Origin of the sequence: Flavobacterium flevense (genome assembly GCF_900142775.1) — a bacterium.
In the GTDB taxonomy this organism is placed as follows: domain Bacteria; phylum Bacteroidota; class Bacteroidia; order Flavobacteriales; family Flavobacteriaceae; genus Flavobacterium; species Flavobacterium flevense.
On the sequence record NZ_FRCC01000002.1, the window covers coordinates 519,042 to 576,712 of the forward strand.

Annotated in this window: 30 protein-coding genes (1 of these 30 only partly in view); 27 read left to right on the plus strand and 3 right to left on the minus strand. The window is 36.8% G+C overall.

The annotated features are described in order from the left end of the window. The 26 genes from BUB89_RS05445 to BUB89_RS05575 all read left to right on the plus strand — a co-directional run. A protein-coding gene (locus BUB89_RS05445; protein WP_073242728.1) for a glycosyl hydrolase crosses the window boundary here: on the plus strand, nt 1-2,188 show its 3' portion. 1,241 nt of this gene lie to the left of the window's left edge; only the last 2,188 of its 3,429 coding nucleotides appear in the window; the start codon falls outside the window, past its left edge; the stop codon is at nt 2,186-2,188. Between the two features lie 322 nt (nt 2,189-2,510). Then, nucleotides 2,511-3,935, plus strand: a complete 1,425-nt coding sequence (locus tag BUB89_RS05450; protein WP_073242730.1) for a sialate O-acetylesterase — start codon at nt 2,511-2,513, stop codon at nt 3,933-3,935. 167 nt (nt 3,936-4,102) lie between these two features. Further along, the gene (locus BUB89_RS05455; protein WP_073242732.1) at nt 4,103-6,430 is read left to right on the plus strand and encodes a DUF5703 domain-containing protein; all 2,328 of its coding nucleotides are present in this window, start codon (nt 4,103-4,105) and stop codon (nt 6,428-6,430) included. Nucleotides 6,431-6,562: 132 nt separating this feature from the next. After that, nucleotides 6,563-9,031 (plus strand): pectate lyase family protein, encoded by a 2,469-nt coding sequence (locus BUB89_RS05460; RefSeq protein WP_073243032.1) that lies wholly within the window; start codon nt 6,563-6,565, stop codon nt 9,029-9,031. Between the two features lie 77 nt (nt 9,032-9,108). After that, nucleotides 9,109-11,127, plus strand: a complete 2,019-nt coding sequence (locus BUB89_RS05465; protein WP_073242734.1) for an aceric acid hydrolase — start codon at nt 9,109-9,111, stop codon at nt 11,125-11,127. Between the two features lie 351 nt (nt 11,128-11,478). Next, nucleotides 11,479-14,832, plus strand: coding sequence for a SusC/RagA family TonB-linked outer membrane protein (locus BUB89_RS05475; protein ID WP_073242738.1), 3,354 nt, complete (start codon nt 11,479-11,481; stop codon nt 14,830-14,832). Between the two features lie 19 nt (nt 14,833-14,851). Further along, a complete protein-coding gene (locus tag BUB89_RS05480; protein WP_083552562.1) occupies nt 14,852-16,849 on the plus strand; it encodes a RagB/SusD family nutrient uptake outer membrane protein in 1,998 nt (665 codons plus the stop codon). A gap of 122 nt (nt 16,850-16,971) precedes the next feature. After that, nucleotides 16,972-18,693, plus strand: a complete 1,722-nt coding sequence (locus tag BUB89_RS05485) for a polysaccharide lyase (RefSeq protein ID WP_073242740.1) — start codon at nt 16,972-16,974, stop codon at nt 18,691-18,693. A gap of 92 nt (nt 18,694-18,785) precedes the next feature. Next, entirely contained in the window at nt 18,786-19,457 is a 672-nt protein-coding gene (locus BUB89_RS05490; protein WP_234982529.1) for a DUF3826 domain-containing protein, read from the plus strand. A 318-nt stretch (nt 19,458-19,775) separates the two neighbouring features. Continuing rightward, on the plus strand, nt 19,776-21,461 hold the full coding sequence (locus tag BUB89_RS05495) for a polysaccharide lyase (RefSeq protein WP_073242742.1): 1,686 nt from the start codon (nt 19,776-19,778) through the stop codon (nt 21,459-21,461). A gap of 13 nt (nt 21,462-21,474) precedes the next feature. Next, on the plus strand, nt 21,475-22,125 hold the full coding sequence (locus BUB89_RS05500) for a DUF3826 domain-containing protein (protein WP_083552506.1): 651 nt from the start codon (nt 21,475-21,477) through the stop codon (nt 22,123-22,125). A gap of 33 nt (nt 22,126-22,158) precedes the next feature. Next, entirely contained in the window at nt 22,159-25,320 is a 3,162-nt protein-coding gene (locus BUB89_RS05505) for a DUF6298 domain-containing protein (RefSeq protein ID WP_083552509.1), read from the plus strand. A 1-nt stretch (nt 25,321) separates the two neighbouring features. Then, nucleotides 25,322-26,734, plus strand: coding sequence for a glycoside hydrolase family 140 protein (locus BUB89_RS05510; RefSeq protein WP_234982536.1), 1,413 nt, complete (start codon nt 25,322-25,324; stop codon nt 26,732-26,734). A gap of 45 nt (nt 26,735-26,779) precedes the next feature. Next, nucleotides 26,780-28,354 (plus strand): glycoside hydrolase family 28 protein, encoded by a 1,575-nt coding sequence (locus tag BUB89_RS05515; protein WP_073242747.1) that lies wholly within the window; start codon nt 26,780-26,782, stop codon nt 28,352-28,354. Between the two features lie 160 nt (nt 28,355-28,514). Further along, complete coding sequence (locus BUB89_RS05520) at nt 28,515-29,432, plus strand: glycoside hydrolase family 43 protein (RefSeq protein WP_073242749.1); 918 nt, start codon at nt 28,515-28,517, stop codon at nt 29,430-29,432. Beyond that, complete coding sequence (locus BUB89_RS05525) at nt 29,432-31,297, plus strand: sialidase/neuraminidase family protein (RefSeq protein WP_073242751.1); 1,866 nt, start codon at nt 29,432-29,434, stop codon at nt 31,295-31,297. The genes BUB89_RS05520 and BUB89_RS05525 overlap by 1 nt, the downstream gene beginning before the upstream one ends. 63 nt (nt 31,298-31,360) lie before the next feature. Continuing rightward, nucleotides 31,361-34,141, plus strand: coding sequence for a glycoside hydrolase family 78 protein (locus BUB89_RS05530; RefSeq protein ID WP_073242753.1), 2,781 nt, complete (start codon nt 31,361-31,363; stop codon nt 34,139-34,141). 41 nt (nt 34,142-34,182) lie between these two features. Next, nucleotides 34,183-35,574 carry a prolyl oligopeptidase family serine peptidase gene (locus tag BUB89_RS05535; RefSeq protein WP_073243042.1) on the plus strand — a complete coding sequence of 464 codons (1,392 nt, stop codon included), beginning with the start codon at nt 34,183-34,185 and terminating at the stop codon, nt 35,572-35,574. Next, nucleotides 35,574-38,048: a glycoside hydrolase family 95 protein gene (locus tag BUB89_RS05540; RefSeq protein ID WP_083552513.1), complete on the plus strand. Its 2,475-nt coding sequence runs from the start codon at nt 35,574-35,576 to the stop codon at nt 38,046-38,048. Before BUB89_RS05535 ends, BUB89_RS05540 begins: the two co-directional genes overlap by 1 nt. Before the next feature lie 102 nt (nt 38,049-38,150). Then, complete coding sequence (locus tag BUB89_RS05545; protein WP_073242755.1) at nt 38,151-39,719, plus strand: MGH1-like glycoside hydrolase domain-containing protein; 1,569 nt, start codon at nt 38,151-38,153, stop codon at nt 39,717-39,719. Between the two features lie 144 nt (nt 39,720-39,863). Beyond that, entirely contained in the window at nt 39,864-42,617 is a 2,754-nt protein-coding gene (locus BUB89_RS05550) for a glycoside hydrolase family 78 protein (protein ID WP_073242757.1), read from the plus strand. Nucleotides 42,618-42,644: 27 nt separating this feature from the next. Then, on the plus strand, nt 42,645-43,790 hold the full coding sequence (locus BUB89_RS05555) for a sialidase family protein (RefSeq protein WP_073242759.1): 1,146 nt from the start codon (nt 42,645-42,647) through the stop codon (nt 43,788-43,790). Nucleotides 43,791-43,881: 91 nt separating this feature from the next. Continuing rightward, complete coding sequence (locus tag BUB89_RS05560) at nt 43,882-44,775, plus strand: sugar phosphate isomerase/epimerase family protein (RefSeq protein ID WP_073243046.1); 894 nt, start codon at nt 43,882-43,884, stop codon at nt 44,773-44,775. Nucleotides 44,776-44,868: 93 nt separating this feature from the next. Beyond that, nucleotides 44,869-47,601: an alpha-d-galacturonidase gene (locus BUB89_RS05565; protein ID WP_073242761.1), complete on the plus strand. Its 2,733-nt coding sequence runs from the start codon at nt 44,869-44,871 to the stop codon at nt 47,599-47,601. A gap of 113 nt (nt 47,602-47,714) precedes the next feature. Then, nucleotides 47,715-51,215: a malectin domain-containing carbohydrate-binding protein gene (locus tag BUB89_RS05570; RefSeq protein ID WP_073242763.1), complete on the plus strand. Its 3,501-nt coding sequence runs from the start codon at nt 47,715-47,717 to the stop codon at nt 51,213-51,215. 98 nt (nt 51,216-51,313) lie between these two features. Then, nucleotides 51,314-53,752 carry a glycoside hydrolase family 2 TIM barrel-domain containing protein gene (locus BUB89_RS05575; RefSeq protein WP_073242765.1) on the plus strand — a complete coding sequence of 813 codons (2,439 nt, stop codon included), beginning with the start codon at nt 51,314-51,316 and terminating at the stop codon, nt 53,750-53,752. Between the two features lie 55 nt (nt 53,753-53,807). Here BUB89_RS05575 and BUB89_RS05580 read toward each other — a convergent pair whose 3' ends face one another. Continuing rightward, nucleotides 53,808-54,236, minus strand: a complete 429-nt coding sequence (locus tag BUB89_RS05580; protein ID WP_073242767.1) for an energy transducer TonB — start codon at nt 54,234-54,236, stop codon at nt 53,808-53,810. A gap of 294 nt (nt 54,237-54,530) precedes the next feature. On the opposite strand from BUB89_RS05580, the gene BUB89_RS05585 reads away from it, so the two are divergent. After that, complete coding sequence (locus BUB89_RS05585) at nt 54,531-56,420, plus strand: peptidase U32 family protein (RefSeq protein WP_073242769.1); 1,890 nt, start codon at nt 54,531-54,533, stop codon at nt 56,418-56,420. Nucleotides 56,421-56,688: 268 nt separating this feature from the next. Here BUB89_RS05585 and BUB89_RS05590 read toward each other — a convergent pair whose 3' ends face one another. Then, nucleotides 56,689-57,012: a 2Fe-2S iron-sulfur cluster-binding protein gene (locus BUB89_RS05590; protein ID WP_073242772.1), complete on the minus strand. Its 324-nt coding sequence runs from the start codon at nt 57,010-57,012 to the stop codon at nt 56,689-56,691. 190 nt (nt 57,013-57,202) lie between these two features. Beyond that, nucleotides 57,203-57,613: a BrxA/BrxB family bacilliredoxin gene (locus BUB89_RS05595; RefSeq protein WP_073242774.1), complete on the minus strand. Its 411-nt coding sequence runs from the start codon at nt 57,611-57,613 to the stop codon at nt 57,203-57,205. Nucleotides 57,614-57,671 lie beyond the last annotated feature (58 nt).

Here is a 57,671-nt window from a genome sequence, read left to right on the forward strand (position 1 = left end):
TCGTTTTCAGTTGGATCATTGGTTTGGCGAAGCCATTCGTACTGCCGGACCGGAATTGGCATCAAGAGTCCTGGAAATTTTACATTTGGACAGTTGGGAATGCGGAAGCCAGAATTGGTCTTCGGTTTTTCAGGCGGAATTCAAGAAAAGAAGAGGATATGATATTGTAGATTATTTGCCGGTAATGGCTGGAATTCCTGTCGAAAATGTTGCGACTTCTGAGAAAGTTTTATACGATGTTCGAAAAACAATAGCCGAATTAGTTGGAGATAATTTTTATGGAACGATGGCTGAAATTGCCAAAGAAAATAATGTCAAATTCAGTTCCGAAAATGTGGCTCCAACAATGATGAGTGATGGTTTATTGCATTTTAAATATGTGGATTATCCAAGTGGAGAATTTTGGTTAAAAAGTCCCACACACGATAAACCTTTTGATATGTTAGACGCTATTTCAGGCGGACATATTTATGGAAAAGACATCATTCAGGCGGAAGCTTTTACGGCTTTACGAATGGATTGGGATGAACATCCGGGGAATTTAAAAACGCTGGCGGATAGAAATTATGCACTCGGAATCAACCGTTTCTTCTATCACGTTTTTGTGCACAATCCGTGGACAGATAGAAAACCGGGAATGACTCTGGATGATATTGGTTCTTTTTTCCAAAGGAATCAAACCTGGTGGAAACCCGGAAAAGCCTGGTTTGATTATTGTCAAAGAGTGCAGTTGCAATTGCAAAAAGGAAAACCGGTGGTGGATTTAGCCGTTTTTATTGGTGAAGATTTGCCGTCGCGTTCACTAGTTCCGGATCGTTTGTTTCCTTTTATTCCAAATGTTTTTGGGCAAGAAAGAGTGGCAAGTGAAAAAGTACGATTGGAAAATGAAGGACAGCCAACTACCAAAATGCCAAAAGAAGTGACCTATTCTAAAAACGTTACCGATTTATCACAATGGGTAAATCCAATGAACGGCTATCAATATGATTCTTTTAATGCCGATGTTTTATTGAACAGAGCGAAGGTTGAAAACGGGAAAGTGACTTTTGATGGCGGAATTGAATACGGAGCTTTATTGTTTCCGGGAAGTCGAAGAATGGCACCGAATAAGATTATTTCTTTGGCTGTAGCCAAAAAAATAATTCAATTAGTTAAAGAAGGAGCGACGGTATTTATTGACGAAAAACCCACAGCTACACCAAGTTTTCAAACCGATTCAGAGGCTAAACAATGGCGGGCGGTTGTTGATGAATTATGGGCAAAGCCAAATAATGTAACTAAAAATAATTCGGGTTCTGTGTCTTGGAAACATGGAAAAGGAACAGTTATTGTGCTTCCGTTTTTGGATAATGATTTTTCTAAAATCGGAATTCAGGCGGATGTTTTGTTCTCGGATGCTAAAAACAATGACAGAGGTTCCATTGCCTGGACACACCGAAAAAATGGGGATGAAGAGATTTATTTTCTTTCGAATCAAATAGAAGAAAAAAGACAAATAGAAGTTTCGTTTCGAATTACTGAAAAGATTCCCGTTTTTTACAATCCGGTAACTGATAAAAGTTCGGCATTAGCCAATTGGAAAATTGAAAATGGAAGAACAATTATTCCATTGGAATTAGATAAAAATGAATCAGGTTTTGTGATTTTTAAAGAAGAAACTTCAAATACTTCGGGGAAAGGAACTCAAAATAATGCTGATTTTGAAACCATACAAACCATAGAGGAAAATTGGGAATTGCAATTTGATGCTGAATTTAAAGGTCCAAAAGAAGTAGTGAAGATCAACCAACTTTTTGACTGGAGTACTTCTGAAAATGAAAATATTAAGTATTATTCGGGAACAGCCGTTTATAAAAAAGATTTTGTTTGGAATGGAAAAAATGCTGATAAAATCTGGATTGATTTAGGTGTCATCGCTAACATCGCCGAAGTGACGGTTAATGGAATAGGTTGTGGAACGATTTGGACTTTTCCATACCGCACGGATATTTCTAAAGCATTGAAAAAAGGGAAAAATACGATTACTATCAAGGTTACAAATACCTGGGCGAATCGATTGATTGGGGACCAAAAGTTACCTGAAAAAGACCGATTGACCTGGACAACCGCCCGTTACAGGTTAGTTGAAAGTGAGAATTTATTAAAAGCCGGACTGTTAGGACCTGTTACGATTGTAAAAGAGAAATAAATATAAATTTTACCGAGCCTATGGTTCTTTTTATCGTGTTTTGCATTACAAACTGGGCTAAAGCCCAGCTCTACAAAATGTTTCGAGCCGATGGCTCTAGGTTATAATGTAAGTTCCGTAGGAACGATGCATATTGTAGCGTCGGGTTTTAACCCGATGAACGCGTAGGAACGATGTATATTGTAGCGTCGGGTTTTAACCCGATGAACGCGTAGGAACGATGTATATTGTAGCGTCGGGTTTTAACCCGATGAACGTAGGAACGATTATGTTGTAGCAACGGATTTCAATCCGTTGAAAAAAAGATTAAAATAAAATAAAAATGAAAAAAACAATTATTACATTTTTAATGATTTTAGGAATTTCCCAAATCAATGCGGCTATCAAATTACCGGCTTTGTTTTCGGATAATATGATGTTGCAGCAGCAAAGCAACGCACCTGTCTGGGGTTGGGCAGAAAAGAATCAAACCATAAAAATCCAGACTTCCTGGGATGCTAAAACTTATGAAGTAAAAGCCGATAAATCAGGAAAATGGAAAATAGCGTTGCAAACGCCAGCAGCTGGAGGGCCTTATGAAATTACGGTTTCGGATGGTGCAGAAACAAAATCGGTGAAAAACATCTTAATTGGTGAAGTTTGGCTGTGTTCCGGTCAGTCGAATATGGAAATGCCGTTGAAAGGATTTCCGGGTCAGCCGGTGTTAAAAGGTAACGAGGCAATTGTACATTCGACAAATAATAAAATCCGTTTTATTACGATTCCAAGAGCTACTGTTTTGACACCAAATGAAGATTTTGTTGGAAAATGGAATGTGGCAGGACTACAAACTACAGGAGATTTTAGCGCTACGGCCTGGTATTTTGGTTCACTTTTACAGGAAGTTTTAGATGTTCCTGTGGGATTGATTCATGTTTCGTATGGCGGTTCGAGCATGGAAGCCTGGATGAATCAGGAAATGTTGAAAGATTTTGCAGCAGCAAAGATTCCAACAAAGAAAGAGGATATTGCAAAAGACCCTAATCGTGTGGCAACAACTTTGTTTAACGGAATGCTTTCACCGGTAATTGGTTACGGAATCAAAGGTTGCATCTGGTATCAGGGAGAATCCAATTATGAACGTGCCGGGCAATATCAAGAATTAACTAAAAAGATGGTGAGCAGCTGGAGAGCACTTTGGCAACAAGGGGATTTTCCATTTTATTATTGCCAGATAGCACCGTTTAATTATGCGCAATTTCATCCAAATGACAATAAAGAAGAATACAATTCGGCTTATTTGCGTGAGGCACAATTAAAAGCTTCTACTGAAATTCCGAATGCTGGAATGGCTGTTTTAATGGACATTGGCGAAGAAAATAATATTCATCCGGCGGATAAAGAAGCGGGTGGAAACCGATTAGCGTATTTGGCTTTGAGCAAAACCTATGGATTGACTGGTTTTGAGTTTGAAAGCCCGGTTTTTAAAGCATTGGAAATCAAAGGAAGTGTTGTGACTGTTGCTTTTGATAATGCTCCAAACGGAATTACTTCTTATGGAAAAGAGGTAACAGGATTTGAAATTGCCGGAGAAAATAAAGTGTTTTATCCTGCTAAAGCGGAGTTAAGAAGAAAGTCGGTTTTACTTTCTTCACCTCAGGTAGAAAAGCCGGTTGCTGTTCGTTATTTGTTTAAGGATGTTGCTAAAGCAGAATTGTTTAGTACAGGAGGTTTGCCGGTTTCGTCTTTTAGAACTGATGATTGGTAAATGTTTAAACATATAAGTCATATAAGTTTTTTTACTGATAGAATTAAATAAATCTAAGTTGATATAAGTCTTTCAAACAACGCTTATATTAACTTCTAAAATTTCTTCAAATATTGACAACAATTAGTAAAAAAACTTAAATGACTTATATGGTAAAATAAAATTTTATGAAATACACAATTTACATATTTTTCTTTTTTACACTTTTCGCAAAAGCGCAAATTGCTACGCTTGAAAATTACAATCAGGTATGGAGTACCCAAAGCAATAATTCATCGGAATCCATGCCTTTGGGCGGAGGTGATATTGGTGCGAATGTGTGGGTTGAAAAAGGCGATTTGTATTTCTATTTTTCCCGTTCGGGAACATTTGATGAACACAATACCTTGTTGAAATTAGGAAGAGTAAAAGTTAGCTTGAGTCCGAATCCTTTTAAAGACAATGTAGGTTTTAAACAGGAATTGCATTTGAAAGAGGGCTACATAACCCTTTCTCAAAAGGGAACTACAGTAAAATTATGGGTGGATGTTTTTAACCCGGTGATTCATGTGGATGTGGAGAGCAAAGTTCCAACTGAAATGAAAGTGGCTTATGAAAGTTGGCGTTATAAAAACAGAGATTCGAAAGGAAAAGCCAATAATGCTAATTCGTACAAATGGGCTCCGCAAGGCGATATTATAACCTATAAAGATTCCATTTCTTTTGAAGGAAATGCGGTGCAGTTTTATCACAGAAACAGAGAAAATACGGTTTTTGATGTGACGGTTAAGCAACAAAAAATGGAATCGGTTAAGGATCAGATGCTGAATCCGATTGCAAATTTGACATTTGGAGGACAACTTTCGGGAGATAATCTAAAAGCTGACGGAACGTATACCGGAATCTATCAGGATACCGATTTTAAAGGATTCCAACTTTCGACTATAAAAGCATCCAAAAAACATGAATTCCAAATCCAGTTGCACACCAATCAATTTGCTGATGCGGGTGTATGGAAAAAAGAACTGCAAAAACAAGTTCTGAATTATAATAAGACGGTAAATAAAGCAGAAAAAAATACAATTGCGTGGTGGAATAACTTCTGGAATCGTTCATTTATTTATACCCAAAAATCAAAAACGGAGAAGGATTCTGTTTGTCAAATCGGACAAAATTACCAGCTGTTCCGTTATATGTTGGGTTGCAATGCGTATGGAAAATATCCTACCAAATTCAACGGTGGATTGTTTACTGTAGATCCGGTGCATACCAATAAAGAGCTGAATTTCACACCTGATTTCAGAAATTGGGGTGGTGGAACGATGACGGCTCAAAACCAGCGACTGGTTTATTTTCCAATGGTGAAAAGTGGTGATTTTGATATGATGAAATCCCAATTGGATTATTATCTGAGTTTGCAAAAAAATGCCGAATTGCGTTCTCAGGTGTATTGGAAACACGGCGGAGCTTCTTTTACCGAACAATTGGAAAATTTTGGATTACCTAATCCTGCCGAATACGAGTGGAAACGACCAGCGGATTATGATCCCGGAATGGAATACAATGCTTGGTTAGAATATGAGTGGGATACGGTGTTAGAGTTTTGCCAGATGATGTTGCAACAAAAGCAATATGCTGGTGAAGATATTCGAAAATACAATCCGTTTATCATGAGTTGTCTTCGTTTTTTCGATGAGCATTATCAATATTTAGCTAAAAACAGAGGCCGAAAAGCATTGGATGGCAACGGTCATTTGGTTTTGTTTCCGGGTTCAGCTGCCGAAACTTATAAAATGACGAATAATGCGAATAGCACAATTTCAGCTTTAAAGGTAATTTCGGAACAGTTTTTGTTACTATCGGAAAACGAATTATTAAAAGAGGATTTAGAATATTTAAAAGCATTTCAAAAACGGATTCCACCTTTAAATTTCAGCCAGTTTAATGGGCATAAAACATTGGCTCCGGCCAAAATATGGGAACGAATCAATAATACTGAAGTGCCACAATTGTATCCTGTTTATCCGTGGAAAATTTACGGGCTTGGAAAACCAGATTTGGAAACAGCCATAAATACCTGGAAATACGATACGGATGCTTTAAAATTCAGAAGTCATATTGGGTGGAAACAAGATAATATTTTTGCGGCTCGTTTAGGATTAACAGAAGAAGCAGCAAAATATAATTTGCTAAAAATGGCTAATTCCGAGAGGCGATTCCCTGCTTTTTGGGGACCGGGATTTGATTGGGTTCCGGATCACAACTGGGGAGGAAGCGGAATGATAGGTATGCAGGAAATGTTGTTGCAGGCTAATGGAGATACCATTTATATTTTTCCCGCCTGGCCAGCAAGCTGGGATGTACATTTTAAATTGCATGCACCAAAAAATACTACTGTTGAAGTGCAACTGGAAAAAGGAAAAGTAACTTTGCTAAAAGTTTTTCCAAAAGAAAGAGAAAAAGACATTTTTAATCTGCTTGGAAAATCTGAGATAGAAAAATTAAAGATGAATTAATAAGTATAGCTAATCCGGCTTCGGCTCCCTCTCCTTTGGGGAGGGCTGGGGTGGGGAAATTTAAAATAGAATATGTTATCATCAATTAGTTTAAATAGGATGATAATTACAAACCCTAAAATAAATAATTATATGAATTTAGTAAAACAATTGGCATTTTGCGCAGGAACAATGATAACGTTTACATTGAGTGGTAGCGCGCAAAATCAAAATGTAAATGCTGCTTCCAAATCCTTAAAAGTTGATTTTGATTTGGCTCAACGAAGAACTTTAGAAGTAAATGATCCCAATTATATTTCTTGGCCTGTAAGTGAAGGTACTCAGTTTAATAAAGACTTTGATGGTATAAAAATGACCTTAAAAGGAAATATTAATTCAGGCTGGTATAAAACCGGAGTGCAGGCACCATTTTATGCCCGTTTAATAAATGACGGAATTGTTGCTGATAAAAGTGTAGCAATTATCATTAGCGGATTGTCTAAAGGGAAACATACGTTGCTGACTTTCAATAACACTTTTGACAGTCCGGAAGTGGCTAATTACGCTCCGATTAATGTTTTTGTAAACGGTGTTTTTTCACAAACTATCCAGCCAACTAACAGAGCGACAGCAACAATTGATGCCGCTACTTCCTACATTCATTTTGATGCCGAAACAGGAAAAGACGCTGTAATTAAGTTTGAAGCTGATGCAAAAGCGACTGGGAAAATTCAGAAAGTAGTCATTAATGGTTTCGAATTGGATTTACCTAATCTTAAAAAACAGGCTCATACGCCAAATCCAGACAATAATGATGCGCATGTAGTTTTAGGAGACAATTTTAAACTGGAATGGAGTTCGCCGGAAGGGACAGTTTCTCATGATTTTTATTTTGGCGAAAGCCAGGAAAAAGTAGCGAATGCTGATCATAATTCATTAGAATTTAAAGGCAATTTGAATAAAAACTCGACTACCGTTGATAATAAACAGTGGAGTAATTTAAAAAGCTATTACTGGAGAGTGGATGAAATTAATGCTGATAAAGAAGTAACTAAAGGAAAAGTTTGGTTTTTTAAACCGGCACAAATTGCTTTCCCCGGTGCCGAAGGTTACGGACGTTTTGCTATAGGTGGAAGAGGAGGTAAAGTTATTGCGGTAACCAATTTGAATGACAGCGGACCGGGAAGTTTGCGTGATGCTGTGGACCAGGAAATTGGACCAAAAACGATTGTTTTTAACGTTTCGGGAAATATTCAGTTAAAATCCCGTTTAGTGGTAAGTCAGCCTAATGTAACCATTGCAGGACAAACAGCTCCGGGAAAAGGAATTATGATTAGCAGAGCACCTATTGGCTTGACCGGAAATGACGGTATTGTACGTTTTTTAAGAGTGCGTATCGGTGGCGGAACAACGTTTGACGGAATGGGATTAACAGGAGCAAATCATAGTATTATAGATCATTGTTCGATTAGCTGGACTATCGATGAATCTTTTAGTTCAAGAGGAGCACATAACATCAGTTTGCAGCGTACTTTGATTGCTGAAGCACTAAATGTGGCGGGTCATGATAAATATCCGACGGGAAAAATGCATGGTTATGCAGCAACTATTGGTGGTGATGTAGGTAGTTTTCACCATAATTTGTTAGCACATAATTATGGTCGTAACTGGAGTATTGGCGGTGGATTGAACGGAAACGGTTTTTATGGAGGAAAAGTAGATATCCGTAATAATGTGGTTTACAATTGGGGACATCGCGCAACAGATGGTGGAGCAAGTCAGGTAAATTTTGTAAACAATTATTACAAACCCGGAGCTGCAACTAATTTCTTTTTTGCATTAAATGCACAGCATGAAGGTGTTGGAAAAGGAAAACAACAGTATTATTTTGATGGGAATGTGATGCCGGGTCATTTTAATGAAAAAAATCAGGAAAAAGGAAGAAAAGCTACTTATTCCAATGGAGATAAGTCATCTTATGAAACATTTGTAGACAAGCCATTCTTTGAATCGCATGTAAAAACACAATCGGCAGAAGCAGCTTATAAAAATGTATTGTCAGATGTAGGGGCTAATCAGCCGGTATTTGACACACATGATCAAAGAATAATTGAGGAAACTTTAAAAGGAACTTATAGTTTTAAAGGCAGTAAAAGCGGTTTAGGCGGAATGATTGATGATGAAAAAGATGCAGGAGGATGGGAAAATTATCCAAATGAAACCCGTGATGCTAACTGGGATGCAGATCAGGATGGATTGCCAAACTGGTGGGAAGAATCAAAAGGTTTAAATGTAAATTCGGCTCAGGGAGATTTTGCTGATGCAAATGCACCTACAGGCAATGGCTATACGCAATTAGAAGATTATTTGAACTGGATGGCACAGCCACACTATTATATAAATGCGGGTGAAACTTTAAATGTGGATGCCGAAAATTTATTCAGAGGTTATACTAATGCACCTAAATATGCAGTGTCAACGGTTATTAATGGTTCAGCTTCTATGTTTAAAAAAGAAGTTCAGTTTACCTCCGGCAAAAAAGGATTTGCTTCCGTTGAAGTAAAAGTAGAAGATGCCGATGGAGATTCAATGAGTCGAATTATAAACGTGTTTGTTAAGTAAAAATAAAGATTGCCACAAATTCACGAATTAATAGTATTCTAATTCGTGAATTCGTGGCTAAAAAAAAAATCATAAAAATGAAAAAAAACATCATTCTCTTATCAGGACTTTTCCTTTTTAGCGGATTTGTTACTGCTCAAAACAAAGGTTTAGTGGCTAATTCTGATAGTCCGTATTCTAAATTGCAAAGCATCGGTTTACAGGATGTAAAATGGACAAGCGGTTTCTGGAAAGAACAGTTTGATGTAGAAACGGCAAGCACATTGCCACACATGTGGGATTTGTACCATAATGATGAAGTTTCTCATGCTTACGCCAATTTTGAAATAGCAGCCGGAGAAAGAAAAGGAACTTTTAAAGGACCTTCCTTTCATGATGGTGATTTTTATAAAATTTTTGAAGGAATGGCAGCTACTTATGCCGTGACTAAGGATCCAAAATTGGATAAAAAAATGGATCAAGCCATTGCGATGTTTGCCAAAGTACAGCGTAAAGACGGTTATTTGCATACACCTGTTTTAATTGATGAGCGATGGGGAACTTTAGGTCCGGAAGAAGTAAAAAAGCAACTGGGTTTTGAAAAGTACAATATGGGGCATTTAATGACGGCAGCCTGTGTACATTATCGTGCCACAGGGAAAACGAGTTTTTTAAATGTAGCCAAAGGTGTGGCCGACTTTTTATATGATTTTTACAAAAAAGCTTCGCCTGAATTAGCCCGAAATGCTATTTGTCCTTCTCATTACATGGGGATTGTAGAGATGTATCGGACTACGAAAAATCCAAAATACCTGGAATTAGCTAATAATTTAATTGATATCAGAGGAACGACTAATGACGGAACCGATGATAATCAGGATCGAATTCCGTTTAGACAGCAAACTACCGCAATGGGGCATGCAGTAAGAGCCAATTACTTATATGCAGGAATTGCCGATTTGTATGCCGAAACTGGTGAAAAAAAATTATTAGACAATCTAAAATCTATTTGGGAAGATGTAGCTTATCGCAAAATGTACATAACAGGAGCTTGTGGTGCTTTGTATGATGGCGTTTCTCCGGATGGAACTTCTTATGATCCATCTGTAGTTCAAAAGATTCATCAGGCTTACGGAAGACCTTTTCAATTGCCTAATGCCACAGCGCATACAGAAACCTGTGCTAATATTGGGAATGTGTTATGGAACTGGAGAATGCTGCAAATTACCGCTGATGCCAAATATGCTGACATAGTAGAATTAGCCTTATACAATAGTGTTTTGTCCGGAATTAATCTGGAAGGAAATAAATTTTGCTATAACAATCCGTTGAATGTTTCAGTCGATTTGCCTTTCGAGCAACGATGGGGAAATAAACGGGAAGGCTACATTGCGTTATCGAATTGTTGTGCACCTAATGTTACCAGAACCATAGCCGAAGTTGGGAATTATGCCTACAGTCTGACCAATGAAGGCTTGTATGTAAATTTATATGGCAGTAATAATTTGAATACCATTACTGAAGAAGGAGCTAAAATCCAGTTGCATCAGGAAACTAATTATCCTTGGGATGGCGCTATTTCGATAAAAATAGATACTGCTCCAAAAGAAGCCTATGCATTGTTTTTAAGAATTCCGGGATGGAGTAAAGGCGCAACGATACTGGTTAACAATAAAAGTGTAGATGCAAGTCCGGTTTCAGGAACGTATTTAAAGGTAGAAAGAAAGTGGAAAAAGGGTGATGTGATCAGTTTAAACATTCCTATGCCGGTAGAAGTAATGCAGGCCAATCCGCTTGTGGAAGAAACCAGAAATCAAGTTGCTGTAAAACGAGGACCGCTTGTATATTGTTTAGAATCAGACGGAATTTCGAAAGACAGCTCCATTAATGAAGTGGTTTTAGATGTGAACTCCGATTTCAATACTCAAAGTATGCAACAACATACTCGAAATTTAGTTGCTATTACTGCTCAGGGTTTTTTAAATACCAATTCTTGGGATAAAAAATTGTATCAGCCATTGCATACCTCTAAAGAAAAAGTTACTCTGAAATTGATACCCTATTTTGCATGGGGAAATGGTAATAGTAAAGAAATGAGCGTTTGGTTTTTACATTAAAAAACTTGTTAAAAGTTAAAAAACAAATGAATTTAAAAAATTTAACATAAAAAAAACATTAAAACTTAAAAAAAATGTGCTAAAAAATCGTGTTGTAATAAAATTTTAGTACATTTGAAAAATGTAAACGTTTACATTTGATTTATTTAGCCTTATTTAAAAAGAAACACAATAAATAAATCCTACAAAAATGTAAACGTTTACACGACGAAAACCAGCTGTAAGGAATGCGATTGCAGTGTTAATTAAATCTAAAATAGTATGTTTTAAAACATCCGGAACTGATTTCTCACTTATACAGAAATAATAAACCAAACAAATTAATAATTTTTTAACCAAAGAAACACACTTATGAAACAAACATTTAAAATGGTATTTAGTGTATTACTGTTCAGCATGATGAGTCTGACTGGTTTTGCTCAAAATGCAGGTGAAAGGACAGCTATCACTGGAAAAGTAGTGGACAAAGACGGGCTGGGAATAATAGGCCTGAATGTTCTTGAAAAAGGAACAAAACATGCTGTTGTTACTGATATCGATGGTAACTACAAAATTCAGGTTCTAAAAGGAGCTGTTTTACAGTTTTCTTATATTGGAATGAAAACTCAGGAAAGAGCAGTAGGTGCAGCAACAACTATTAATATAACGATGCAGGAAGATGCTTCTACTTTAGATGAGGTTGTAGTTGTAGGTTATGGTACTCAGAAGAGAGCAAATTTAACAGGTGCTATTGCCACTATTGATCCGCAAAATGTACAGGATTTGCCTGTTTCGAATTTATCAGAATCATTGAGAGGTTTGATTCCGGGATTATCAGTTAATAATGCTAATGGTTCAAGCCGTCCGGGTGGAGCTGCAGATATACAAATACGTCAAAGTTATGGTTTTTCTAAAGATGGACACTCAACAGTTCCATTGATAGTAATTGATGATATGGTTCAGATTGATCCGGAAACAGGTAAGCCTACGCAGGAAACTTTCAATAGATTAGATCCTTCAGAAATTGAAAGTATTACTGTTTTGAAAGATGGTTCTGCAGCGATTTATGGTTCTCGTGCTTCTCAAGGAGCAATTATTGTGAAGACAAAAAGAGGTAAAGAAGGTAAGGCTAAGTTCACTTATTATTCACAGTTTGCTGTAAATGATGCGATAAGTCATGTGAAAACAATGAATGCCTATGAGCATGGAATTTGGAAAAATAGATTTTTAAACTCTAATCTAAATGCAAATCAGGCCAATTATTTTTCTGCAGATGAGTTAGAACAAATGAAAGGCTTAAATTATGATTGGTTAAAAGAAGCCTGGAAGCCAGCAACGCAACAAAGACACGTTCTTAATGTAAGTGGTGGTACTGAAAAAGCTACTTATTTTGCAGGATTGACTTATTTTACTCAGGGAGCTAATTTAGGATCACAGGATTACAATAAATGGAATTTCCGTACAGGAACAAATGTTAAAGTAAGTAATAGTTTAGATTTTTCTGCATCTATCGCTGTAAGTACGTTAGATGTGCAAAAATCATTTTCAAAAGCTTCTGCAAATTTAAATGACAGTAGTTTTGGGGCACTAGGAGGTGGAGAACAAGCTGATTATATGTATTTGTTACACATGCCAAAATATGTTCCTTGGCAAATAACAAGAGATGGGGTAGATTATTTTATGTCACCATTTCCTCGTACAGATCGTAACTTGGGTAGTGCTAATGCTAATACTACTATTGCGGGATGGAATTATTTTGCAGCTCAAGAAGCAGGAAAACAAATAGATCAGGAATTCTCGTACAACGTAAATTTGAATATGACATATAAAGTACCTTTTGTTAAAGGTATGTCGATTAAAGGAAGTTACGCAAGAAGTCAGTCTAATGCTAATACAGAGCAAGTTCAGTTGCCTTATGACTTACTTAGAATTACTAATCATAATTTAGAAGATAATCACCTTTTGAATCCTAATTCTACATTCGCTAACAGTGGTAGACCGGAAACTAATATACGTGGATCAAGAGTTTATTATAATACTGATTTGACTAATTTAGAGCAAGCTAATATTTTTGCTAATTATGCAAGAACTTTTGGAGACCATTCCGTAGATGCTATGGTAGGTATGGAACGCTCAGAGTCAGACTATAAGTCAGTACGCTTGGCTTATGAAGGAACAGGTAAAGATTATTTAGGTTCCAGTACTTCTGCAGGACCCTTGAGTTCAAATTCTCTTGCTGACAAAGGAGAGGCTGGGACATTATCTTACTTAGGACGTTTGAATTATAGTTTTAAAGATAAATATTTATTATCATTAATTTTTAGAAGTGATGCTTCTACTAAATTCGCTCCGGAAAATTACTGGGGATTTTTTCCTGGTGCACAAGTGGGTTGGGTAGTGTCTAAAGAAAATTGGTTTGCAGATAATGTATCATGGATAGATAACCTTAAATTGCGTTATTCTATTGGTAAAACAGGAAATGATAATCTTGGTACTTGGCGTTGGTTGCAATTATGGGAACCAATTGTTGATAAAGGAGCTCAATTTGGAAGTGCAGGAGGTACACTAGGAGCAGGTATAACACCTAGAGTAACTCCTAATAGAGATGTTAAATGGGATTCTACTTTGAAAAGCAACTATGGTATTGATTTAGCTTTGTTTGATAATAGATTGCAAATTACAGCAGATTATTATTTTGATAGAAAGACAGATATGTTGGTTACTTTAGCAAGTCAAGCTGGGACGCCAATTTCAGTAGGAGGAGCCACTGCTGAGTCAAATTATGCAGCAATTGATACTTGGGGAACTGAGTTTTCTGTAAATTGGAGAGACAATATAAAAGATAATTTCAGTTATAATGTTGGAGTCAACTTTGGTTTTTCTAATAATGAAATCAAAAAATATCCAGAAGCAGCTTTGACTGATCCTTCAACAAATCCTAGAGTTGCAGGTACTTCATTAATAACTCCAGTTTGGGGATTCAAAACCTGGAAAGAAACTTCTACAGGAGACGGTATCTTGCGTACAGATGAAGATGTTACTAATTATTGGAACTATTTAACAGAGCGTGCTACAGCAGCAGGCGGAGCTCCAAATTATATGAACATAACTAATGTAGCTAATATGAGAAAAGGGATGCTGGCATATGAAGATGTTGGAGGAGCTTTTGATGCAGCTACCGGAGAGAGACGTCCTGCTGATGGAAAAATCACAAGAAATGATGATTACCAAAAATTAGTTAACCAAAACAGAACGTATGGTTTTACTACTAATTTAGGCATGAAATACAAAAATTTTTCTGTTAGAACACAAATTGCTACTTCTTGGGGAGGTTATAATAGTTTAGACATGATCAAACAAGGAACTTCTTCTGCACATAATGATTGGGCTCATGAAAGTTTCTGGACAGATATGTATGATGCAACTGATAATCCAAATGGTAAATATCCAAACATGGGACAACAAGATTATATTTTTGCACCATCCGATTTTTGGCAATTGAATACTTTTAGATGTGTGGTAAGAAACTTGACAGTAGCTTATGCACTTCCTAAAGAGGCATTAAAATCTATAAAAATTGACGGTCTTAGTTTTGGTATTACTGGTCAGAATCTATGGGATTTATACAATCCATACCCAGACAAATATCGTAATATGTATGATGATTCATCTACAAAATACCCAACACTTAGAACTTGGTCTCTTAGTATGAATGTATCATTCTAATTTTAATTTAATTGCAATTATGAAAACAATAATTAATAAATATATAGTAATATCACTTTTACTGGTTTTAGGAGCTTCTTCCTGCAGTGATGATTTTTTAGAAGATAAAAAACAATACAAATACTACGACGAAGAGTTTTATCAAGATCAAGATCGTGTAACTCAGTACGTGAATAATGTGTATTATGATTTTTTCGATGGTTTTAAAACACCTGCTGCAATTAGAGTAGGTTCTTTTACTACAACTGAAGCTTCATATACTGAAGAAATAGGAGGAATTTCTAATCTTATCAATCCGAATGTTACTTTGGTAAATGCGCAAGATGGTTCGGGTTATTATGGACCCGCTTTAAGGGATGCTTTTGATAATGCTCCCTACAATCGAATTAGAGATTGTAATGCTATGTTAGAGAATATTGATGTGCTAGGCGCTAACTTACCACAAGAATTTCGTGACAGAGTTAAAGGACAAATGTATTATTTAAGAGCACTTCAGTATTTTGATTTAATGCGTACTTATGGTGGTGTTCCTATTGTAACAACGGTTCAGGTTGCTACTAATAGTGACGAATCTATAAAATTGCCAAGAGCTACAGTTACAGAAGTAGTGAATCAAATTGTAGCTGACTTAGATCAGGCGGCTACTCTATTGCCTCCAAATTGGGATGCTGCTAATTATGGACGTTTTACAAAAGGGGCGGCAATGGCTCAAAAATCTCGTGTATTATTGACTTATGCCAGTCCATTATTTAATAAAAACTGGGATACGGATAATAGCCGTTGGGATGCTGCTCTAGCAGCAGGTTTGGCAGCTGAAACTCAGCTAAGTCAAGACGGTTATGGTTTATATGGAACAAATGCTAAACAATGGGCTGAAATGTTCTATGTTAATAATAATGCTTTTAATAAAGAAGCAATTACTATTAAACTTTTATCAGATGGTAATACAGGGTCTTTATTTTCAAACAATTCTTGGGAGAGATCCATTCGTTTGGCTAGTCAAGGAGGTCAAGGTAGTGGAGGAGTAGATGTTCCAAAAAGAATGATTGACTTGTTTCCAACAAGTACTGGAGCCAGACCTGTTGCCGGAACTAATTATGATCCATTCCTTTTCTTTAAGGATCGTGATCCTCGTTTTTACAGAACTTTTGGTTTTTCAGGATGTTACTGGCCTTACAATAATACGATTACTACTTCAACTACTCAACCAACAGTATGGGCTTACCGATGGTCAACTAATGCAACTACTGGTGTAGCATATAGTATGGGTAATGATGTTTCAAGCCCGGCTTTTGTTAGAAAAATGTCTAGTCCTACAGTTAGTAATGCATCCAATTTCCAATTCTCAGGTACAGATATTATGGAATACCGTTATGCAGAATTATTGTTAAATATTGCGGAATGTTATGCCGCAAAAAATGATATTACAAATACTATTACTTATTTAGGTAAAATTAGAAATCGTGTTGGAATACCTTCTGCTAGTAATTATGGTATTGGAACTTTAGGGTCTAAATATGCCGCTTTAGAAGCATGTTTGTATGAGCGTAGAGTGGAATTAGCTTATGAAGGAAAACGTTTTTATGACATTCAACGTTGGATGTTGTATAGTGATGACGCAACTATAAATGATGATACAAATGCTAAATTAGGAATACCTGCAATTAATGGAACACAAAGAGTAGGTAATTATCTACATTATAAAAATGGAACTAGCCCTACTAATACTGATCCATTAGCTACTGCCAGAGCAGCTATATCAGTTGATCCAGATGCTAGTAATTTTGCAGCACAAGTTACAGCCTTAGCTGCTTTTTATACTGCTAACTTTGAATTACGTTCTCCTCCAACACCTATGGATGCTGTGAATAATGTGGCAACTAATATCGATTGGAAATCACATTATTATATAATGGGTCTTAATCTGACTGTTTTGTCTCAAAATCCATGGTTAACTCAAACTAAAGGTTGGAATGATGCTTCTGGTAATTCAGGAACTTTCGAATATCAAGAATAAACAATAATAAAATAAAGAAATGCTTGATTAATTTCAGGCATTTCTTTTTAACAACTACCAAACTTTAATCTAATAAAGACAGTTCTAACCAAATGTTTTTTATTAATTAAGAAAATTTTAAAATGAACAAATTAAATTTTTTATTGGCTTTTTTGGCTTTAGGAAGTAGTGTGAATTGTTTTGCACAATATCCAAAAATATCTCCTGAAGTTCAGGCAAGAGAAAATGCGATTAAAGCGGAAGCTGAGAAACTTTCAAATGAGGCTTGGGAAAAAGCGAAAGTAATTGTAGAACAGGAAGAAAGACAAGGGAAACCATTTGTACCGTGGGCTTCGAGACCTACTGATTTGCCACAGGCATCCATTCCTGCTTTTCCAGGTGCTGAAGGAGGAGGAATGTATAGTTTTGGCGGTCGAGGTGGTAAGATCTTAACGGTTACCAGTCTGGAAGACAGAGGTGCAGGGACTTTGCGTGAGGCTCTTGAACAAGGTGGAGCCAGAATTATCGTTTTTAATGTATCAGGTATTATTAAGCTAAAAAGTCCTTTAATTGTTCGTGCTCCTTATGTTACTATTGCCGGGCAAACAGCTCCCGGAGACGGAATTTGCGTAGCTGGTGAAACCATCTGGGTAGATACTCATGATGTGGTGATTCGTCACATGCGTTTTAGAAGAGGAGAAACTTTTGTAGGTCGTCGTGACGATGCTATTGGAGGAAATCCGGTGGGGAATATCATTATCGATCACGTTTCTGCAACATGGGGATTAGACGAAAACATGTCTTTTTACAGACACATGTATGCTGATGGAACTGGTGGTCCGGATAAAAAATTTCCAACCGTAAATGTTACCATTCAAAACAGTTTGTTTGCAGAAGGTTTAGATACTTACAATCATGCTTTTGGTAGTACTTTAGGTGGAGAAAATTGTTCTTTTATTAGAAACTTATGGTCTTCTAATACGGGTAGAAATCCGTCAATTGGATGGAATGGAATCTTTAATTTTGCTAACAATGTTATCTTTAATTGGGTAAACCGTTCTATCGATGGTGGTGATTATACAGCTCAGTACAACATCATTAACAATTATTTTAAACCAGGTCCTGCAACAGATAAAAATGACCCGATAAGCTACCGAATTTTGAAACCGGAATCAGGCAGAAGTAAATTACCTTATGTAGTTTTTGGTAGAGCTTACGTAAACGGAAATGTTGTCGAAGGAAATGAAAAAGTATCTAAAGACAACTGGGCTGGCGGAGTCCAGATGGAAAACAAAAAAGGAGATGCCATGAGCTTAGAAGAAGCATCTGTTTATTTTCCTAAAATGAAGGTGAATGAACCAATGCCAATGCCTTGGTTAAAAACATTTATGACTGCTGAACAAAGTTACGATTTCGTACTTAAAAATGCAGGAGCAACATTGCCTCAAAGAGACCCTGTTGATACCCGAATTGTAAGAGTTGTAAAAACAGGAAAACCGGAATATGTAAAAGGATTAGACCCAAAATCATTCTATCAGTTTGAACACAGACGCCTGGGTCAGGATTCTTATAAATTAGGAATTATTACTGATATTTCACAAGTAGGTGGTTACCCGGAATACAAAGGGAAATCATATAAAGATTCAGATAATGATGGTATGCCGGATGCATGGGAGAAAAAATTTGGATTAAATCCAAAAGATGCTTCTGATGCAAACAAAGACAGTAATGGTGATGGTTATACAAATATTGAAAAATATATCAATGGCATAGATCCTACTAAAAAAGTAGATTGGAAAAACTTGGATAATAATGAAGATACTTTGGCTAAAATCGGAGAAGGATTAGCGGAGTATAAGAAGTAAATCGATGTTTTTTGGTATAATTCTTGCCTAATCTGGAGACAGATTGAGCAAGAATTTTGCTTTATAATAGTTAAGTTTTAAATAAAGAAAAGATGAAAATGTACAAAAAAATTGTTGCGGCAGCCTTACTTGTTTTTATGAGTTCTAATGTTGTTTTGGCACAATCCGCAGTGGATCCTGAATATGTAAAAGTAACCAATGAAAGAGCTCAGAAAATTGTAGATGATTTAAAATTAAAATCCCCGGAAGATCAATTAGCGGTTAGAAATATAATTGCGGAACAATACCGTTCTTTAAGTACCATCCATAATGGGCGTGATGCTAAAATTGATGAAGTTAAAAAAAACATTGCCGATAAGGAAAAACAGCAAAAAGCAATTGATAAATTAAAGACTGATGCCGATAAAAAAATCATGGCACTGCATAAATCCTATTTGAAAAAACTTGGAAAAAAACTAAATAACAGTCAGATAGTACAGGTAAAAGACGGGATGACTTATGGTGTTTTGCCTATTACCGTTTTAGGTTATAATGATATGTTGCCAAATTTGACTCAGGAACAACAAAAATACATTTATGATGCACTGGTTGAGGCCAGAGAACATGCAATGGATGGAGGTTCTTCTAAAGAAAAACATGCCTGGTTTGGGAAGTACAAAGGAAGAATCAACAATTACCTTTCTAAGCAAGGATATGATTTAAATAAAGAAAGTGCTGACTGGCATAAAAGATTAGAAGAAAGAGAAAAAAATAAGAAAAAATAAGATTTTATAATTTTCTTTTTTGATCAAGCAAAAAAGAAAATTATAAAACAGATATACTTTGATAGTATTGAAAACCCGTTGGGTGTAATTATCAAAAACGTCAATTCGAGTGTTTTTTGCGTAATGAAATGGAGTAAAAAATGTATCGAGAATCGTTTTTGATAATGATTTTTCTTGTTCTCGATACAATCCCGTCCGAAAACGGGATTACTCGAACTGACGAAAAATTATCATCAAAAACCAATTACACCCAGCGGGTCATTGAAATAGTATTAAAGTTCATTAAAATATAAACTTATTCATTAAAAACCTCAAAAAATGAAATACAACATACAACAGCTGTTTAACCTAAGCATACTTTTTTTCAGTTGCTCGGTTATGCACGCTCAATATCCTGAAATTCCAAAAGCCCTTCAAGACAAAACCGATGCAATTTTAGCAGAGGAAGATGCAAGATTAGCTAAAATTTGGAAAGACAATGAAAATATCCTCAGAGAAGAAGCTATAAAAGGGCGTCCCTTTATTCCCTGGGCAGCTTATCCTGGAGATTTAATTCAGGCAGAAATCCCAGCTTTTCCAGGCGCTGAAGGTGGTGGAGCATTTACTGCCGGTGGACGTGGGGGAAAAATATTTGTTGTAAACAGTTTAGAAGATAGCGGTAAAGGAACTTTAAGAGAAGCTTTAGAAGCAGTTGGGGCAAGAACAGTTGTTTTTAATGTATCGGGGATTATTAAGTTAAAAAAACCAATCAGTGTACGTGCACCTTATATTACCATTGCAGGGCAGACAGCTCCGGGTGATGGTATTTGTGTAGCTGGAGAATCTATTTTATTGGATACACATGATGTCATTATCCGTCATATGCGTTTTCGTCGTGGTGCTACTGAGGTTACAAGAAGGGATGATGCTTTAGGCGGGAATGTAATTGGAAACGTTATCATTGATCATTGCTCCGTAAGCTGGGGATTAGACGAAAATATTTCGCTATACCGTCATCAGTTTCAGGCCAATGAAAAATCAAAATTAGAAAAAATCCCAGCAGTTAATGTAACAATACAAAACACCATATCTTCGGAAGGTCTGGACACCTATAACCATGCTTTTGGAAGTACTATTGGAGGTTTAAACAGTACTTTTGTTCGTAATTTGTGGGCCAATAATATTTCAAGAAATCCTTCTATAGGAATGTATGGAAGTTTTAATTTTGTGAATAATGTATTGTTCAATTGGTGGAATCGTTCCCTTGATGGAGGTGATTACCGTTCGATGTTTAATATCATCAATAATTATTTTAAACCGGGACCTATTACTCCTGAAAAGGAACCTATTAGTTACCGAATTTTAAAACCGGAATCAGGTTACATGGAACCTAAAACTTTTGGAAGAGCTTATGTATCGGGTAATTATGTAGCAGGTTCTCCCGAAGTTACAGCTGATAACTGGAATGGCGGAGTACAGCTGGAAGATCGTTCTTTAGCAGAATCTAAAGATTATTTGCAGTTAATTAAACAATCTAAACCGTTTCCAATGGCACATGTAACCATTATGAAAGCCGATGAAGCGTATGAATTTGTTTTGAATAACGTAGGTGCTACTTTACCTAAAAGAGATGCTGTTGATAAACGTGTAATTAATTATGTTCGAACAGGAAAAATAGAATACAAAGATGGTTTGGAAAACACTATCGGAAAAGAATATATTAAAAGAAGATTGCCTGATGATTCCTATAAAAAAGGAATTATTACCAGTCCGGATCAGGTAGGCGGATATCCTGAGTACAAAGGGAAAGCATATAAAGATTCAGACAATGATGGTATTCCGGATGCATGGGAGAAAAAATACGGTTTAAATCCTAAAGACGCTTCGGATGCTAACGGGGATTTGAATGGTGATGGTTATACTAATATTGAAAAATATTTTAACGGAATCAATCCTGCTCAAAAAGTAGATTGGACAAAACCGGAGAATAATCAGGAGACCTTAAAAAACACGTTGTTAAATTAATAAAAATTTGATAATGAAGAGATTAAGTCTATTGTTGTTGGTGTTTACTTGTTTTGCTACCCGTGCACAACAGCATGAAGTTACAAATTATATTGATGATATTGATTTACGAGCTTCAAATGTTGTAGCACAATTGGATATAAACAGTACTGATAAAAAGAAAATCAAAGCAATTGTTGTTAACCAATACCTGAATATTGAGAAAATTGAAGCAAAAAGAAATTCTCAATTGGAAAAACTTGAAAAAACAGTAGACGATCAAGAAAAACAAAAACTAAAATCAGAAGAAGTTTGGACAGATTACAAAGCTTCAATTAGTAAATTGCATGATTCCTATTTGCATAAATTGTCTAAAAAACTAAGTGATTCTCAGATAGTTCAGGTCAAAGATGCGATGACTTATCAAGTAATGCCTAAAACCTATTTTAATTTTCTGGATATGTTTCAAAATCTTAACGAAAACCAGAAAAAGATGATTTATGATCATTTGGTTGAGGCAAGAGAAAATGCTATGAATGTGGGAACTCATAAATGGCAATTTCAATGGTTTGCAAAGTACAGAGGAAAAATAAATAACATTCTGGCTTCACAAGGAATTGAATTGCATCATACAAGCAAAGCTTGGGAAAAAAAGCAATTAGCAAAAAAGAATGACTCAAAGTAGTTTTTCTGTCTAATAATTTAAAACCACTTCAACGTGAATTTTATAAAATTAAAAAAAGGAATAATCACAAAACAGGATTTAATTTTTATCTCCTGTTTTGTTTTGTTGTTTAGTTTCAAAAATAGTTTTGCTCAAAACAGCTTTCCAACAATTACAAAAGACAAAACCGGAAAAGTAATCCGAACACAGGACAAGGTGGGAAACCAAATTCCTGATTTCTCTTTTGCAGGTTATCGTGCCGGTGAATATGCTATTCCGGATATTGCCGTTAAAGCATTTGTACCTCCTATTGCCGGCGATGCTACCGCTACCATTCAGGCTGCCATTGATTATGTGGCAACACTTAAAGCCGATAAAAATGGTTTTAGAGGCGTAGTGCTTTTAGATAAGGGGACTTATAACGTTTCCGGAGCTCTTTGGATCAAAGAAAACGGAATTGTTTTAAGAGGAAGCGGAACCGGAAACAACGGAACAACAATCTTGGCAACAGGAACCAGCCGTGGTGCAATTGTAAATATTTCCGGAACTAATAATCAGGTTTTAAAAGAAAAATTTCAACTAGCAGCTGATTATACGCCACTTGGAAGTACCAGTATTTCTTTAAAAAATGCCAATACGATTAAAAAAGGGGATCATATTTTAATTAGTACTCCTATTTCTCAAAAATGGATTGATAGTCTGGAGATGAAAGACTTTGGTGGAGAAACAGGTTGGATTGGCTGGAAAAAAGATGATTTTGTCATTCGTGCTGATAGAGAAGTTACTCAGGTGCAAGGCAACACCATTACTATTGACGCTCCAATAACCAATGCTTTAAACGAAAAATTATCTTCATCGGAAGTAGTGGTTTACAATTGGTCGGGTCGAATTAATAATGTAGGGGTAGAAAACATCACTTTAAAATCAGATTTTGATACTACAAACCCAAAAGACGAGCAACACAGATGGTACGGAATTTCGATTCAAAATACCGAAGATGCCTGGGTAAGACAAGTGAATTTCGAACAATTTGCCGGAGGTGCTGTTTCCATCTTAAAATCAGCTAAAAGAATTACGGTGGAAGATTGTATGTCTTTGAATCCTGTATCAGAAATTGCGGCTTTTAGAAGAAATACTTTTTATACCGAAGGACAACAAACTTTGTTTCAACGTTGTTATTCGGAATACGGTTATAATGATTTTGTTGTTGGCGGTTACGCTACTGCGGGACCTAATGTGTTTTTGCAATGCCAGTCGTATTTGCCTTATAGCTTTAGTGGTTCTATTGGAAGTTGGGCTACAGGAATGTTATTTGATGTCGTTTTAATCGATGGAAACGCATTAAGTTTTAAAAATTTGGGTCAGGACGGTCGCGGAATTGGCTGGAATGCAGCTAATAGCGTGATCTGGGAAACTTCGGCTTCAAAAATTGATAATTTTAGTCCGCCTACTGCTGATAATTGGGCTTTTGGAGTTTGGGCACAATGGGCAGGAAACGGACATTGGAATGAGGTAAACAGTCATATTAATCCCAGAAGTTTATATTATGCTTTGTTAGAACAACGCCTTGTAAAATTACCAGTGCCATCTCAGATTTTAGATCTGGGTTCTGAGCCTACTTCCAGCCCAACGATTGAACAGGCTAAATTTTTAACAGCCGAATCCTATAAAAAGCAAACCACCTTAAAAGAATGGATTGAACAGGCTGCAACACGCAATCCAATTGCCATTGATTTTGCAAAAGCAAAACGAATTACCGAAATCAAATCAGCACCTGAATCTATTGCAGATAAGACGGATAAAATCGAAATTAAAAACGGACTTCTAATTGGTAATAAAGGACTGTTAACAGGTGAAATTATTGATATTCCATGGTGGAGAGGCAGTTATCGTGAATCGGATATTGTAACCGCCAGACCTCACGTTACCCGTTTTGCACCGGGACATTATGGATTGGGTTATACCGATAATTTAGATGAAACGGTTCAGTTTTTAGTGGATAATAATAAGGCATCTTTAGATCATAATTACGGCTTGTGGTACGAACAAAGAATGGCCGATCACGAACGTATCCGCCGAATGGATGCCGATGTCTGGGCACCTTTTTACGAGCAACCTTTTGACAGAACCGGACAAGGAACGGCTTGGGATCATTTGAGTAAATATGATTTAACAAGATTCAATACATGGTATTGGGATCGTTTGAAAACCTTTGCTGATTTAGCGGCTCAACAAAATAAGATATTAATGAATGAACAATATTTTCAGCATAATATTTTAGAAGCAGGAGCTCACTGGTCAAGCTCCCCTTGGCGTCCGGCTAATAATGTAAACCATACAGGACTTCCGGAACCACCGCCTTATATAGGTGATAAAAGGATTTTTATTGCGGAACAGTTTTATGATATTAAAAATGAAAATATTAGAAAACTACATCAAGGTTTTATCGAAAAAAGCTTAGAAAATTTCGATAATAATGCCAATGTATTGCAACTGACAAGTGCCGAATATACCGGACCTTTATCGTTCATGCAATTTTGGATGGATGTAACAGCCAATTATAAAAAAGCGCATAAAAGTGAATCTAAAATCGCCTTAAGTGCTACTAAAGATGTTCAGGATGCCATTTTGAATGATGCTAAAAGAGCAGCAACAGTTGATGTAATCGACATTAGATACTGGTACTATAAAGAAGACGGAAGTTTATATGCCCCTCAGGGAGGCGTAAATTTAGCGCCAAGACAGCACGCCCGCCAAATGAAAGTGGGTAAGGAAACCGATGCTCAGGTGTACAGAGCGGTGCGGGAATACAGGGATAAATACAGCAATAAAGCGGTTATTTATTCCACACCGGGAGCTAATAGATTTGGCTGGCCGGTGTTGATGGCCGGTGGTTCTCTGGCTGCGATTCCTAAAATTGTAGTACCAGGCTTTCATGATGCATTGGCAAACATGAAAACAGTTTCCGCAGAAAATTACAACAGCTCTTTCTGGACACTTGAAGATAAGGGAGAAGCATATCTTTATTATTTCCAAAATGAAACTCAGGCAAAACTGGATTTATCTGATTATAAAGGAACTTTTGAAGTCTATTGGATAAATGCCGAAAATGGAAACCAAATTGCAAAAGAAGTAATTCAGGGTAAATCAGTTGCCACGCTGAAGGCTCCTGATGGAAAAGAATCGAAAATTGTAGCATATATTAAAAAGAAATAAAATGAAAGTAATGATCTCTAAGAAAATGGGTAAACTATTTGCAATTGCAGGATTAAGCTGTCTGGCTGTTTCCTGTAAAGTAAATAATGAAGAAACAAAGACTTTGGCAAAATTAGAAGTTGCCTCAAACAAGCATTATTTTCAAACAGAAGACGGGAAACCCTTTTTCTGGTTAGGAGATACGGGCTGGCTGACTTTTGGGAAGTTAAGCCGTGAAGAAGTAAACCAGTATTTTGAAAACCGAAAAGAAAAAGGTTACAATGTAATCCAGGTGATGGTATTGCATTCCTTAACTGTAAAAAATGTCTATGATGATATGGCATTAGTTAATGAAGATGTTTCTAAACCATTGACAACTCCGGGAAATGATTTTAAGAATCCGGAAGAATATGATTATTGGGATCATGTAGATTATGTATTAGATGTGGCTCAAAAAAACGGCTTGTATGTTGCCATGGTACCGGTTTGGGGAACTAATGTGGCCAAAGGAGACAAAGTAAGCAAAGAGCAAGCGGAGAAATATGCCAAGTTTTTAGCCGACAGATACAAAGGAAGAACCAATGTGATTTGGTTAAACGGAGGCGATACACATGGAGATGAATTTGTGGATATCTGGAATGCTATCGGGAGTACTTTAAAAACCAATAATCCGGATCAATTAGTGACTTTCCATCCTTTTGGACGTACTGATTCTTCGGAAAATTATCATAATGCAAGCTGGCTGGATTTTAATATGTTCCAGTCCGGACACAGAACCTATGCTCAGGATACTACGAAAGGTGCTTTTAAAGAAGACAATTATAAATATGTTAGTAGAGATTGGGATTTAAAACCAACTAAACCAACACTGGACGGTGAACCATCCTACGAAGGAATTCCTCACGGACTGCACGATACGTTACAACCTAAATGGAAAGATCATGATTTAAGAAGATATGCATACTGGTCCGTTTTTGCAGGTGGTGCAGGTTTTACTTATGGAAATAATGCCGTAATGCAAATGTACCATAAAGGTGAAAAGAAAGGTGCCTACGGAAATAAAGAAATCTGGAGTGATGCATTAAATGCTCCCGGTGCAGGACAAATGCAATATTTGAAAGACTTAGTTTTAAAAAACAATTATTTTGACCGTGTTCCGGATGAATCTATTGTTGCTAATCAGGGTGAAAAATACGATTATCTGGCAGCAACCAGAGGAACTGATTATGCTTTAATTTATACTTATAATGGCAGAACAATGTCTTTGAATATGGGAAAAATTAAAAGTGATAAAGTAGATGCTTCCTGGTTTAATCCTAAAAACGGGGAAGAAAAATCTCTTGGTGAATTTAAAAATGAAGGGGTTTTAGAATTTAATCCTCCGGGAGAACAAGCTGATGGGAATGACTGGGTTTTAGTTTTAAAGTCAAAGTAGCCACAATCAAAAATCTGCGCAATCTGCGTGCAAAAAACACACATTATGAAAATTAAAAATATCATATTACTGCTTTGTTTTATAACAGGATTCAATACTGCTTTCGCAAATGAAGGTTGGATTAACATTCTCAACGAAGGCGGAAACAATAAAGGAATTCTTTGTACACCAGCCATTCAAAAAGCGATTGAGAAAGCTTCTAAAAATGGTGGTGGAACTATTTTCTTTCCGGCTGGAAATTATTTAACGGGACCCATTACATTAAAAAGCAACATCACGATTTATCTGGATGCCGGTTCTGTATTGAAATTTTCAGAGAATTTTGATGATTATCTTCCGTATGTAGAAATGCGTTACGAAGGAATCATGATGAAAACTTTTTCACCTTTATTGTACGCTAAAGATGCCGAAAATATTAGTATTAAAGGAAGAGGTGTAATCGACGGACAAGGTAAAGCATGGTGGAATGAAGTGTACCGAATAGAATCTGCCAAAGGCCCGATTCCGGAAACCAAATACCAAAAAATGTGGACGGAGCAAAACAAAGGAATTGTGTATTCGCCTTATTATCAAAGAACTATTGACAAAAAATTTTTCCGACCTGCTTTTTTTCAGGCACAAAATTGCAAGAATATTTTAATCGAAGGAGTGACTTTTCAAAACTCTCCTTTCTGGACGATAAATCCGGTTTTTTGTGAGAATATAAACATTACGGGAATCACCATTTTTAACCCGCATTCGCCTAATACAGATGGAATTAATCCTTCTTCCTGTAAAAATGTGCACATTTCTAATTGCCATATTAGCGTAGGTGACGATTGTATCACCATAAAATCAGGTCGTGACGAAGATGGTCGTAAATATGGTATACCTACAGAGAATGTAACCATTACTAATTGCACTATGCTAAGCGGTCACGGAGGTGTTGTTATTGGAAGCGAAATGTCGGGTGGAATCAAAAAAATCACAATTTCTAACTGTGTTTTTGACGGAACCGACAGAGGAATCCGAATCAAATCGGCACGTGGTCGTGGCGGTGTGGTAGAGGATATTCGAGTAGATAATGTTGTGATGAAAAACATCAAAGAAGAAGCTTTTATGATGAATCTTTTTTATGATAAAAATACTGTTGAAGAACCGGTTTCGGAGCGAACACCCATTTTTAGAAACATTCATATTAGCAATGTTACCGGAACGAATGTTAATAAAGCAGGAACTGTTTTAGGAATTTCTGAAATGCCGGTGCAGAATATTTCTTTTTCGAATATCAATATTCAGGCTACAGAAGGATTTACATTAAATACAACAGATAATGTTGAATTTCATGATGCTAAAATCACAACCACTTTAGGATCTTCTTTCAAAATTGAAAATTCGAATAATCTGATTTTAGACAATGTTGCTTCCATGAAACCGATAGCAAACACCGCATTAATTAAATTGACAGATGTTTCAAACATGATGATTTCTAATAATTTTCCAATGTTTGCTACAGATGTTTTTATCGAAGCAAATGGTGCGAAAACTAAAGGAATCTTCCTGAAAAACAATGTTTTTAATAATGTGAAAAAAGTAATAAATAAAGGAGCTGCTTTGAACGCGGGGGCTGTTGTTGAGTAAAACAATTATATGATAGTTGTGTCATTCCGACGAAGGAGGAATCACATATCGTAACTACTTAATGAGATTCCTCCTTCGTCGGAATGACAAACGGATAGTTTCGGAGAATAAATGCAAGCTTTTTGTAGTCATTTCAAATATATTAATATAGAAATTAGTAATGAAAAAAATAGTACTTATACTAATAGTCAGCTTTTCTGTTTTGAGTTGTTCCAATTCAAAACAAGCTTATCTCTTCACTTCCTTTAGAGAACCGGCTACTGATGGATTATACCTGGCTTCGAGTGAGGATGGATATCACTGGAAAGATTTGGGTGGTCCTTACTTAAAACCGGAAGCCGGGAAAAGCAAAATCATGCGTGATCCTTCTATCGTTAAAGGTAAAGATAATGTGTATCACATGGTCTGGACAACGGATTGGAAAGGTGGCGATGGCTTTGGTTATGCCAGTTCTAAAGATTTGCTGCATTGGTCAGAACAGCAGTATATTCATGTAATGAAGAAGGAACCCGAAGTGGTAAATGTTTGGGCTCCCGAAATTTTTTATGATGATGAACAGGATCGCTACATCATTATTTGGGCTTCTACCATTCCGTTTCGCTACGCAAAAGGACAGGAAGAAGAAAAAAATAACCATCGCATGTATTATGTAACCACTAAGGATTTCAAAACTTTTTCGGATACCAAATTGTTTTTTGAACCCGGTTTTTCTGTAATTGATTGTGTAATTGTAAAAAGAGCTAAAAACGATTATGTGTTGGTTTTAAAAGATAACACCAGACCCATGAGAAATTTAAAAGTGGCTTTTGGAAAAACACCATTAGGACCATTCGAAAATATTTCTGAACCTTATACTGCATATCTTTCTGAAGGTCCTACGGTTTTGAAAAAAGGCAATGATTGGTTGATTTATTACGATAATTATGGTGCTAAAAATTACAAAGTAGCTAAGACGGCTGATTTTAAAAATTTTGAAGATGCATCTTCTCAAATTAAACTTCCGGAAGGTCATAAACACGGAACGATTACTACTATTTCAAAGAAAACTTTGAAGAATCTAATTGAAAATAAAAAATAATGAAAAACATTCTAAACATAAAAAACAATTTTTTAATAACAGCGCTTACAATTGCAAGTTGTACTGTGGCTGTTGCACAAAATGATACCGTGAGATATGTTGGGAAAACATTGTCTAATATCGATTACCACCACGGACAATTAAGTCCGGCTGTTGGGGTTCATGCCACGCAAATTATGCGAGCCAGCAGGGAACATCCTGAAAAATCAGACGGATATGGCTGGACATACAATCATCAGCCTACCATGGCGTATTGGAATAATACTTTTTTTCTGGAATATTTAAGTGGTCGCTCAGGAGAACATATTCCGCCAAGTCAAACTTTATTAGTGACTTCTAAAGACGGAGAAAACTGGGGAATGCCAAAGGTGATTTTTCCTGTTTACCGCATTCCTGATGGGTGGAAAAAAGAAGGTGTAGATGGCGTAGCTAAAAATCTGGATGCTATTATGCACCAGCGAATGGGATTTTATACGTCAAAAGATAAAAAACTATATGCATTAGCTTATTACGGAATTGCAATGGACGAAAAAGACGATCCTAATGACGGAAAAGGAGTTGGTCGTGTGATTCGTGAGATTCATAAAGACGGAAGTTTTGGACCTATCTATTTCATTCGATACAATAAATCCTGGGATGAGTCTAAATCAGCATTTCCATTTTATACAAAATCAAAGGACAGAGCTTTAAAGAAAGCCTGTGAAGAAATCCTTTCGCAACCCTTAATCATGCAGCAATGGGTGGAAGAAGCAGACAGAGATGATGTATTAATCCCGTTACAAAAGCCCTACAAAGCCTTTAGTTATTACCATTTAGCAAACGGAAATGTGGTAGGTTTATGGAAACACGCCTTAACCAGCATTAGTAAAGACGGCGGTAAAAACTGGGAATACATGCCATTGCGTGCTCCGGGTTTTGTCAATAGTAATGCTAAAATCTGGGGACAAAAAACGTCTGATAATCGGTATGCTACGGTTTATAATCCATCAGAATACCGATGGCCATTAGCCATTTCCACATCTGATGACGGTTTAAATTACACCGATTTATTATTGGTTCACGGCGAAATCAGCCCAATGCGCTATGGAGGGAATTATAAATCCTATGGTCCGCAATACGTTAGAGGAATTACTGAAAATAATGGAACTCCTCCTGATGGAAAACTGTGGGTTTCTTATAGTGTAAATAAGGAAGATATTTGGGTGGCTTCGATTCCGGTTCCGGTGCCTTCTGTTGTGAAAGAAAATGCGAATGACATTTTTAATACTTTGCCTGATGGTCAGGAATTAAAACTGTGGAATACGTATAATCTTTCCTGGGCTTCCGCCAAAATAGAAAAGAAAGCCGATGGTGTAAAATGGTTAACTTTACGTGATCGTGATTTATTTGACTATTCCCGTGCGGAACGTGTAATTCCTTTTGCTGAAAAAATGGAAGCTACTTTTACCGTAAAACCGGAACAAAATAATCATGGTTTATTGCAAATTGAATTCCAAAACAAACAAGGATTACCATCTATCCGACTGGTATTTGATTCGGAAGGGGTTTTAAAAGTAAAAAATGGTGCCCGTTTTAGTGGAATCACCCAATACGAAGCCGGAAAGGAATATACCATCACCGTAAAACTGGATGCTGCTTCTCGTTCCTATACTGTAAAAGTGAATGAAAAAGAATCAGGTACAAAGATATTCTATGCACCAACCGATGGTATTTCAAGAATTATGTTCAGAACCGGCGAGCAACGTTATACTCCTAATCCGGATACAGCACCGGATATTGAAGATTATGTTGATTTACCAAATACAGGTTTAGAAATTCCGGAAGCGGTATTTAATATCAAATCATTAGTTACGGAAAAATTATAAAAAAAACAGCCACGAATTCACCAATTAATAATAATTCGTGAATTCGTGGCAAAAAAACAGAACATGAAATTTTTCAAAAATATAGTGTTTGTTCTTTGTCTATTAGTGACTTTTAGTTCTAATGGACAAATGAATGTTGCCCATTTAACATGCAATAGCGCTACAAATCCGTTAGCAATAAGTATCCAAAATCCGGTTTTTAGCTGGAAAATAGTTTCTAAAAAGTTTGATGTTTCACAAACAGCTTATCAGTTAGTAATAGCTTCTACTAAAGAAAAACTGAATACCAATGAAGCTGATGTCTGGGATAGCGGAAAAGTAATTTCAAGTGCAAGTCAGGACGTTCAGTATACAGGAAAAGCTTTAAAAAATGAAACCAAATATTTCTGGAAAGTCAGAATTTGGTACAAAAACAGAAAAGCGACTCAGTGGAGCAATGCGGCTTATTTCAGAACCCAGCCTTCGGATTTAAACCCAACGTGGATTGGAGCAATTACTAAAGCCGATAGTCATTTGCCGGAAGGTCGAAATTACCATACCGCTACTTTTAAAAAAGAGAAAAGACAGGCAATGGTAGATGCAACTGATTATTTGGCTCGAAGAAGTATCCAGTTACGCAAACCATTTACTGTTTCGAAAAAAATTAAAGAAGCGGTGGTGTATGTTTCCGGATTGGGTCATTACGAACTGACTTTAAACGGAAAAAAAGTTGGCAATAGTGAATTCGCACCGCTCTGGACGGATTATGACAAGACCGTTTACTACAATACTTATGAAATTAAGGCAAGCGAATTGTCAAAAGGAGAGAACGTAATCGGAGTATTATTAGGCAACGGAATGTACAACATGATTGAAGAAAGGTATGCCAAATTCTTTGTGAGTTTTGGTCCGCCTACTTTGTTTTTACAAATGAAAGTATTTTTCGAAGACGGCTCTGAACAAATTATCAAAACAGATAAAACCTGGAAATATTCTAAAAGCCCAATCACTTTCAACAGTATTTTTGGTGGTGAAGATTACAATGCTAATCTGGAACAAAAAGGCTGGAATCAGGCTCATTTTAATGATGCTAACTGGAAATCCATTGTGATTCAGGAAGCGCCAAAAGGGGTGTTAAGACCACAACAACTTACTCCTGTAAAAATTGAAGAGCAGTTTGCTGTCAAAGCAGTTACGGAACCAAAAGCGGGTATTCGTGTTTTTAATATGGGACAAAATCTATCCGGTTTCCCTACGTTGAAAGTACAGGGTAAAAAAGGACAAACCGTGAGAATGTGGGTGGGTGAAGGACTCAATGACGATGGAACGGTAGGTCAGGGAAGATCCGGAAAACCATATTATTTTGATTATACTTTAAAAGGCGAAGGAATTGAAGAATGGCAACCTAAATTTAGTTATTATGGTTACCAGTATATTCAAATAGAAGGGGCTAATTATAAAACAACTAAGGATGCTTCTTTGCCAACAATTATAGATTTAAAATCTAATTTTATTTATAATTCAGCGGGAACTGCGGGAAGTTTTGCTTCTTCCAACGAAATTTTCAATAAAACGCACGAGCTGATTAATAATGCTATTAAAAGTAATTTTCAGGCTGTGCTTACTGATTGTCCGCATCGTGAAAAACTGGGCTGGCTTGAAGAATCCCATTTAAATGGTCCTGGGCTGATTTATAATTACAACATGAAAAATTATATTCCGGGAATCATGCAAAACATTGCCGATGCACAGCGTGAAAACGGAATGATTCCTACCATTGCACCGGAATATGTGGTTTTTGGTGGTGATTTTACCGATTCGCCGGAATGGGGCGTGGCAGGAGTTATTTTGCCTTGGATGTATTATGATTATTATGGTGATGATTCTTTGTTAAAAGAATATTATCCGGTAATGAAAAAATATGTGGATTATCTGACTTCAAAAGCTGATAAAGGAATTGTTTCTTACGGTTTAGGCGACTGGTATGATTATGGAGATCACGCGGCAGGTTATTCTAAAAATAGCCCAATAGCGCTCTCAGCGACAAGTCATTACTATTTTGGTGTTGATTTACTTGCTAAAGCGGCGAAGCTATTGGATAAAAAAGAAGATGCAGTTATTTACGAAAAATTAGCAATAAGTGTAAAAAAAGCATTTAATGGCAAGTTCTTTGATACAAAAACCAAACAATACGGTACCGGAAGCCAGTTTAGCAATGCAGTTCCACTGTTTTTAAACATGGTTGCGGCAGAAGATAAACAGGCTGTTTTAGCCAATCTGGTTAATGACATCAAAGCCAGAAACTACCGATTGACAACAGGAGATGTTGGGAATCGCTATTTGTTTCAGGTTCTGGCTGATAACGGTTTGAATGAGGTCATGTACAAAATGCACAACCATTATGATGCACCGGGTTATGGTTTCCAAATAAAATTTGGCCTGACCACTTTAACCGAGCAATGGGATCCGCGAAAAGGAAATTCCTGGAATCATTTTATGCTGGGGCAAATTGAAGAATGGTTCTATAAAAGTCTGGTTGGGATTGTTCCCGATGAAGCAAATCCGGGTTTTACGCATTTCTTTTTACAACCTGAAATGCTGGGTGATATGACTTTTGTAAAAGGAACTTATAATTCGGTTTATGGCGAAATCGCTTCAGAGTGGGAGAAAAAAGAGAATAAGTTAATTTATAAATGCACGATTCCGGCTAATACAACGGCAACTGTAAAATTGCCTGTAGCTACTAATACAGTTATCAAAGTAAACGGAAAAAAACTGAGCAATTCTAAAATGGTTCAAAATGAGGATGGCAAAACTTCATTTATTTTAGGTTCAGGTGTTTATGTGGTGGAATGTGTGTTGTAAATAAAAATAAAATGATAATTTTAAGGATGATAAAAGCTATAATGAAAAAGACTTTGCTGCTGCTGTTATTGGTACTCCCAAAAGTTACAGCACAAACGTCTGATGATAATTATAAAGAACCGATAGTAAAAACAATAAAAACGATAGAATCCATTTTTAAAATAACTATTGATGACAAAGATGGTTTGCTTAAAGAGAAAGAATTAGAATATGCCCGATGGAGAATTCGTCAGGATAATTTAGAAGTTTCACTAACAGCTGTTTTAACGCCTTTTAATCTTACGTATTTTAAAGAAAATGATTCTGTTTATCGCATACGCAAATTTGAATATGCCCGAAATTCGGATGCTGTAGGTAAAGCCCGATTAGAGTATTTAGCGGATTTATATCCTAGTTTAAAAGCCTGGGAAACCAGAAAAGCAGATTTGAAATCCTGTATTATCACTTCCATTGGTTTAGACAAAGCACCGGCAATGCCTAACAAAAAACCAATTTTAACTAAAGTTAGAAAATATGGTAATTATACAGTGGAGAATATTGGTTTAGAAATTATGCCGGGCGTTTTTGCAACGGGTTCTATTTATAAACCGTATCCATTAAAAGGAAAAGCGCCGCTAGTTATTACACCAAATGGACATTTTGGTGATGGAAGATATAGAAAAGACGAGCAATTGCGTTGTGCTATTCTGGCCAAAATGGGAGCGGTGGTAGTAAATTTTGATTTATTTGCCTGGGGTGAATCGACTTTGCAGTTTGATTCCACTTTGCATCGTCAAAGTATTGCGCAAACCATTCAGGTTTTAAGTGCGGAACGATTGTTAGATTATATGCTTTCGCAAAAGTATATCGATAAAAACCGAGTGGGAGTAACCGGTGGTTCCGGTGGTGGTTCGATGACGATGTTTCTGGCAGCAATTGATGACAGAATTACCGTTTCGGTTCCGGTGGTGATGACTTCTTCTCATTTTTCAGGCGGTTGTCCTTGCGAGAGTGGTCGCGGTTTACACCTTTGTGGAAACGGAACCAACAATGCCGAAATTGCAGCTATGGCAGCTCCAAAACCGCAATTAATAATTTCTGATGGTGGCGATTGGACGGCTACAGTACCGGAATTAGAATTTCCGTTTATCCAGAAAACCTATGGTTTGTATGGAAATAAGGAGTTGGTTGAAAACGCACATTTTGCTAAAGAAGGACATAATTATGGCGAATCTAAACGTATGGCAATGTATCCTTTTATGGCAAAACACCTGGGTTTAGATAGCAATAAAGTAAAAAACAGCAAAGGCGAAATTGATGAATCGTCCTGCGTGATTGAAGCTTATGAAAAAATGTATGTTTTTGGCGCGAAAGGTGAAAAACTACCGGCAAATGCATTAAAAGATATTAATCAATTATATGCTCTTTTTGGAGAGAAAAACTTAAAACAATAATGAATTTTACAAGTACAAAAAGCCAATTCTTTTTTCAATTCCTAATGGTTTTATTGGGGATAAATTTCGCTTTGGCACAACAACAGCCACTAAAATTATGGTATGATAAACCCGCTGCCATCTGGAATGAAGCGCTGCCTTTGGGTAACGGTCGTTTGGGAGCCATGGTTTTTGGGAATCCATCCATTGAAAGATTACAATTAAACGAAGAAACCATTTGGGCCGGTTCACCTAATTCTAACGCGCATACTAAATCATTGGCAGCTGTACCGGTGGTTAGAAAATTAATTTTCGAAGGAAAATTTGATGAAGCACAAGCTTTGGCTGATGAAGATATTATGTCGCAAACGAATAACGGAATGCCGTATCAAACTTTTGGAAGCGTTTATATTTCTTTCTCAGGACATGATAAATTTACTAATTATTATCGTGATTTAAATATTGAAAATGCTACGGCAACAGTAAAGTATACCGTTAACGGAGTGGATTATAAAAGAGAAATCTTAACCGCTTTTGGAGATCAGGTTGTGGCTGTTAAACTCACTGCGAGTAAGCCGGGAATGATTAGCTGTAACGTGATGATGAATAGTCCTTTTGATAAAACCGATCCTTATTCGGATGGGAATCAGAGTGTAATTTCAGGTGTAGGAAGCACAGTTGAAGGACAAAAAGGAAGAGTGAAATTTCAGGGACGTACTGCGGTTAAAAATGTAGGTGGTTCAGTAACTTCAAAAAACGGAATTATAAGTATCGATGGCGCTGATGAAGCGACTTTATACATTTCTATTGCGACTAATTTTGTTGATTACAAAATCTTAGACGAAAATCAGGAGCAAAAATGTAAACGTTTTCTTGAAGCGGCGTTGCCTAAAAATTTCGAAGAAATAAAAGCAACTCATGTAAATTATTATCAAAAATTCTTCAATCGTGCGACATTAGATTTGGGAACAAATTCGGCTATGAATGCCCCAACAGATGAGCGTATTAAAAATTTTTCCAAGCAATTTGACCCGCAATTGGTATCCCTTTATTTCCAGTTTGGACGCTATCTTTTAATCTCCTGTTCGCAACCTGGTGGGCAACCGGCTAACTTACAAGGGATTTGGAACGATATGTTGGCACCGCCATGGGAAAGTAAATACACCATGAACATCAATGCCGAGATGAATTATTGGCCGGCAGAATTGACGAATCTTTCGGAAATGCATGAACCTTTTATCCAAATGGCAAAAGAACTTGCCGTTACAGGACAGGAAACGGCTAAAACCATGTACAATGCCAATGGTTGGGTATTGCATCATAATACCGATATCTGGCGTATTACAGGACCTATTGACCATGCTGCTTCCGGGATGTGGATGACGGGTGGTGCCTGGGTTTGTCAGGATTTATGGGAGCGTTATTTATATACCGGAGACAAAAAATATTTAGCCGAAATTTATCCGATTATGAAAGGAGCGGCTCAGTTCTTTTTGGATTTTATGGTGATTGATCCTAATACAAACTATCTCGTGGTGGTTCCGTCAAGTTCCCCTGAAAATGTTCATGCCGGAGGTTCCGGAAAAGCAACTATCGCTTCGGGAACTACTATGGACAATCAGCTGATTTTTGACTTGTTTACGCATGTTTTAACAGCTTCTGATCTGGTTGCTCCGGATGCGGCTTTCGCCAAAAAAATAAAAGAAGCACTGGCTAAAATGCCTCCGATGAAGATTGGAAAACACAATCAATTACAGGAATGGCAGGATGATTGGGACAATCCGAAAGACAATCACCGCCATGTATCACATTTGTATGGTTTGTTTCCAAGCAACCAAATTTCCGCTTTTAGAACACCGGAATTATTTGAAGCGGCTAAGCAATCTCTGATTTACAGAACAGACGAATCAACAGGTTGGTCGATGGGATGGAAAGTAAATTTATGGGCTCGTTTATTAGACGGAAATCATGCCTATAAATTGATTCAGGATCAATTGCATCTGGTTACTGCTGATCAAAGAAAAGGAGGAGGAACCTATCCTAATATGTTAGATGCGCATCAACCGTTTCAAATTGATGGTAACTTTGGGTGTGCCGCAGGAATTGCCGAAATGCTGATGCAAAGTCAGGAAGGAGCTATCCATTTATTACCTGCTTTACCAACAGTTTGGAAAAATGGTTCGATAAAAGGAATAGTAGCCAGAGGCGGTTATATAATAGATTTAGAGTGGAAAAATAACAAAGTTTCGATGTTGAAAATCAAGGCCAAATTAGATGGAAATTGCCGACTGAGATTAGAAAATAATTTAAAAGCAAGTGGATTTACAATGAAAATAGCGAAAGGAGAGAATCCAAATCCATTGTTTCAAACACCCACTGTGAAGAAGCCAATTATTTCAGAGAAAGCAAAATTACCAAAAGTAAAATTGCCAAAGTATAAGGAATATGATGTGGATATGAAAGCAGGTCAGACCTATACTTTTTATGGAAATTAGTCATTGCGAGGAACGAAGCAATCACATTTGCTTTATCCGTTCTAATGATTTACTGAGTTTGCTTAGGATAGTTCACGCCCAAATAAATAAAATAATTTGAATATGTTACACCAATTAAAATACAAAATAATAGCCTTTACAATTGTATTTGCAGCAGTGATTAGCAGTTGTAAATCAGGAGCAGGAATTTCTAAAAAAGATTCGGCAGCAGTTTTGCAAAAGGAAGATTTCAAACATTATGTTGATTATTTCAACAAGATGGAAGATGAGAATTTAAAATTTGCAATCCCTAACGACAGTGCATGGGCTTGGATGGAAAACAACATTCCGTTGTTTGAATGTCCACAGCAAAATTTTGAGGAAATGTATTATTTCCGTTGGTGGACCGCTCGTAAACATATTAAAAATACCCCGCAAGGTTATGCAATCACAGAGTTTCTGGTTGATCGTTCGTATGCCGATAAATACAATATGATTGCCTGTGCTTTAGGACATCATATCAATGAATTTCGTTGGGTTCATGACCCAAAATATATTGAGCAAGATGTGCATTTATGGTACAGAGGCAATGATGGCAAACCAATGAACAAGTTGTATAAGTTTAGTAGTTGGACTGCCGATGCTTTGTACAACCGTTATTTGGTAAATAAGGATGAAAAATTCTTATTGGACATGATGCCGGATATGGTTACGGATTATGCCGTTTGGGAAAAAGACCGTCAGCGTAAAGATGGTTTGTTCTGGCAGCATGATGTAAAAGACGGAATGGAAGAATCCCTGAGTGGCGGACGTAAAGTACAAAATGCAAGACCAACCATTAACAGCTACATGTATGGAAATGCGATGGCAATTTCGAAAATGGCAGCCATGAAAGGGGATAAAGCTTTAGAAGAAAAATTCAAAGCTAAAGCGGATAATCTGCAAAATTTAATCGAAAAAAAATTATGGAATCCAAAATCAGATTTCTTTGAGACTTTTACAGAGAAAGATACGTTGGCACAGGTAAGAGAAGCAATTGGTTTTATTCCGTGGTATTTTAATTTACCTGAAAAAGGCAAAGGTTTTGAAAAAGCCTGGGAACAACTGAAGGATGAAAAAGGATTTTCGGCACCTTTTGGTTTAACAACTGCTGAGCGAAGAAGCCCGCGTTTTAGAACCCACGGAACAGGAACCTGTGAATGGGATGGTGCGATTTGGCCTTTTGCGACAGCACAAACACTTACTGCGATGGCGAATGTTTTGAATAATTATAATCAGGAAATTGTAAATAAAACGGATTATTTTAAACAAATGAATTTATATGTAGAATCGCAATATTACCGCGGACGACCATACATTGGAGAATATCTGGACGAGACAACAGGTTACTGGTTAATGGGCGACAGAGAAAGAAGCCGTTATTACAATCATTCTACCTTTAACGATTTGATGATTACCGGATTAGTTGGTTTACGCCCGAGAGCGGATGAAAAAATAGAAGTAAATCCCTTGATTCCACAAGATAAATGGGATTGGTTTTGTCTGGATAATGTCTTGTATCACGGGGATATCATTACTGTTCTTTGGGATAAAACAGGAGAGAAATATGGTAAAGGCAAAGGTTTCAGAATCTTTAAAAACGGGAAGGAAATTGCTGTTTCTGATAAATTAGAGAGATTAGTGGCGGAATAATAGAATTTACGTTCGCTTTGTCATCCCGACGAAGGAGGGATCTCAGTAAGCTGAATCGACAAAAATTGAACTACTTTACGGAGTTTCTTGTGGAGATCCCTCCTTCGTCGGGATGACAAAAATGGGAATAAAAAATTACAACTTATGAAAAAAACATTTTTACATACATTCATCCTCCTTGCATCGCTCTGTTTTTCTTTGGCGAAAGCCCAAAATAAAATCAGCGTAATTGATTTGCAATGCGAAATGTTGCGAAATCCCGAAGGAATTGATGTGCTTCAGCCAAGATTGAGCTGGTTAGTGAATACTGCTATTCCGGGTGTGGAACAAACCGCATACCAGATTTTAGTAGCTTCGACTAAAGAAAAGCTCAATGCCAATGAAGCCGATTTATGGGATAGCGGAAAAGTCACCGGCAATCAATCAATCAATGTGGTTTATAAGGGTGAAAAAATGAGTAGCAGGAAAGAGGCTTACTGGAAAGTTAAAATCTGGATCAATAAAGGAGAAACTTTATGGAGTGAAACCAATCATTGGAGCATGGGTATTTTGACCTATGCCGAATGGAAATCGACGCGATGGATTGGTTATGAAAAATTATCTAAAGATGACAGTGTTTCTCAGTATTCCAGATTGTCTGCCCGTTATTTGCGAAAAGAAATTGATTTGAAAAAGCAAGTCAAATCGGCTAAGGTTTATATCATGGGAATGGGCTTGTATGAACTTTATATCAACGGAAATAAAATTGGAGATCAGGTTTTGGCTCCTGTTCCTACGGATTATACTAAAAACGTAAAATACAATGTTTTTGATGTGACTTCGCAACTGAAAGAAGGCAAAAATATGCTGGGAACCATTTTAGGAAACGGACGTTTTTTTGCAATGCGTCAGGACTACAAACCCTATAAAATAAAATCATTTGGTTTCCCAAAAATGGCTTTGCAGTTGTATGTTGATTATACGGATGGAACTAGCGAAACAATCAGAACTGACGAATCTTGGAAACTAACTACCGACGGACCAATTTTAGCTAACAACGAATACGATGGTGAAGAATATGATGCCCGTAAGGAAATGAAAGGCTGGGCGACGACCAATTTTGACGATAAAAACTGGGTAAACGCCAGATACGTTCAGGAACCGGGCGGTTTTTATGAAGCACAAATGACGCCGAATATGAAAATTATGGGCGAGGTAAAGCCTATTTCGATTAAAGCAACTCCCAGAGGAACTTATATTTTAGATATGGGTCAGAATATGGTGGGCTGGTTGCAATTGAAAGTGAAAGGAAAAAGTGGTGACCAAATCACGATGAAATTTGCCGAATCGTTGCAAGATGATGGTTCGCTATACATTGCCAATTTGCGTGATGCCAAAACTACTGATATTTATACGCTGAAAGGCGAAGGCGAAGAAATCTGGGAACCACGATTTGTATTTCACGGATTTCGATTTGTAGAAATTTCAGGTTTTCCAGGCAAACCAACATTGGATAATTTCGTTGGAAAAGTGGTGTATGACGACATTAAAACGACAGGAACTTTCGAATCTTCGGATGCTACGATGAACCAGATTTTCAAAAATGCCTGGTGGGGAATCAGCGGCAATTACAAAGGAATGCCAATCGACTGTCCACAGCGAAACGAGCGTCAGCCTTGGTTGGGCGACCGAACAACAGGTGCTTATGGCGAAAGTTTTTTATTCGATAATCAGACTTTGTATGCCAAATGGCTGGATGATATTAAATATTCCCAGACCCAAGATGGCGGATTACCAGATGTTGCACCGGCATTCTGGCGCTATTACGGTGATAATGTGACCTGGCCGGGAACTTATATCACGGTGGGCGATATGCTGTACCAACAATTTGGCGATGCAGAAGTAATTAAAAAACAATACCCATCTATGAAAAAATGGATGACGTATATGGAAGAAAATTATCTGCAAAATGATTTGATGGACAAGGATAAATACGGTGATTGGTGTGTTCCGCCGGAATCATTAGAGCTGATTCGATCTAAAGATCCTGCCCGTCTAACCGATGGACAATTGTTGTCGAGTGCATTTTATTATCAGTTATTAAACATCATGAAAAAGTTTGCAGTTATTGCAAAGGAAGAATCTGATATTGCACATTATGACGATTTGGCAACACGAATTAAAAAAGCATTTAATGCCAAATATTTGAATACAGCTACCAACAGCTATGCTAATAATACCGTAACCGCGAATGTTCTGCCTTTGGCTTTTGGCATGGTTCCTGAAAACTTAGTAGATAAGGTTTTCCAAAATATGGTTCATGAAGTTGAGGTGACTAAAAACGGTCATATCAGCACAGGTGTAATTGGAACACAATTTTTGATGCGAACTTTAACCAATTTTGGAAGAGGAGATTTGGCTTATAAACTGGCTTCCAATAAAACCTATCCAAGTTGGGGGTATATGGTCGAAAATGGAGCAACTACCATCTGGGAATTATGGAACGGAAACACTGCTGACCCATCAATGAATTCTCAAAATCACGTGATGCTTTTAGGTGATTTGATGATTTGGTATTTTGAAAATATGGCGGGAATCAAGAGCAATCCGGAAACTCCGGGTTTCAAACAAATTATTATGAAACCGGATTTCAATGCAGGACTGACTTATGTCAATGCGTCTTATGAATCTGTTCATGGTTTGATAAAAAGTCATTGGAAAAAAGATAAAAAAGGATTGGAGTGGAGCATCACCATTCCGGCTAATACAACAGCTTTGGTTTATTTGCCTACAGCAGATTCGAAAAAAATTACAGTCAATAAATCAAAATTAGAGAAAGCAGGAATTGAGTCTAAAACAGAAGATAAGCAACAGGTTTTAAAATTATATTCGGGCGAATACACCATTAAAATAAATTAATATTCATAATTATAAAAATTGATAAAAATGAGAGGATTAAAAGTAGCATTATTGTTAATAGGAGTACTAACATTAGGAAGTTGCAGTTCTGCTTTAAAAAATAAAACATGGAAAGAAGGAATTTTAGTAGATGAATTTATCTATGATAAAGCACCTTATCCTTCCTGTCATGCTGTAACTATTGTAGAAGCGACTAATGGAGATTTAGTATCGTCCTGGTTTGGAGGAACACATGAAAGAAATCCTGATGTTTGTATTTATGTGAGCCGTAAACCAAAAGGAAGCGATAAATGGACGGAAGGAATTATGGTTGCTGACGGAGTGATGAAAGACGGACCAAGATTACCAACATGGAATCCTGTTTTGTACCAAATTCCGGGAGGCGATTTGATGTTATTCTATAAAATAGGACCAAAACCATCGGAATGGTGGGGAATGTTAAGAAGATCTTCAGATGGTGGAAAAACCTGGTCAGAAGCGGAGAAAATGCCTGACGGATTTTTAGGACCTATCAAAAACAAACCGGTGTTGTTAAGCAATGGAACACTATTACTTCCTTCCAGTATTGAAGGTGACGGATGGCGTTTGCGTATGGAATCGACACCTGATTTTGGAAAAACATGGGTTATGGGAGATACTTTACCAAGAGGGAAAAAAGAAATTAATGCCATTCAGCCAAGTATTTTGTTCCATAAAGATGGAAGCATTCAGGCTATTGGGAGAACAAGAAACAGAGCATTATTCAGTACTTTTTCAAAAGACAATGGAAAAACATGGTCGGATGTTGAATTACTAGATATGCCAAATAATAATTCAGGAACTGATGCGGTGACTTTGAAAAACGGGAAACATTTATTGGTTTACAACCACGTTTTGCCTCCTGGAGATTTAGCTAAAGGACCAAGAACTCCTTTGAATGTTTCTATTTCTGATGATGGAATTCACTGGAATGCTGCTTTAGTATTAGAAGATTCAAAAATCAGTCAATATTCGTATCCATCTGTAATTCAGAGTTCAGACGGAATGGTGCATATTGTGTATACCTGGAGAAGAGAAAAATTGAAATATGTAAAAATTGATCCTTCTAAATTAGTGACTTTACCAATTAAAAAAGGAATTTGGCCAGGTGAAAAAGGAAAAGTGGTAACTGCTGTTAAAGCGGAAGAAGAATAAGATTTAAAAAAATTAACCATTAAGATATTTAAGTTTATTAAGGCAAAAACACTTAACTCTCTTAAATATCTTAATGGTGAAAAAATACATTATGAAATTAATTAATTTTCAAAAGAGCTTAATTATTGCAATGCTTGTTCTCTTATCAGGAACATTCAATAGCGTCACTAACGCTCAATCTTTAAAAAAACAACGTTACAAAGTAGCTGTTTGTGACTGGATGATTCTTAAAAGACAAAAGTTAGGATCGTTTGAACTAGCAAGCCAATTAAAAGCAGACGGAATCGAATTAGACATGGGCGGATTGGGAAACCGTGAAACTTTTGACAGTAAACTTGCCAATCCTGTTGAGGTTAAAAAATTCAAGGATAAGTCGAAAGAATTCAATGTTGGAATTTCTTCGATTGCAATGTCTGGTTTTTACGGACAATCTTTTGCAAAGCGCGAGACCGTAAAAAGAATGGTTCAGGATTGTATTGATGCCATGGAAACCATGAATGTAAAAGTGGCTTACTTACCATTAGGAAATCAATGTGATTTGAAAAAGTTTCCTGAATTGCGTCCGGTAATCATAGAGCGTTTGCAATGGGCAGCAAAAAGAGTGGCTAAAGTAGGCGGAGTTATTGCGGTAGAAACCACATTAGACGCTGCTGCCGAAAAAGAATTTTTAAAGGAGATAGGTTGTAAACGCATTAAGAGTTCCTTTAATTTTTCGAATGCTATTGAAAACGGTAAAGACATTTCTGAAGAGTTACAAATTTTAGGTAAAAAACATTTGGCTCAAATTCACGCTTCCAATACCGATGGTTTTTGGATACAAAATGACAAAGCCATTGATATGCCTAAAATCAAATCTACTTTAGATAAAATGAACTGGAAAGGATGGTTAATCGTAGAACGTTCTCGCGATACGACGGATGTACACAATGTGAAAGCCAATTACGGAGCAAATGTTGCTTACCTGAAACGTATTTTCCAGAATTAAAAATAAATGCTACGAAGACACCAAGTCACAAAGAAATAATTAATCAAAACTTTGCGCCTTAGTGTCTTTGTGGCAAAATAAAAAACATTAGAAATGAAATATTTAAGTTTACTTTTTTTAGGATTATGGGTAACTTTTGCCTCAGCCCAGAATATTACAATCGTTCGGGATGCTAATGCAGCCCGTGCTAATTTTGGAGCCGAAAAAATTGCTGAAATTGCCACTCAAAAAGGGTTTGCAGTTACTTTTTCGGAAAAAGTACCTAAAAATTCTAAAAACAGAGTTATCGTAATTGGTGAAAAAGGAAGCGATTTTTGGAAGCAAAATTCGAAAAAAGCGAACATTGATGATAGTCAATTAACCAAGAAAGAAGGTTTCCAGATCAGTACGCAAAAGAATATTATTTTTGTCGAAGGTTTTGATGCTTCGGGCGCTTTGTATGGTGCTTTAGAAATAGCTGATAAAATTAAGGAAAGCGGAAAGCTCCCAGCTGAAATTAATGAAAATGACAGTCCGGAAATGGTGTTGCGAGGCACTTGCATCGGGATGCAAAAAACGACTTATCTGGAAGGTCGCGGTGTTTATGAATATCCGTATACTCCGGAATCTTTTCCGTGGTTTTATGACAAAGCACTTTGGACTAAATACCTGGATATGATGGTTGAAAACCGTATGAATTCCTTGTATTTATGGAACGGACATCCGTTTGCTTCATTGGTAAAATTAAAAGAGTATCCGTTTGCCGTTGAGGTAAGCGATGAAACTTTTAAGAAAAATGAAGAAGTTTTCAAATTTCTGACTGAAGAAGCTAATAAAAGAGGAATCTGGGTGATTCAAATGTTTTATAACATCATTCTTTCCAAGCCTTTTGCTGATCATTACAATCTTAAAACGCAGGAAAGAGAGCGTATTATCACTCCGTTAATTGCCGATTATACTCAAAAATCAATTACTGCCTTTATCGAAAAATACCCGAATGTGGGTTTGTTAGTGTGTTTAGGAGAAGCCATGAATACGGTTGAAGATGATGTGAACTGGTTTACCAAAACGATTCTTCCGGGTGTTCAGGACGGTTTGAAAGCCTTAGGAAAAACCGAAGAACCACCGATTATTTTGCGTTCTCATGATACCGATGCTCCTGCAGTAATGGCGAAAGCTTTGCCTTTGTATAAAAATTTATATACCATGAGTAAATACACCGGGGAATCGCTGACTACTTATACACCGGGCGGACCTTGGGGAGAAACGCACAAACAGTTGAGCTCTTTAGGTTCTATTCATATCGAAAATGTGCATATTCTGGCTAATTTGGAACCTTTTAGATATGGTTCTCCGGATTTTATTCAGAAAACAGTAAAAGCAATGCATAATATTCATGGTGCCAATGCCTTGCATTTATACCCACAGGCATCCTATTGGGACTGGCCTTATACGGCTGATAAAACTAAAACAGGCGAACGATTATTAGAAATGGATCGCGACTGGATTTGGTACAAAGCCTGGGCAAGATATGCGTGGGACAGTAAAAGAGACCGTTCTCAGGAAATAAGTTATTGGGACACCCAATTAGCTAAAAAATATGGAACAGACTCTGAGACAGCAAAAAATATTCTGGAAGCTTATGAGCAAATAGGCGAAATTGCTCCTAAAACTTTAAGACGTTTTGGGATCACCGAAGGAAACCGTCAAACATTATTGTTAGGAATGTTCGAAAGCCAATTAGTCAATCCTGCTAAATGGCGCGTGTATCCGGGATTCCATGAATCTTGTGGTCCTGTGGGCGAATTGCTTCAGGAATATGCCAGAAAAGAATGGAATCATGAAGCACATATTGGGGAAACGCCTACGCAAATTATCAGCGAAATTGTACAACACGGAAAAATAGCTGTTGAAGCCATTAACAAAGCAACTCCGGGAGTTTCTAAAGATAAAGATGAATTCAATCGCTTAAAAAACGATGTGTATTGTTATGATGCTTTTGCAAAATGTTTTTCTGAAAAAACAGAAGCAGCTCTACTGGTTTTGAGATACAGTTATTCGAATGATATTGCCGATTTAGACAAAGCTGTGCCGCATCTTGAAAAAGCTTTGGAATATTATGAAGAGTTAGTGAAACTGACTAAAGACACTTATTTCTACGCGAATAGTATGCAAACCGCACAACGCCGAATTCCTATTGGTGGAGACGATGGAAAAAATAAAACCTGGGAAGAATTGTTACCGCATTACGAGCGTGAACTGGCTAATTTTAAAAGAAATATCAGTCTTTTAAAAGAAGCTAAAAATGGAAAAATCAAGCCAAAAGCAGTGACACCATGGAAAGCTGTGAATGTTACTGTGTTAAGCCCAAAAGCAGACACTTATGCAGTAAAAGAAGGCACAAAAGTGTATGGAACTGACATTTCTGAATTGGTTAAAGTAGCTCCGGAACTAAAAAATTTAAAAGGAATTTCATTGGTAGAAGACCAGCAAAATACCGAAGGAACTACACTGAAATTCAAGAATGATAAAGCGGTGAAATTAGTAGTAGGCTATTTCAATTCTGATCAGAAAAGATTTTTATTCCCACCAAGTCTGGAAACAAATGCTGCCGGAAATGAAAGGGGAGAAGCCGAAGTAATTTTGGCGAATGCCATGAATTTAAAAGAATTACCAAGGATTAATATCCATACTTATACTTTTAAAGCAGGCGAAAATGAACTGAATTTAGGAAAAGGACGCGTATTGATTTTAGGTTTTATTGATGCCAATCAAAAAATTGAAACGCGTGATGTAGGTTTTATTGGAGCAGATGAAAAAGAAGCCGTAGACTGGTTATTTTATTAAAATAAATTACTGAATGTCAGTCTGAGCTTGTCGAAGACCTCGTTAAAAAAGCACTTCGACAGGCTCAGTGTGACATTTAAAATAATAATTACACTTAAATGTATTATTAAAAAATGAATATAAAGCATTACATATTGTTTTGGATAGTTTTCTTTTTTGCTTTTTGCAAAAGTGATCAAATTCTGGCGCAAACACGTGAAGAAATTTCGCTGAATGCCGATTGGAAAACCACTATGGTGGATTCCCATTCCGGTTCAGATCAGGATTTTGTGAATCATTCGGATGCGGATTGGAAAGCCGTAAATGTTCCGCATAACTGGGATCAGTATTATGGCTTTCGCCAAATGAAACACGGTAATTTTCACGGAACAGCCTGGTATTCGAAAAATTTGAAAATTGGCAAACAGCAAAAAGGGAAAAAACTCTTTCTGTTTTTTGAAGGAGTAAGCAGTTATGCCACAGTTTGGGTAAACGGAAAAGAAGTAGGACAGCATAAAGGCGGCCGGACTACTTTTACCTTAGACATAACTGATGCCGTAAAGTACGATGCTGATAATAAAATTGTAGTCAAAGCGGCTCATCCCGCCTTTATTGCCGATTTACCCTGGGTTTGTGGTGGTTGTTCCGGCGAATGGGGATTTTCAGAAGGTTCACAACCGATGGGGATTTTCAGACCGGTAACTTTAGTGATTACAAATGAGGTTCGAATTGAACCTTTTGGAGTTCATATCTGGAATGACAAAACGGTTTCTAAAGAACAGGCGATTTTACATACCACAACTGAAATCCAAAATTACAGTCTGTCGGGTAGAAATCTAACGGTGATTAATTCACTTTTAGATGCGAAAGGGAAAAAAGTAGCATCGGTTAAGAATACTATTTTGCTTTCGAAAGAAACAAAGGAGATTCAGCAAACATTACCTCAAATCAAAAAACCAAAATTATGGTCGCCTGAAAGCCCGTATTTATATACGCTTTCGACTACTATTTTAGAAGGAAATAAAGTTTTAGACAAACTTACCACGCCGTATGGAATTCGCTGGGTTTCCTGGCCAGTGGACAGAGCGGGCGATGACAACCGATTTTTTATCAATGATCAGCCCGTTTTTATCAATGGAACCTGTGAATACGAACATCAAATAGGGCAGAGTCACTCTTTTTCGGATACGCAAATCAAAGCCAGAATCGAACAAATCAAAGCAGCCGGATTCAATTCGTTTAGAGAAGCACATCAGCCTCATAATTTGAAATATCAGGAATTATTAGACGAAAGCGGAATTCTGTTCTGGAGTCAGTTTTCAGCTCATATCTGGTATGATACACCTGAGTTTAAAGAAAATTTCAAAACCTTATTGCGCGAATGGATCAAAGAACGTCGTAATAATCCATCGGTAGTATTGTGGGGATTACAAAACGAGAGTACGATTCCCAAGGAATTTGCCGAAGAATGTACTGCAATTATTCGCGAAATGGATCCAACTGCTTCTGCACAGCGAAAAGTGACGACTTGCAACGGTGGCGAAGGAACCGACTGGAATGTAGTCCAAAACTGGTCAGGAACCTATGGCGGTGATCCGTTTAATTATGATGTCGAAATGACTACGCAATTACTAAATGGAGAATATGGTGCCTGGCGTTCACACGATTTGCATACCGAAGGGGAATTTGACCAAAAAGGGATTTTGAGCGAAAACCGTTTTTCGCAGTTAATGGAAATTAAAATTCGTGAGGCGGAGGCTGTAAAAGATAAAATTGCCGGACAATACAACTGGTTATTTGCTTCGCATGAAAATCCGGGACGTGAACAAAATGCCGAAGGATTCAGAGCTATTGATCAGGTAGGGCCGGTAAATTACAAAGGATTGTTTAGCATTTGGGGCGAGCCGCTGGATGCCTATTACATGTACCGAGCCAATTATGTTTCGAAAAAAACGAATCCGATGGTCTATATTGTTTCGCATACCTGGCCGAATCGTTGGGAATCTACCGGAATTAAAAACGGAATTGACATATATTCTAATTGTGATGAGGTCGAATTGTTTAATGATGTCAATAATCAGTCTTTAGGGAGATTAAAAAATCCGGGTAGAGGACAGCATTTTCAATGGAATAAAGTCAATATTCAGTATAATGTACTGTATGCTGTGGGTTATGTAAATGGCAAAAAAGTAGCTCAGGATTATATTGTGCTGCATAATTTGCCTGAAGCACCCAACCTAAATTCGTTAAGTTCCAAAGAAGAAATTGTTTCGTCAAAAGCCGACTATAATTACATTTATCGTGTCAATTGTGGCGGACCAGATTATAAAGATACTGATGGAAATCAATGGTTAGCTGATGTTCATAAAACGGAAGCCAATACCTGGGGTTCCTTGTCCTGGACCGATGATTTTAAAAATATACCCGCTTATTTTGCAAGTCAGCGTGCTACTTTTGACCTTGTTGACGGAACTCAGAATGATGCCTTATTTCAAAATTTCCGTTACGGAATGGATAAGTTAAAATATGAATTTCCTGTTCCCGATGGTGAGTATGAAGTCGAATTGTATTTCTCAGAACCTTGGTACGGAACCGGCGGAGGACTGGATTGCAAGGACTGGCGTGTTTTTGATGTTGCAATTAATGGTCAGGTGGTTTTAAAGGATTTTGATATTTGGAACGAAGTTGGTTTTTCTAAAGCAGTGAAAAAAACGGTCACTGTGAAAAGTAAAAACGGAAAATTAGTAATTGATTTTCCAAAAGTAACCTCGGGAGAAGGAATAATCTCGGCAATTGCGATTGCTTCCAAAGACAAATCGGTGAAAGCAGCTGCTCCTTCGCCAAAGAATATTCTGGATGTTGCTACTCATGGCGAGTTCGAAATTGCTTCCTGGTTGCAACTCAATTCAAAACAATATTCAAATTCAGATGTAACATTTACGCAATTACCGACTAATTTATATGCTGCCGATTATATCCGTTTTTCGAAAGAAAATAATCATTCAGGATCTTTTGTTTCGAAAGAAGATGCTACCGTTTCCGTATTGGTAGATTCGAATATCAAAACGACTTTGCCTTGGCTTGCAGATTATAAAAAATCGGAAGCAACGGCAAAAAACAGCAACGGAGTTGTTTTTAGTATTTTCGAAAAAGAAGTGAAAAAAGCAGAAAAAGTAACTTTCGAAAATAATGCTAATTCGATTGTAGTAGTGCCAAGTTCTGATTTGGGGAAAGTGAAAGATGACAGACCTTCGTTAAAACTGGAGGCAGAAACAGCTGCAATAAAAGGAGGCGGAACTGTAAAAGGGAATTTTAAATCAGCCGATTATGTGGAATTTGCTAAAAACACACCCAACAGCATTGAATTTGAAGTCAATCCCGGTGTTGCTAATATCTATTTGATGCGTTTTAGATACATGAATCTGAATATGGAACCAATAAAAGTAAAATTGATTATCGAAGATGCGTATGGTATTTTATTGCGAAATGATGAAATCGAATTCCCGGCACCAACAGAGAAATGGAAGATTTTAAATACCACTTCGGGAGGTTATATTAATGCCGGAAAATACAAAATCAGAATTGAATCGGATAATATGAAAGGATTGCGTTTGGAGTCTTTTGAGTTTCAGTAATAGTCATTGCGAGGAACGAAGCAATCTCATAACGAGAGCAACAACTGTGATGGCGCCTACGTTCCTCGCAATTACAAATAGTATAAAAAAATAATAAAATGGTAAAAGAACATAAAAGTGTTTTACGAAAAATAGGAACAGCGGCTGTTTTGTTGTTTTTAGTGGCTTGTGCATCAACAAAAAAAGAGAGTCGAATTATAGCCGATTTTAATCCGGATTGGAATTTTAAATTGGGCGATCATCCTACGGCAATACAGGCTGATTTTGATGCGAATGATTGGCGAACATTAGATTTGCCGCACGATTGGAGTATCGAAGGTACATTTAGCAAAGATTATCCAACAAAACCCAAACAAGGTGCATTGCCAGCGGGAATAGGCTGGTATCGCAAAAGTTTTACTTTGCCGGAATCGGCTAAAAATAAAAGCATTGCTATCGAATTTGATGGTGTTTTTTGCAATAGCGAAGTCTGGATCAACGGTCATTATTTAGGAAAACGCCCGTTTGGATATATTTCTTTTTCGTATGATTTGACGAAATATTTGAACTTTGGAAACCAAAAAAATCACATTGCTGTAAAAGTGGATAACGATGCACAACCCAGCTCGAGATGGTACACCGGTTCCGGGATTTACAGAAATGTACGTTTAGTAACTACTAATAAATTGCACGTGGCGCATTGGGGAACTGTCGTGACCACACCGAAAGTTTCTGCTGAAAAAGCGACTGTAGATTATACAGTTAGCATTCAAAATGATTCGGATTTGCAAAAAGAATTTAAGGTAATAACCGATATTTTGGATGCCAATAATCGTTCGGTGGCACGATTAGAAGCTACGGAACAAATTGGAGCCAATGCACTTTTAGAAAAAGGACAAAAATTTGAAGTTCAAAATCCAAAATTATGGGATACTAAAAACCCGAATTTGTATAAAGTAGTCACAAAAATCTATGAAAAATCAACTCTGGTAGATGATTATGAAACCCCACTTGGATTTAGATATTTTGCTTTCGATGCCGAAAAAGGATTCTCTTTAAATGGTGTCCCAATGAAAATCTACGGGGTTTGCCTTCATCACGATAACGGTGCTTTAGGAGCGGTTGCAAATTATCATGCTATCAAAAGAAAATTAACCATCATGAAAGAAATGGGTGTGAATGCTGTCAGAATGGCTCATAATCCGCCTTCATTAGAAATGTTACAGTTGTGTGACGAAATGGGTTTTATCGTTCAGGATGAGGTTTTTGATGTTTGGAAAAAGAAGAAAGTAACCCATGATTACAACAAATACTGGGACGAATGGTACAAACGTGATTTGGAAGATTTTATCAAGCGTGATCGCAATCATCCATCGGTAATGATGTGGAGTATTGGGAATGAAATTCGGGAACAATTTGACAGTACCGGAATTTCGATTACGAAAGAACTGGCACAAATTGTAAAATCTTTAGACAAAACAAGACCTGTAACTTCGGCTTTGACTGAGAATGTTCCTGAGAAAAATTTCATCTATCAGTCGGGTGCTTTAGATCTTTTAGGATTTAATTACAAGCATACCGATTACGGGACTTTTCCCGAGCGTTTCAAAGGACAAAAAATAATTGCTTCGGAGAGTGTTTCTGCTTTGCAAACCCGTGGTCATTATGATATGCCAACGGATTCGATAAGAATGTGGCCTAAAAAATACGGTGAAGATTTTGATGGAAACGCCGATTGGACTGTTACAGCTTTTGATAATATTGCTTCATTTTGGGGAACAACGCATGAGGAAAACTGGAAAGCAGCTAAAAAATATGATTTTATAGCGGGAACTTTTGTCTGGACGGGATTTGATTACATTGGCGAACCTGATCCGTATCCGTATCCTGCACGTAGTTCCTATTTTGGAATCGTGGATTTGGCCGGTTTGCCTAAAGATGTGTATTATATGTACCAAAGCGAATGGAGCGAAAAAGATGTGTTGCATTTATTACCACACTGGAACTGGACACAAGGTAAACTTATCGATGTTTGGGCGTATTATAACCATGCTGATGAAGTAGAATTATTCCTAAACGGAAAATCTTTAGGTTCGAAAGCTAAAAAAGGTGACGAATTGCATATTGCCTGGAAAGTACCTTTTGAAGCAGGAACTTTGAAAGCAATATCACGAAAAGCTGGCAAAATAGTGAAGGAAACCGAAATTCATACCGCTGGCGAAGCTGCTAAAATTGATTTAAAGTCGGATAAAACGAGCATTAAAAACGATGGCTATGATTTGGCTTACATCACAGTTTCTTTGCTGGATAAAGACGGAAATCCACTTCCAACAGCTGATAATCTAATTAATTTTAAAGTTTCTGGAGGAGCTAAAATTGTGGGTGTGGACAATGGTTACCAAGCCAGTTTAGAACCTTTTAAAGCCGATTACCGCAAATTATACAATGGAAAATGTGTAGTGATTTTGCAATCGAATAAAAAAGCAGAAAACATAACACTAGAAGCTACGACAGCAGGGAATATCAGCTTAGGTACTGTGAATATTAAAGTAGAATAATTTTTTCGAAATATTTAGTTTTTAAAAGCACGGATTTTATTCGTGCTTTTTTTGTTCAGGGAATTGTAATTGGCATAGCATAATTACATCTTACAATTTTATCACCTATTTTTGCAGGATTCCATCTTGGCATATTTTCTAGAACTCTTTTAGCTTCATCTCCTGTGCCATGACCAACATCTCTAAGTATATTTATATTTGATATAGTTCCGTCTTTTTCTATTACAAATGTGACATATATTTTTCCAAATATTTTTTCTCCATTTACTATTGGTGTTCTGAAATTATCTTTTATAAATTGTTCTTTTTTCACCCATCCCAGTATTTCTGGTTTTACATCTACAATTCCGAATGAGTAAATTGTATTTTCATCTCTATATTTTGGATCTCCTTTGCAACCACATACGATAACTTCTGCTTTTGTCGATTGTCCAAAAGAAATTGAGATAGAGAAGAGAAAGAGTATAAAGAATAACTTTTTCATTTATTGGAGATAAATTGTTAGAGGTTAAATATATAGAATAATTTGATTTGTAAATAAAATACCGTAAATATTCCACAATCTTGTCCTTCCGAGGAACGAGGAATCTCATCAAGTGACTCACATAACGGAGATTCCTCGTTCCTCGGAAGGACATACTAGGTGTTTATGAGTTTTATAAATAGCTGTTTTTCAATCTATTTAAATCTTAATCCCACTAAAACCCTGATTTTTTGAGAAGTATTTTATACTTTTGCACTCTGATTCCAGAAAATTTGGAATTATAGCAATGATTATATGAAAAAGAAAGTAGAAATTCTTGCTCCGGCTAAAAATTTGGTTCAGGGAATTGCGGCTATTAATGCGGGTGCAGATGCTGTGTATATTGGTGCTCCGCTTTTTGGAGCGCGTACTAATGCCACCAATTCAGTTGAAGATATTGCCGAAATGGTGAAATATGCTCATTTGTTCAAGGCGCAGGTTTTTGTGGTGATTAATACCATTTTGTACGACAACGAATTAGACGCTTGTAAAAAATTAATCTATCAATTATACGATATTGGTGTCGATGCGCTAATCGTGCAGGATATGGCGATTATGGAAATGGATTTACCTCCAATTGTCATTCACGCTAGTACTCAGGCTAATAATCGTGAGCCACAACACGTAAAATTCCTGAAAGATGTTGGGATGCAACGCGTGGTTCTGGCCAGAGAGCTGAATTTAGATCAGGTGAGAGACATTGCCGCAGCAACTGATGTGGAATTGGAATTCTTCGTTTCCGGGGCGCTTTGTGTGTCTTTTAGCGGTAATTGCTACATGAGTATCGCGGGTGGAGAACGCAGCGCTAATCGTGGTTCTTGTGCCCAAAACTGTCGTTTGCCGTACAATTTGATTGATGGTAACGGAACCACTTTATTGACCGAAAGTCATTTGCTTTCAATAAAAGATTTGGATTTAAGTGACCAATTACCCAACTTGATTGAGGCGGGAATTACTTCGTTTAAAATCGAAGGTCGTTTAAAAGATATTGTTTACGTAAAAAATAATACTTCGTTTTTAAGAAAGAAATTAGATGCTTTTTTAGAAAATAATGAAAGTTTCCAAAAAGCTTCTTCGGGAAGAACCTTTTATAATTTCGAACCGGAAATGGACAGAAGTTTCAATAGAGGCTACACGGATTATTTTGTAAACCAACGAAAAGAAAAAATAGGAAACTGGGAAAGTCCAAAATCTCAAGGACAGTATATTGGTAAAGTAACTGAAATTAAAGCCAATGGTTATGTGATTGAAAATCATGATAAGCTCAATAATGGTGATGGTTTGTTTTTTATCAATGAAGAAGGCATTGCCGATGGAGTCCAAATCAATATTATTGTGAATGATATTGTGGTGCCAAATACCTTTAAAAATATTGCTGTAGGAACTGTTATTTATCGAAATTCGGATGCAGAATTTAATCGAATTGTAGAAAAAGAAAACGCTGCGGTTAGAAAAATTGGAGTGAGTCTGCGTTTTTCAGAAACGGAGGAAGGTTTCCAATTAACTGTTGTAGATGAAGACGGACACCGAAGTGTATCGAATTTGGTTACTGAAAAAGAGCTGGCAAAAAGCGAAGAATCGGTAATCCCGAATATCACAAAAAATCTGGCAAAAACAGGAAATACACCTTTTATTGTTGATGATATCGAAGTAGAATTTACTAAGAATTGGTTCTTACCTATTTCGAAAGTGAATGAAGTACGAAGAATTGCTTTGGAACAATTGATTGATATTCGAATCAACGAATACCACAGAGAAGAATTCCAAATTACCAAAAATGATATTCCGTATCCAACCGAAAAATTGGATTTTACTTTTAATGTTTCGAATAAACTAGCCAGAGCTTTTTATAAAAGACACGGCGTAACCGAGATCGAAAAAGCATTTGAATTACAATGGGATCCCGGAAAAGCACGTGTGATGACGACCAAATATTGCGTGAAATACGAGTTGGGTAAATGTGCCCGTTTCCAGCGTGATACTATGGGAGAAAAAGTAAAAGAACCGCTAACCTTAAAACACGGTGAAACGGAATACAAACTGAAATTCAACTGTAAACCTTGTGAGATGGAAATTTGGGAAAAAGATGCCGAATTTGAAATTATCGACCAGGATGAACAATTGGATTATGTAAAAAGAAGATAATAAGCAGTTTGTCATTCCGACGAAGGAGGAATCTCATCAAGTAACTCACGCAACAATCAAGCTGAGTTTGTTGAAGCATACTGAAAAGAGAGAAATAAAAGAAAGCTGCAACAGATATTGTGGCTTTTTTTGTGTTTTTAAAAGCCACGAATTCACGAATTATTTTTTATTTTTTTACCGCAAATTCGCAAATTTCTTTTTTAAAGACTAAGTAAGGCTTGAAAATAATTTGCGAATTTGCGGTTATTTTTTCTTAGTCTGTGAGTAATTACACTTCCAAAATACTAATCTCTACATCATTCAAATCAGTGGTGATATAGATTTGGCACGAAAGGCGGATGTTTGCTTCTTCAAAACCTAATTTGGATAAGGTGGCGGGTTCATTACGTTCTTTTAGTGCTGAATTCCCTGTAATTCCGCTTGTTTTTACTACACAGGTTGCACATCTACCCACACCACCACATTCGCCAAAACTTTCCAACTGTAATTCTTCTTTGAGTAAATACATGAGATTGGGATAGCTGCCATGACGCGTTGTAATGGGAATTAGTGTTCCGTTTTCAATAACGGTAAAGTTGATGTTGTTTTTCACGTGAAGTGTTTTTTAACCGCAAAGGGCACAAAGTTTTACGCAAAGGTCGCAAGGTTTTTTTAATAAACCATTAAAGCAATTATAAATAAAAAACCACAAATTCACAGATTATAAAATTTGCGAATTTGCGGTAATTATTTTTGTGTTCTTTGTGTAAAAACTTTGTGAACTTAGTGTTTAAAACAAAGTCTTAACAATATTCGTTGTAAGCATCTTGTAAGTTCTCAGCAATCATTTCAGCCGGACGACCTTCAATATGGTGACGCTCTAACATATGAACCAATTCTCCGTTTTTGAACAAAGCCATAGATGGCGATGATGGAGGAAAAGGGAACATGTGTTGTCTTGCAGCATCAACTGCTTCTTTATCAACTCCTGCAAAAACAGTGATTAAATGATCTGGTTTTTTAGCACCTTCTAAACTCATTTTAGCTCCCGGACGTGCGTTTCTTGCAGCACAACCACAAACTGAGTTTACAACAACTAATGTTGTTCCTTCGGCTTTGATAGCGTTTTCAACATCTTGAGCACTGTGTAAATCTTGAAAACCAGCTGTAGTTAATTCAGCTTGCATTGGAGTTACCATTTCTTGTGGATACATATCTTTTGTATTTTAATTTGTAATTTTTGAATAGGCAAAGTTACGAAGAATCTATCGA

Coding starts and splice junctions, on each gene's coding strand:
- BUB89_RS05450 (WP_073242730.1), top strand. CDS start 2,511: ATGAAAAAAACAATTATTACATTTTTAATGATTTTAGGAATTTCCCAA.
- BUB89_RS05455 (WP_073242732.1), top strand. CDS start 4,103: ATGAAATACACAATTTACATATTTTTCTTTTTTACACTTTTCGCAAAA.
- BUB89_RS05460 (WP_073243032.1), top strand. CDS start 6,563: ATGAATTTAGTAAAACAATTGGCATTTTGCGCAGGAACAATGATAACG.
- BUB89_RS05465 (WP_073242734.1), top strand. CDS start 9,109: ATGAAAAAAAACATCATTCTCTTATCAGGACTTTTCCTTTTTAGCGGA.
- BUB89_RS05475 (WP_073242738.1), top strand. CDS start 11,479: ATGAAACAAACATTTAAAATGGTATTTAGTGTATTACTGTTCAGCATG.
- BUB89_RS05480 (WP_083552562.1), top strand. CDS start 14,852: ATGAAAACAATAATTAATAAATATATAGTAATATCACTTTTACTGGTT.
- BUB89_RS05485 (WP_073242740.1), top strand. CDS start 16,972: ATGAACAAATTAAATTTTTTATTGGCTTTTTTGGCTTTAGGAAGTAGT.
- BUB89_RS05490 (WP_234982529.1), top strand. CDS start 18,786: ATGAAAATGTACAAAAAAATTGTTGCGGCAGCCTTACTTGTTTTTATG.
- BUB89_RS05495 (WP_073242742.1), top strand. CDS start 19,776: ATGAAATACAACATACAACAGCTGTTTAACCTAAGCATACTTTTTTTC.
- BUB89_RS05500 (WP_083552506.1), top strand. CDS start 21,475: ATGAAGAGATTAAGTCTATTGTTGTTGGTGTTTACTTGTTTTGCTACC.
- BUB89_RS05510 (WP_234982536.1), top strand. CDS start 25,322: ATGAAAGTAATGATCTCTAAGAAAATGGGTAAACTATTTGCAATTGCA.
- BUB89_RS05515 (WP_073242747.1), top strand. CDS start 26,780: ATGAAAATTAAAAATATCATATTACTGCTTTGTTTTATAACAGGATTC.
- BUB89_RS05520 (WP_073242749.1), top strand. CDS start 28,515: ATGAAAAAAATAGTACTTATACTAATAGTCAGCTTTTCTGTTTTGAGT.
- BUB89_RS05525 (WP_073242751.1), top strand. CDS start 29,432: ATGAAAAACATTCTAAACATAAAAAACAATTTTTTAATAACAGCGCTT.
- BUB89_RS05530 (WP_073242753.1), top strand. CDS start 31,361: ATGAAATTTTTCAAAAATATAGTGTTTGTTCTTTGTCTATTAGTGACT.
- BUB89_RS05535 (WP_073243042.1), top strand. CDS start 34,183: ATGAAAAAGACTTTGCTGCTGCTGTTATTGGTACTCCCAAAAGTTACA.
- BUB89_RS05540 (WP_083552513.1), top strand. CDS start 35,574: ATGAATTTTACAAGTACAAAAAGCCAATTCTTTTTTCAATTCCTAATG.
- BUB89_RS05545 (WP_073242755.1), top strand. CDS start 38,151: ATGTTACACCAATTAAAATACAAAATAATAGCCTTTACAATTGTATTT.
- BUB89_RS05550 (WP_073242757.1), top strand. CDS start 39,864: ATGAAAAAAACATTTTTACATACATTCATCCTCCTTGCATCGCTCTGT.
- BUB89_RS05555 (WP_073242759.1), top strand. CDS start 42,645: ATGAGAGGATTAAAAGTAGCATTATTGTTAATAGGAGTACTAACATTA.
- BUB89_RS05560 (WP_073243046.1), top strand. CDS start 43,882: ATGAAATTAATTAATTTTCAAAAGAGCTTAATTATTGCAATGCTTGTT.
- BUB89_RS05565 (WP_073242761.1), top strand. CDS start 44,869: ATGAAATATTTAAGTTTACTTTTTTTAGGATTATGGGTAACTTTTGCC.
- BUB89_RS05570 (WP_073242763.1), top strand. CDS start 47,715: ATGAATATAAAGCATTACATATTGTTTTGGATAGTTTTCTTTTTTGCT.
- BUB89_RS05575 (WP_073242765.1), top strand. CDS start 51,314: ATGGTAAAAGAACATAAAAGTGTTTTACGAAAAATAGGAACAGCGGCT.
- BUB89_RS05580 (WP_073242767.1), bottom strand. CDS start 54,236: ATGAAAAAGTTATTCTTTATACTCTTTCTCTTCTCTATCTCAATTTCT.
- BUB89_RS05585 (WP_073242769.1), top strand. CDS start 54,531: ATGAAAAAGAAAGTAGAAATTCTTGCTCCGGCTAAAAATTTGGTTCAG.
- BUB89_RS05595 (WP_073242774.1), bottom strand. CDS start 57,613: ATGTATCCACAAGAAATGGTAACTCCAATGCAAGCTGAATTAACTACA.